Annotated in this window: 53 protein-coding genes; 41 read left to right on the top strand and 12 right to left on the bottom strand. The window is 68.0% G+C overall.

Annotated elements, in window-relative coordinates:
* Positions 1-286: 286 nt before the first annotated feature.
* The 11 genes from DID98_RS22730 (at position 287) to DID98_RS22680 (ending at position 11,582) form a co-directional block, all read left to right on the top strand.
* Positions 287-1,186, top strand: coding sequence for an IclR family transcriptional regulator (locus DID98_RS22730; protein WP_044844190.1), 900 nt, complete (start codon positions 287-289; stop codon positions 1,184-1,186).
* A complete protein-coding gene (locus tag DID98_RS22725) occupies positions 1,183-2,208 on the top strand; it encodes a 2-dehydro-3-deoxygalactonokinase (protein WP_124571468.1) in 1,026 nt (341 codons plus the stop codon). The genes DID98_RS22730 and DID98_RS22725 overlap by 4 nt, the downstream gene beginning before the upstream one ends.
* Before the next feature lie 22 nt (positions 2,209-2,230).
* Positions 2,231-2,908 (top strand): 2-dehydro-3-deoxy-6-phosphogalactonate aldolase, encoded by a 678-nt coding sequence (locus DID98_RS22720; RefSeq protein ID WP_044844188.1) that lies wholly within the window; start codon positions 2,231-2,233, stop codon positions 2,906-2,908.
* Positions 2,908-3,687 (top strand): SDR family oxidoreductase, encoded by a 780-nt coding sequence (locus DID98_RS22715; protein WP_124520043.1) that lies wholly within the window; start codon positions 2,908-2,910, stop codon positions 3,685-3,687. Before DID98_RS22720 ends, DID98_RS22715 begins: the two co-directional genes overlap by 1 nt.
* A gap of 102 nt (positions 3,688-3,789) precedes the next feature.
* Positions 3,790-4,785 carry an arabinose ABC transporter substrate-binding protein gene (locus tag DID98_RS22710; protein WP_044844187.1) on the top strand — a complete coding sequence of 332 codons (996 nt, stop codon included), beginning with the start codon at positions 3,790-3,792 and terminating at the stop codon, positions 4,783-4,785.
* Positions 4,786-4,852: 67 nt separating this feature from the next.
* Positions 4,853-6,373, top strand: coding sequence for an L-arabinose ABC transporter ATP-binding protein AraG (gene araG, locus DID98_RS22705; RefSeq protein WP_124571467.1), 1,521 nt, complete (start codon positions 4,853-4,855; stop codon positions 6,371-6,373).
* A gap of 80 nt (positions 6,374-6,453) precedes the next feature.
* Positions 6,454-7,470 carry an L-arabinose ABC transporter permease AraH gene (gene araH, locus DID98_RS22700; RefSeq protein ID WP_044844185.1) on the top strand — a complete coding sequence of 339 codons (1,017 nt, stop codon included), beginning with the start codon at positions 6,454-6,456 and terminating at the stop codon, positions 7,468-7,470.
* A gap of 23 nt (positions 7,471-7,493) precedes the next feature.
* On the top strand, positions 7,494-8,309 hold the full coding sequence (locus tag DID98_RS22695) for an SDR family NAD(P)-dependent oxidoreductase (RefSeq protein WP_124488247.1): 816 nt from the start codon (positions 7,494-7,496) through the stop codon (positions 8,307-8,309).
* A 74-nt stretch (positions 8,310-8,383) separates the two neighbouring features.
* Positions 8,384-9,448: an aldose 1-epimerase gene (locus DID98_RS22690; protein WP_124571466.1), complete on the top strand. Its 1,065-nt coding sequence runs from the start codon at positions 8,384-8,386 to the stop codon at positions 9,446-9,448.
* A 39-nt stretch (positions 9,449-9,487) separates the two neighbouring features.
* Positions 9,488-10,315: an orotidine-5'-phosphate decarboxylase gene (gene pyrF, locus DID98_RS22685; protein ID WP_044844182.1), complete on the top strand. Its 828-nt coding sequence runs from the start codon at positions 9,488-9,490 to the stop codon at positions 10,313-10,315.
* 208 nt (positions 10,316-10,523) lie between these two features.
* Positions 10,524-11,582: a haloacid dehalogenase-like hydrolase gene (locus tag DID98_RS22680; protein ID WP_124488250.1), complete on the top strand. Its 1,059-nt coding sequence runs from the start codon at positions 10,524-10,526 to the stop codon at positions 11,580-11,582.
* Between the two features lie 42 nt (positions 11,583-11,624).
* Here DID98_RS22680 and DID98_RS22675 read toward each other — a convergent pair whose 3' ends face one another.
* From DID98_RS22675 to thiL, 3 genes are read right to left on the bottom strand one after another with little or no spacing between them, the layout of a single operon-like run.
* A complete protein-coding gene (locus DID98_RS22675) occupies positions 11,625-12,125 on the bottom strand; it encodes a CinA family protein (RefSeq protein WP_044844180.1) in 501 nt (166 codons plus the stop codon).
* A 31-nt stretch (positions 12,126-12,156) separates the two neighbouring features.
* Positions 12,157-12,702 (bottom strand): phosphatidylglycerophosphatase A, encoded by a 546-nt coding sequence (locus DID98_RS22670; RefSeq protein WP_124488251.1) that lies wholly within the window; start codon positions 12,700-12,702, stop codon positions 12,157-12,159.
* Positions 12,692-13,726, bottom strand: coding sequence for a thiamine-phosphate kinase (gene thiL / locus DID98_RS22665; protein ID WP_124519993.1), 1,035 nt, complete (start codon positions 13,724-13,726; stop codon positions 12,692-12,694). The genes DID98_RS22670 and thiL overlap by 11 nt, the downstream gene beginning before the upstream one ends.
* Positions 13,727-13,826: 100 nt before the next feature.
* Between thiL and DID98_RS22660 the strand changes: the two genes are divergently transcribed.
* From DID98_RS22660 to DID98_RS22650, 3 genes are all read left to right on the top strand, one after another.
* The gene (locus DID98_RS22660) at positions 13,827-16,169 is read left to right on the top strand and encodes an NADP-dependent malic enzyme (RefSeq protein WP_311766318.1); all 2,343 of its coding nucleotides are present in this window, start codon (positions 13,827-13,829) and stop codon (positions 16,167-16,169) included.
* Between the two features lie 375 nt (positions 16,170-16,544).
* Entirely contained in the window at positions 16,545-16,976 is a 432-nt protein-coding gene (locus DID98_RS22655) for a ribonuclease (protein WP_124519991.1), read from the top strand.
* A 16-nt stretch (positions 16,977-16,992) separates the two neighbouring features.
* On the top strand, positions 16,993-17,556 hold the full coding sequence (locus DID98_RS22650; protein WP_044844247.1) for a barstar family protein: 564 nt from the start codon (positions 16,993-16,995) through the stop codon (positions 17,554-17,556).
* 191 nt (positions 17,557-17,747) lie between these two features.
* Here the strand turns inward: DID98_RS22650 and DID98_RS22645 are convergent, their stop codons facing one another.
* The 3 genes from DID98_RS22645 to speE form a co-directional block, all read right to left on the bottom strand.
* Complete coding sequence (locus tag DID98_RS22645; protein WP_124519989.1) at positions 17,748-18,515, bottom strand: 16S rRNA (uracil(1498)-N(3))-methyltransferase; 768 nt, start codon at positions 18,513-18,515, stop codon at positions 17,748-17,750.
* 17 nt (positions 18,516-18,532) lie between these two features.
* The gene (locus tag DID98_RS22640; protein ID WP_044844175.1) at positions 18,533-18,949 is read right to left on the bottom strand and encodes a glyoxalase/bleomycin resistance/extradiol dioxygenase family protein; all 417 of its coding nucleotides are present in this window, start codon (positions 18,947-18,949) and stop codon (positions 18,533-18,535) included.
* Positions 18,950-19,143: 194 nt separating this feature from the next.
* Positions 19,144-20,001, bottom strand: coding sequence for a polyamine aminopropyltransferase (gene speE / locus DID98_RS22635; protein ID WP_044844174.1), 858 nt, complete (start codon positions 19,999-20,001; stop codon positions 19,144-19,146).
* A gap of 215 nt (positions 20,002-20,216) precedes the next feature.
* On the opposite strand from speE, the gene tkt reads away from it, so the two are divergent.
* Both tkt and gap read left to right on the top strand, forming a co-directional pair.
* A complete protein-coding gene (tkt, locus tag DID98_RS22630; RefSeq protein ID WP_124571465.1) occupies positions 20,217-22,289 on the top strand; it encodes a transketolase in 2,073 nt (690 codons plus the stop codon).
* A gap of 87 nt (positions 22,290-22,376) precedes the next feature.
* On the top strand, positions 22,377-23,387 hold the full coding sequence (gap, locus tag DID98_RS22625; RefSeq protein ID WP_044844172.1) for a type I glyceraldehyde-3-phosphate dehydrogenase: 1,011 nt from the start codon (positions 22,377-22,379) through the stop codon (positions 23,385-23,387).
* A 79-nt stretch (positions 23,388-23,466) separates the two neighbouring features.
* Here the strand turns inward: gap and DID98_RS22620 are convergent, their stop codons facing one another.
* The gene (locus DID98_RS22620; RefSeq protein ID WP_124571464.1) at positions 23,467-24,357 is read right to left on the bottom strand and encodes a LysR family transcriptional regulator; all 891 of its coding nucleotides are present in this window, start codon (positions 24,355-24,357) and stop codon (positions 23,467-23,469) included.
* Between the two features lie 162 nt (positions 24,358-24,519).
* On the opposite strand from DID98_RS22620, the gene DID98_RS22615 reads away from it, so the two are divergent.
* Both DID98_RS22615 and DID98_RS22610 read left to right on the top strand, forming a co-directional pair.
* On the top strand, positions 24,520-25,293 hold the full coding sequence (locus DID98_RS22615; RefSeq protein ID WP_124488257.1) for an SDR family NAD(P)-dependent oxidoreductase: 774 nt from the start codon (positions 24,520-24,522) through the stop codon (positions 25,291-25,293).
* Positions 25,294-25,308: 15 nt separating this feature from the next.
* A complete protein-coding gene (locus DID98_RS22610) occupies positions 25,309-26,367 on the top strand; it encodes an L-idonate 5-dehydrogenase (protein WP_124488258.1) in 1,059 nt (352 codons plus the stop codon).
* Between the two features lie 95 nt (positions 26,368-26,462).
* Here DID98_RS22610 and DID98_RS22605 read toward each other — a convergent pair whose 3' ends face one another.
* Positions 26,463-27,662, bottom strand: coding sequence for an MFS transporter (locus DID98_RS22605; RefSeq protein ID WP_124571463.1), 1,200 nt, complete (start codon positions 27,660-27,662; stop codon positions 26,463-26,465).
* Between the two features lie 314 nt (positions 27,663-27,976).
* On the opposite strand from DID98_RS22605, the gene cynR reads away from it, so the two are divergent.
* The gene (gene cynR / locus DID98_RS22600; protein ID WP_124488260.1) at positions 27,977-28,867 is read left to right on the top strand and encodes a transcriptional regulator CynR; all 891 of its coding nucleotides are present in this window, start codon (positions 27,977-27,979) and stop codon (positions 28,865-28,867) included.
* 57 nt (positions 28,868-28,924) lie between these two features.
* Here the strand turns inward: cynR and DID98_RS22595 are convergent, their stop codons facing one another.
* A complete protein-coding gene (locus tag DID98_RS22595) occupies positions 28,925-29,647 on the bottom strand; it encodes a FadR/GntR family transcriptional regulator (RefSeq protein WP_185640885.1) in 723 nt (240 codons plus the stop codon).
* Between the two features lie 202 nt (positions 29,648-29,849).
* Between DID98_RS22595 and DID98_RS22590 the strand changes: the two genes are divergently transcribed.
* The 3 genes from DID98_RS22590 (at position 29,850) to DID98_RS22580 (ending at position 32,819) form a co-directional block, all read left to right on the top strand.
* Complete coding sequence (locus DID98_RS22590; protein WP_124488262.1) at positions 29,850-31,169, top strand: C4-dicarboxylate transporter DctA; 1,320 nt, start codon at positions 29,850-29,852, stop codon at positions 31,167-31,169.
* A 103-nt stretch (positions 31,170-31,272) separates the two neighbouring features.
* Positions 31,273-32,280 carry an allantoicase gene (gene alc, locus DID98_RS22585; RefSeq protein WP_124488263.1) on the top strand — a complete coding sequence of 336 codons (1,008 nt, stop codon included), beginning with the start codon at positions 31,273-31,275 and terminating at the stop codon, positions 32,278-32,280.
* A gap of 14 nt (positions 32,281-32,294) precedes the next feature.
* Positions 32,295-32,819, top strand: a complete 525-nt coding sequence (locus DID98_RS22580; protein WP_044844245.1) for an ureidoglycolate lyase — start codon at positions 32,295-32,297, stop codon at positions 32,817-32,819.
* Between the two features lie 210 nt (positions 32,820-33,029).
* Here DID98_RS22580 and fur read toward each other — a convergent pair whose 3' ends face one another.
* Positions 33,030-33,458, bottom strand: coding sequence for a ferric iron uptake transcriptional regulator (gene fur, locus DID98_RS22575; protein WP_011350926.1), 429 nt, complete (start codon positions 33,456-33,458; stop codon positions 33,030-33,032).
* A gap of 142 nt (positions 33,459-33,600) precedes the next feature.
* Between fur and DID98_RS22570 the strand changes: the two genes are divergently transcribed.
* From DID98_RS22570 to DID98_RS22530, 9 genes are all read left to right on the top strand, one after another.
* Positions 33,601-34,407: an outer membrane protein assembly factor BamE gene (locus DID98_RS22570; protein ID WP_044844162.1), complete on the top strand. Its 807-nt coding sequence runs from the start codon at positions 33,601-33,603 to the stop codon at positions 34,405-34,407.
* Positions 34,408-34,472: 65 nt separating this feature from the next.
* Positions 34,473-35,270 carry a 4-hydroxy-tetrahydrodipicolinate reductase gene (gene dapB, locus DID98_RS22565; RefSeq protein ID WP_044844161.1) on the top strand — a complete coding sequence of 266 codons (798 nt, stop codon included), beginning with the start codon at positions 34,473-34,475 and terminating at the stop codon, positions 35,268-35,270.
* 19 nt (positions 35,271-35,289) lie between these two features.
* Entirely contained in the window at positions 35,290-35,958 is a 669-nt protein-coding gene (locus DID98_RS22560; protein WP_044844160.1) for a MotA/TolQ/ExbB proton channel family protein, read from the top strand.
* Positions 35,959-35,980: 22 nt separating this feature from the next.
* Positions 35,981-36,436 carry a biopolymer transporter ExbD gene (locus DID98_RS22555; protein ID WP_044844159.1) on the top strand — a complete coding sequence of 152 codons (456 nt, stop codon included), beginning with the start codon at positions 35,981-35,983 and terminating at the stop codon, positions 36,434-36,436.
* A gap of 310 nt (positions 36,437-36,746) precedes the next feature.
* On the top strand, positions 36,747-39,341 hold the full coding sequence (leuS, locus tag DID98_RS22550; RefSeq protein WP_044844158.1) for a leucine--tRNA ligase: 2,595 nt from the start codon (positions 36,747-36,749) through the stop codon (positions 39,339-39,341).
* 38 nt (positions 39,342-39,379) lie between these two features.
* Complete coding sequence (lptE, locus tag DID98_RS22545) at positions 39,380-39,934, top strand: LPS assembly lipoprotein LptE (protein ID WP_124571462.1); 555 nt, start codon at positions 39,380-39,382, stop codon at positions 39,932-39,934.
* Between the two features lie 18 nt (positions 39,935-39,952).
* Positions 39,953-41,047: a DNA polymerase III subunit delta gene (gene holA, locus DID98_RS22540; protein ID WP_124571461.1), complete on the top strand. Its 1,095-nt coding sequence runs from the start codon at positions 39,953-39,955 to the stop codon at positions 41,045-41,047.
* Positions 41,048-41,185: 138 nt separating this feature from the next.
* Positions 41,186-42,457: a glutamate-5-semialdehyde dehydrogenase gene (locus tag DID98_RS22535; RefSeq protein WP_044844155.1), complete on the top strand. Its 1,272-nt coding sequence runs from the start codon at positions 41,186-41,188 to the stop codon at positions 42,455-42,457.
* Between the two features lie 17 nt (positions 42,458-42,474).
* The gene (locus DID98_RS22530) at positions 42,475-42,897 is read left to right on the top strand and encodes a CopD family protein (protein ID WP_124488267.1); all 423 of its coding nucleotides are present in this window, start codon (positions 42,475-42,477) and stop codon (positions 42,895-42,897) included.
* A gap of 151 nt (positions 42,898-43,048) precedes the next feature.
* On the opposite strand, the gene DID98_RS22525 is transcribed toward DID98_RS22530, so the two are convergent.
* On the bottom strand, positions 43,049-43,897 hold the full coding sequence (locus tag DID98_RS22525) for a MurR/RpiR family transcriptional regulator (protein ID WP_044844153.1): 849 nt from the start codon (positions 43,895-43,897) through the stop codon (positions 43,049-43,051).
* 293 nt (positions 43,898-44,190) lie between these two features.
* On the opposite strand from DID98_RS22525, the gene edd reads away from it, so the two are divergent.
* The 4 genes from edd to DID98_RS22500 all read left to right on the top strand — a co-directional run bounded on the left by edd (position 44,191) and on the right by DID98_RS22500 (position 48,785).
* The gene (edd, locus tag DID98_RS22520; RefSeq protein WP_124571460.1) at positions 44,191-46,047 is read left to right on the top strand and encodes a phosphogluconate dehydratase; all 1,857 of its coding nucleotides are present in this window, start codon (positions 44,191-44,193) and stop codon (positions 46,045-46,047) included.
* 19 nt (positions 46,048-46,066) lie between these two features.
* On the top strand, positions 46,067-46,693 hold the full coding sequence (eda, locus tag DID98_RS22515; protein WP_124571459.1) for a bifunctional 4-hydroxy-2-oxoglutarate aldolase/2-dehydro-3-deoxy-phosphogluconate aldolase: 627 nt from the start codon (positions 46,067-46,069) through the stop codon (positions 46,691-46,693).
* 219 nt (positions 46,694-46,912) lie between these two features.
* On the top strand, positions 46,913-48,274 hold the full coding sequence (locus DID98_RS22505; protein WP_044844150.1) for a GntP family permease: 1,362 nt from the start codon (positions 46,913-46,915) through the stop codon (positions 48,272-48,274).
* Positions 48,275-48,287: 13 nt separating this feature from the next.
* Positions 48,288-48,785: a gluconokinase gene (locus DID98_RS22500; protein ID WP_044844149.1), complete on the top strand. Its 498-nt coding sequence runs from the start codon at positions 48,288-48,290 to the stop codon at positions 48,783-48,785.
* Positions 48,786-48,932: 147 nt separating this feature from the next.
* Here DID98_RS22500 and purB read toward each other — a convergent pair whose 3' ends face one another.
* A complete protein-coding gene (gene purB, locus DID98_RS22495; RefSeq protein WP_044844148.1) occupies positions 48,933-50,321 on the bottom strand; it encodes an adenylosuccinate lyase in 1,389 nt (462 codons plus the stop codon).
* Positions 50,322-50,584: 263 nt separating this feature from the next.
* Between purB and DID98_RS22490 the strand changes: the two genes are divergently transcribed.
* The 6 genes from DID98_RS22490 to DID98_RS22465 form a co-directional block, all read left to right on the top strand.
* Positions 50,585-51,538, top strand: coding sequence for a LysR substrate-binding domain-containing protein (locus tag DID98_RS22490; RefSeq protein ID WP_044848296.1), 954 nt, complete (start codon positions 50,585-50,587; stop codon positions 51,536-51,538).
* A gap of 276 nt (positions 51,539-51,814) precedes the next feature.
* Positions 51,815-53,101 carry a Glu/Leu/Phe/Val dehydrogenase gene (locus DID98_RS22485; protein ID WP_044848295.1) on the top strand — a complete coding sequence of 429 codons (1,287 nt, stop codon included), beginning with the start codon at positions 51,815-51,817 and terminating at the stop codon, positions 53,099-53,101.
* 252 nt (positions 53,102-53,353) lie between these two features.
* A complete protein-coding gene (locus DID98_RS22480; RefSeq protein ID WP_185500314.1) occupies positions 53,354-54,247 on the top strand; it encodes a glutamate/aspartate ABC transporter substrate-binding protein in 894 nt (297 codons plus the stop codon).
* 84 nt (positions 54,248-54,331) lie between these two features.
* Positions 54,332-55,072, top strand: coding sequence for an amino acid ABC transporter permease (locus DID98_RS22475; protein ID WP_044848294.1), 741 nt, complete (start codon positions 54,332-54,334; stop codon positions 55,070-55,072).
* Complete coding sequence (gene gltK, locus DID98_RS22470) at positions 55,072-55,749, top strand: glutamate/aspartate ABC transporter permease GltK (protein WP_014898078.1); 678 nt, start codon at positions 55,072-55,074, stop codon at positions 55,747-55,749. Before DID98_RS22475 ends, gltK begins: the two co-directional genes overlap by 1 nt.
* A partial coding sequence (locus DID98_RS22465) for an ATP-binding cassette domain-containing protein (protein WP_148092719.1) occupies positions 55,746-55,924 on the top strand: 179 nt, incomplete at its 3' end. The genes gltK and DID98_RS22465, both read left to right, overlap by 4 nt.

Below are 55,924 nucleotides of genomic sequence, written 5' to 3'. Positions count from 1 at the left end.
ATGGCGCGGCCGTTCCGCGCCGAATGCCGCGGCTTCCGTCGCTTTTCTCATTATCTGGACAACGCACTCAAATATTGGAGGCGAGTGCGTGCGCTCCTACAATCCGAAGCACATCGACAGCTTCGGACCCACGCATCGCGCGGCGCCCGACGCACACGGAGACACCCTTCCATGACGTTCGCCGGGCGCTTTCCTCGGTGCATCGACCGCCGCGTTGCCGCGACGCCGGACTTCGTTCCGGCCTCGCGACAGCGGCTAGACCGATTCCGCTGAAGAAGCCCGTTCCATGACCAAGATGCCCGATACCCTTGCTCTCGACGCCCGGCGCGCGACGCCGGACGATGCGCCGCTGACCGACAGCATCGGCGCGACCAGCACGCCGCTCGACCTCGCCGCGCAGCAGGCCGGCACGCAGACGCTGCTGCGCGGCCTCGCGATCCTCGAAGCGATCGCGAACGGCGCGCGCGACATGCGCGCGATCGGCGCCGCGCTCGGCACGACGCGCAGCACGACGCACCGTCTCGTCAGCAGCCTCGTGCAGGCGCGCTACCTGCGCCAGGTGCAGGGCGGCTACCTGCTCGGCCCGAAGCTGATCGAACTCGGCACGATCGCGCTCGAGCAGATGCCGCTCACGGCGGTTGCACGGCCGCACCTCGAGGCGCTCGCCGAAGCGACGCTCGACACGATCCACCTCGGTGTGCGCGACGGCGACGACGTGCTGTACATCGACAAGATTCCCGGCACGCGCGGCCTCGAGATGCGTTCGCGCGTCGGCCACCGGATGCCGCTCGCGTCGACCGGCATCGGCAAGGCGATGATGCTCGACCTCGATCCGGACCGGTGGCGCTCGCTGTTCGAAGCCGCGCGGCGCGCGCTGGCCGGCGTCAATTTCAAGCCGGACAACCGGCCCGAGACGAGCGCGTTCCTGCAGCGCATGGCGCATTACGCGGCCGGCGGCTACACGTTCGACCTCGAGGAAAACGAAGCATCGATCCGTTGCGTGGCCGCACCGATCCGCGACGCGTCGGGCGCGATCGTCGCCGCCGTATCGGTCGCGAGCACGATCCCGTACATGCCGCACGACCGGATGGACGAACTGATTCCGCTCGTGCAGCGCGAAGCGCGAGCCATTTCCGCGGAACTGGGCTGGAGCCCGCCGCAGGGTACCCGCAGGATCAAACGATGACCCACTCGACCCGGACCGCTCCGGACGCCAACACCGCCACCCCGTCGCTGATCGCGCTCGACTGGGGCACGACGTCGCTGCGCGCGTATCTGTTCGACGCGCACGGCGCGCTGCTCGACACGCGCAGCCGCGCGGCAGGCGTGATGCACGTGCCGGCTGGCGGCGCGCGTGCCTTCGACGTCGTGTTCGAGGAAGCGTGCGGCGACTGGCTCGACCGCGCGCCGGGCGTGCCGGTGCTGGCGGCCGGGATGGTCGGCAGCGCGCAGGGCTGGCGCGAGGCGCCGTACGTCGCGGTGCCGGCCGGCGCCGACGCGCTCGTCGCGGGGCTCGTCACGGTGACGACGGCGCGCGGCACGACTGTGTCGATCGTGCCGGGCGTGATCGCGACGGGCGAATTGCCCGACGTGATGCGCGGCGAAGAAACGCAGATATTCGGCGCACTCGCGAACGATCCCATGCTTGATGCCGATCGTTCAGGGGTACTGATCGGCTTGCCGGGCACGCATGCGAAGTGGGCATGGGTGAAGGATGGTCTCATCGAGCGCTTCCAGACCTTCATGACGGGCGAGCTGTTCGCGGCGCTGCGTGATCACACGATCCTCGGCCGCACGATGCGCGCGAGCGCGTCGCCCGACCGCGCGGCGTTCGCGCGCGGCGTCGCGGTGGCCCGCGGCGCGCAGCGCGCGGGACTGCTCGCGACGATCTTCAGCACGCGCACGCTCGGCCTGACCGACCGGCTCGCGCCCGATGCGCAGGGCGACTATCTGTCCGGGCTGCTGATCGGCCATGAGCTGAACGCGCTCGACGCGATGCTCGCGGAGCGCGGTGTCGCGCTCGCGAACCAGCCGCTGCTGCTGATCGGCGACGACGGATTGTGCGCGCGCTACGTCGACGCGCTGAGCGTATTCGGCTGCACGCATGCACGCGTCGTCGCACAGGCGACCGAGCGCGGCTTGTGGTGGATCGCGTCGCGCGCCGGACTCGTGCGCGCGGACGGCGAACCCGTCTGCGCCGACCAATGAACCGATTGAAGAGGAACTGCCGATGTCGTCCGACCTTACGCTGCCCGCGCCGTACACGCCGCACGCCGCGCTGATGCGCGCGTTCGACGCGTGCCCGCTGATCGCGATCATGCGCGGCATCGCGCCCGCGGAAGCTGTCGACCACGGCCTTGCGCTGCATGAAGCCGGCTTCCGGATCGTCGAGGTGCCGCTGAACTCGCCCGATCCGTTCGGCAGCATCGCGGCGCTGCGCCGCGCGCTGCCCGACGACATGATCGTCGGCGCGGGCACCGTGCTGCGCGCCGAATTCGTCGACCGCGTGCAGGATGCGGGCGGCACGCTGATCGTGATGCCGCACAGCGACGCGGCGGTGATCCGCCGCGCGCGCGAGCGCGGGCTCGCGAGCGCACCGGGCGTCGCGACGCCGACCGAGGCGTTTGCCGCGCTCGCGAACGGCGCCGACGTGCTGAAGATGTTCCCGGCCGAGCAGCTCGGCGTGCCCGTCGTGAAGGCGTGGCGCGCGGTGATCGACCGCGCGGTGCCGCTGCTTCCGGTCGGCGGGATTACGCCGGACAACATGCAGCCGTTCCTCGCGGCAGGCGCCAACGGCTTCGGCCTGGGTTCGGCGCTGTACCGGCCCGGCCAGTCGGCGGACACGACCGCGGCGAACGCACGCGCGTTCCAGGCCGGCCTGCGCGCGGCGCGCGGCGGAGCCGCATGATGGAACGCCTCGCGGGCAAGGTCGCGATGGTGACGGGCGCGGGCCGCGGGATCGGCGCCGCGATCGCGCAGGCGTTCGCGCGCGAGGGCGCGGCCGTCGCGCTCGTCGACCTCGACTTCGCGCAGGCGCAGCGCACGGCCGCGGCGATCACCGACGACATCGACGGCGCGCGCGTGCTGGCGCTGCATGCGGACGTCGCGCGGCAGGACTCGGTACGCGACGCGCTCGCGCAGACCGAAGCGGCTTTCGGCCCGCTCGACGTGCTGGTGAACAACGCGGGCATCAACGTGTTCGCCGATCCGCTGACGATGACGGACGACGACTGGCGCCGCTGCTTCGCGGTCGACCTCGACGGCGTGTGGCACGGCTGCCGCGCGGCGCTGCCGGGCATGGTCGAGCGCGGCCGCGGCAGCATCGTGAACATCGCGTCGACGCATGCGTTCCGGATCATCCCGGGCTGCTTTCCGTATCCGGTCGCGAAACACGGCGTGCTGGGCCTCACGCGTGCGCTCGGTATCGAATACGCGGCGCGCAACGTGCGCGTGAACGCGATCGCGCCCGGCTACATCGAGACGCAGCTCACGCGCGACTGGTGGGATGCGCAGGCCGACCCGGCCGCGGCGCGCGCCGAGACGCTCGCGCTGCAGCCGATGAAGCGGATCGGCAAACCGGAGGAAGTCGCGATGACGGCCGTGTTCCTCGCGTCCGACGAGGCGCCGTTCATCAATGCCGCGTGCATCACCGTCGACGGCGGGCGGGCGGCGCTGTACCACGACTGACGCAACGATTCGACAGAGCGCACGTGCGACGGCCGCGCGCACGCTGCGTCGAAACCAACAAGCGGCTGCATTCCGTTCGATGAAGACAAGGAGACACTGGAGATGAAACGCAGAACGTTCGTAACGCTGGCCGCCGCGGCCGCGGTGGTGATGGGAAGCCCGGTGGCGCACGCGGCCGACCCGGTCAAGATCGGCTTCCTCGTGAAGCAGCCGGAAGAGCCGTGGTTCCAGGACGAATGGAAGTTCGCCGAGATCGCGGCGAAGGACAAGGGCTTCACGCTCGTGAAGATCGGCGCGCCGTCGGGCGAGAAGGTGATGAGCGCGATCGACAACCTGTCCGCGCAGAAGGCGCAGGGCTTCATCATCTGCACGCCCGACGTGAAGCTCGGGCCGGGCATCGTCGCGAAGGCGAAGTCGCACAACCTGAAGATGATGACGGTCGACGACCGCCTCGTCGACGGCGCGGGCAAGCCGATCGAGGCGGTGCCGCACATGGGGATCTCCGCGTACAACATCGGCAAGCAGGTCGGCGACGGCATCGCGGCCGAGATCAAGAAGCGCGGCTGGAACATGAAGGACGTCGGCGCGATCGACATCACCTACGAGCAGCTGCCGACCGCGCACGACCGCACGAGCGGCGCGACCGATGCGCTGGTGGCCGCCGGCTTTCCGAAGGCGAACGTGATCGCGGCGCCGCAGGCGAAGACCGATACCGAGAATGCGTTCAACGCGGCGAACATCGCGCTCACCAAGAACCCGCAGTTCAAGCACTGGGTCGCCTACGGCCTGAACGACGAGGCCGTGCTCGGCGCCGTGCGCGCGGCCGAAGGGCGCGGCTTCAAGGCGGACAACATGATCGGCATCGGCATCGGCGGTTCCGATTCGGCGTTGAACGAGTTCAAGAAGCCGCAGCCGACGGGCTTCTACGGCACCGTGATCATCAGCCCGAAGCGCCACGGCGAGGAAACCTCCGAGCTGATGTACACGTGGATCACGCAGGGCAAGGCGCCGGCGCCGCTCACGCTGACCACCGGCATGCTCGCGACGCGCGACAACGTGTCGAAGGTGCGCGAGGAGATGGGGCTTGCCTCGAAGTAAGCGGCACGCCGGCCGCCGCGGCGATGCGGCGGCCGGCGATCGATGGATCTGCAAGTGGGGAGACGACGTGTCAGCGGCACTGCGTTTTGACAATATCGGCAAGGTATTTCCCGGCGTGCGCGCACTCGACGGCATCTCGTTCGACGTGCACGCGGGCGAGGTGCATGGCCTGATGGGCGAGAACGGCGCGGGCAAGTCGACGCTGCTGAAGATTCTCGGCGGCGAATACCAGCCCGATGCGGGCAGCGTGCTGGTCGACGGCCAGCCCGTGCATTTCTCGAGTGCGGCCGCGTCGATCGCGGCCGGCATCGCGGTGATTCACCAGGAACTGCAGTACGTGCCCGACCTGACGGTCGCGGAGAACCTGCTGCTCGGCCGCCTGCCGAATGCGCTCGGCTGGGTGAGGAAGGGCGAGGCGAAGCGCCACGTGCGCGAGCGGCTCGCGGCGATGGGCGTCGATCTCGATCCGGATGCGAAGCTCGGCCGGCTGTCGATCGCGCAGCGGCAGATGGTCGAGATCTGCAAGGCGCTGATGCGCAATGCGCGCGTGATCGCGCTCGACGAGCCGACGAGCTCGCTGTCGCATCGCGAGACCGAGGTGCTGTTCAAGCTCGTCGACGACCTGCGCGCGCAGGGCCGCGCGCTGATCTACATCTCGCACCGGATGGACGAGATCTACCGGCTGTGCGATGCGTGCACGATCTTTCGCGACGGGCGCAAGATCGCGTCGCACGAATCGCTCGCCGACGTGCCGCGCGAGCGGCTGGTCGCCGAGATGGTCGGGCGTGAAATTTCGGATATCTACCATTACGCGCCGCGCGCGCTCGGCGAAGTGCGGTTGTCGGCCGAAGGCGTCGATGGCCCGGCGCTGCGCGAACCCGCGAGCTTCTCGGTGCGCGCGGGCGAGATCGTCGGGTTCTTCGGCCTCGTCGGCGCGGGACGCAGCGAACTGATGCGGCTCGTGTACGGCGCCGACCGCCGGCGCGCGGGCACGCTGACGCTCGACGGCCGGCGTATCGACGTGAAGCGCACCGGCGACGCGATCCGTCACGGCATCGTGCTGTGTCCGGAAGACCGCAAGGAGGAAGGGATCATCGCGATGGCGTCGGTCGCGGAGAACATCAACATCAGCTGCCGCCGTCATTCGCTGCGCGCGGGCCTGTTCATCGACCGCAAGACCGAGAGCGAAACGGCCGACCGCTTCATCCAGCGGCTGAAGATCAAGACGCCGAACCGGCGGCAGAAGATCCGCTTCCTGTCGGGCGGCAACCAGCAGAAGGCGATCCTGTCGCGCTGGCTCGCGGAGCCCGACCTGAAGGTCGTGATCCTCGACGAGCCGACGCGCGGCATCGACGTCGGCGCGAAGCACGAGATCTACGATGTGATCTACCGGCTCGCGGAGCGCGGCTGCGCGATCGTGATGGTGTCGTCGGAGCTGCCGGAAGTGCTCGGCGTGTCCGATCGCATCGTCGTGATGCGCGAAGGGCGGATCGCGGGCGAGCTGCCGCGCGAACGGGCGAACGAGCATGCGGTGCTGAGCCTCGCGCTGCCGCAGACGAGCGTCGTCGAGGCGGCTGACGCAGTGTGAGGTCGCCGCGGGCGACGCAGGACATTCGAATCGATCACGCGCGGCGCGGGCCGCGCGATGCAGGAGCAGGAGACACAACCATGCAAGTCAGGGAAAACCTCGCCAGCGCAGCCGTGAAGCCGTCGGCCGACGCGCTGGTTCCACAGCAGAGCGACCGCCAGAAGTGGTGGCAGCACCTCACCGAATACAGCCTCATTGCGATCTTCGCGGTGATGTTCTTGACGATGTCGCTGACGGTCGATCACTTCTTCTCGATCGACAACATGCTCGGCCTCGCGCTGTCGATCTCGCAGATCGGGATGGTCGCGTGCACGATGATGTTCTGTCTGGCGTCGCGCGACTTCGACCTGTCGATCGGCTCGACCGTCGCGTTCTCGGGCGTGCTGTGCGCGATGGTGCTGAACGCGACCGACAACACGTTCGTCGCGATCGTCGCGGCGGTCGCGGCAGGCGCCGCGATCGGCTTCGTGAACGGCGCGGTGATCGCGTACCTGCGCATCAACGCGCTGATCACGACGCTCGCGACGATGGAAATCGTGCGCGGGCTCGGCTTCATCGTGTCGAAGGGGCAGGCGGTCGGCGTGTCGTCGGATACCTTCATCGCGCTCGGCGGGCTCACGCTCTTCGGCGTATCGCTGCCGATCTGGGTCACGCTGCTGTGCTTCATCGTGTTCGGCGTGCTGCTGAACCAGACCGTGTACGGCCGCAACACGCTCGCGATCGGCGGCAACCCCGAGGCGTCGCGTCTCGCGGGGATCAACGTCGAACGCACGCGCGTGTACATCTTCCTGATCCAGGGCGCGGTGACGGCGCTCGCCGGCGTGATCCTCGCGTCACGCATCACGTCGGGCCAGCCGAACGCCGCGCAGGGCTTCGAGCTGAACGTGATCTCCGCGTGCGTGCTCGGCGGCGTGTCGCTGATGGGCGGCCGCGCGACGATCTCGGGCGTCGTGATCGGCGTGCTGATCATGGGCACCGTCGAGAACGTGATGAACCTGCTGAACATCGACGCGTTCTACCAGTACCTGGTGCGCGGCGCGATCCTGCTCGCGGCCGTGCTGCTCGACCAGCTGAAGAACCGCGGCGTACGCGACTGACCGATTCCACGGAGACGATTCGCATGACCATCGAAACTTCCGCGCCGGATCCGCGCGCCGCGAGCGACGCGCGTTATGCGCGCTACCCGAGCCTCGAGGATCGCGCGGTGCTGATCACGGGCGGCGCGACCGGCATCGGCGCGGCGTTCGTCGAGCACTTCGCGCGGCAGGGCGCGCGCGTGGCGTTCGTCGATCTCGACGCACAGGCGGGCCAGGCGCTCGCGGAAAGCCTCGCGCAGGCGCCGGACGTACGTCACGCGCCGCTGTTCCTCCCGTGCGACCTCACCGACATCGACGCGCTGCGCCATGCGATCGACACGATCCGCGTACGGATCGGCGCGATCGCGGTGCTCGTGAACAACGCGGCGAACGACACGCGCCACGCGATCGGCGACGTGACGCCCGCGTCGTTCGACGCGGGCATCGCGGTGAACCTGCGCCACCAGTTCTTCGCCGCGCAGGCGGTGATCGACGACATGAAGCAGCGCGGCGGCGGCGCGATCATCAATCTCGGCTCGATCAGCTGGATGCTGAAGAACGGCGGTTATCCCGTCTACGTGATGGCGAAGGCCGCCGTGCAGGGCCTCACCCGCGGGCTCGCGCGCGATCTCGGCCCGTTCGGGATCCGCGTGAATTCGCTGGTGCCCGGCTGGGTGATGACCGACAAGCAGCGCAGGCTGTGGCTCGACGACGCGGGCCGGGCGGCGATCAAGGCCGGCCAGTGCATCGACGCCGAGCTGCTGCCGGACGATCTCGCCCGGATGGCGCTGTTTCTCGCGGCCGACGACAGCCGGATGATCACCGCGCAGGACGTGGTGGTCGACGGCGGCTGGGCCTGATTGCCGATGTCCGTGTTCGCGCGGCACCGCGCGACGATCCGTATCGCTTCATCGACGAAGCAAAGGAGTTCACCATGACCGCCACGTCCTCGCGCGCATCGTCGTCGTCCACGAGCCAGTCGCGCCGTGCGCGCCTGGCTGCCGCCGCGCAGCCGGTCAGCGCCGGCCCGCAGACCGCCACGTTCGCGCAGGGAGTCGGCGCCGCGCATGCGGCGGCCGTCACGCTGTCGAACGCGGCGCTTCGGCTCGACGTGCTGCCCCACCTCGGCGGCGGCGTCGCGCGCTTCGACTGGCGCGGCGACCACGGTGCGCTGGTGCCGGTGTTCCGACGTTGCGAACACCCGGAGACGGCGACGGACCCGAACGCACTCGCGTGCTATCCGCTGCTGCCGTATTCGAACCGGATCGGCAACGGCCGCTTCGAATGCGACGGGCGCAGCGTCGCGGTGCCGCGCAACCGCCGCGACGAGCCGCTGCCGATCCACGGCGACGGCTGGCTCGCGCCGTGGCAGGTGGACGACGCGACCGACACCACGCTGCAGCTGTCGCTCGATCGCGCGAGCGGCGCGCCGTACGCGTTTCGTGCGATCCAGTCGTTCGCGCTCGACGACACGACGCTGTCGATCGCGCTGACGATCGAGAATGCTGGGCGCGCACGGCTGCCGTTCGGGCTCGGCTTGCACCCGTTCCTGGTGCGCGACGACGCGACCGAGCTGGCTGCGGCCGCGGGCGGCCTGTGGCTGTCGGGCGCGGATTTCCTGCCGGTGCGGCACGTGTGCGTGCCGCCGGCCTGGCAGTTCGGCGTCGCGTATCCGTTGCCGGCGACGCTCGTCAATCACGCGTTCACCGGCTGGGGCGGCCACGCGACGGTGAGCTGGCCGCGCCGCGGGCTGTTGCTGACGATCGCGGCCGACGCCGATGCGTACGTGCTCTATACGCCGCCCGGCGAGTCGTTCTTCTGCTTCGAGCCGGTCGATCATCCGATCAATGCGGTGAACCTGCCGGGCGGCGCGGCCGCGCACGGGATGACGCTGCTCGCGCCGGGCGAGCGGCTCACGCGGCGTTTCGCGTTCACCGTCGAGCGGGCCGATGCACGGGTCGACGCCGCCGTGCGCGAAGGCCGCCGGCGACGCGGGTAAAATACGCGGTCTATCAACGGTTTGCCGCGAGTATCCGCCATGTCTTCCCCGCTTACTTTCATCGAATCGCTGCGCGCCGCGTGGCAGCGCACGAATTCGCTGCTGTGCGTCGGCCTCGATCCCGAGCCGTCGCGTTTTCCCGTGCAGTTCGACGGCCAGCCCGACGCGATCTTCGAGTTCTGCCGGCAGATCGTCGACGCGACCGCGCAGTACGCGAGCGCGTTCAAGCCGCAGATCGCGTACTTCGCCGCGCATCGCGCGGAAGATCAGCTCGAGCGGCTGATCGCGCACATCCACCTCCAGCATCCGGGCCTGCCCGTGATCCTCGACGCGAAGCGCGGCGACATCGGCAGCACCGCCGAGCAGTACGCGCGCGAAGCGTTCGAGCGCTATCGCGCGGACGCGGTCACCGTGAACCCGTACATGGGCTACGACTCGGTCGAGCCGTACTTCGAGCATGAAGGCAAGGGCGTGATCGTGCTGTGCCGCACGTCGAACCCGGGCGGGTCGGACCTGCAGTTCCTCGAAACGGGTGGCCGGCCGCTGTACCAGGTCGTGGCCGACCTCGCGGCGAACAAGTGGAATGCGAAGAACGGCCAGCTCGGCCTCGTGGTCGGCGCGACGTTCCCGAAGGAGATCGAGATCGTGCGCGGGATCGTCGGCGACATGCCGCTCCTGATCCCCGGCATCGGCGCGCAGGGCGGCGACGTGCAGGCGACCGTCAACGCGGGCCGCACCGCCGACGGCACCGGGATGATGATCAACTCGTCGCGCGCGATCCTGTACGCGAGCAAGGGCGAGGATTTCGCCGAAGCCGCCGCGCTCGCCGCGCAGAAGACGCGCGATACGATCAACGCGCATCGCTGAAATATCGCTGAGCCACAGGCCGCCCGCCCGGGCGGCCTTTCAATGCCGAACCCGCATCTGCGGGCCGCGCGCCTGCCTCGCGTGTTTGCCGTCCTGGCGCACGCGAACAACTTCCCGTCGCTTGCGCACCGCATGCCCGCGCCACAATCGCGCGATGCTGCCGCTTGTCATCGATCCGTCACCAGAATGTCATAAAAGGAGCGGCGCCATGCCCAAGCTGTCCCGACGTCTTCTGAGCGCGCTTGCCGCGTCGTTGTGCATGTCGTTCGCCCACGCGGCGGACCTGTCGCACTGGCCGGCGGACAGCGCGAAGGCGCTGAACGCGATGATCGCCGCGCACGCGAACCGCGGCGACTACGCGGTGTTCGACGCCGACAACACGACCTATCGCTACGATCTCGAGGAGTCGCTGCTGCCGTATCTCGAGAACCGCGGCGTGCTGACGCGCGACTCGCTCGATCCGTCGCTGAAGCTGATCCCGTTCAAGGATTCGGCCGACTACAAGGAGTCGCTGACGAGCTACTACTACCGGCTCTGCGAGATCGACGACCTGGTCTGCTACCCGTGGATCGCGCAGGCGTTCGCGGGGCTGTCGCTGGCCGACCTGAAGCGCCATGTCGACGCGATGCTCGCCGACGGCAAGCCGGTGCCGATCCGCTACTGGCAGGGCGACAAGGTCGTCGACGGCACCGCGAACCCGCCGCGCTTCTTCCGCGGCATGCAGGAGCTGTACAACGCGCTGCGCGAGAACGGGATCGAGGTGTACGTGATGACCGCCGCGCACGAGGAGCTCGCGCGGCTCGTGCTGTCCGATCCGAAATACGGCTACAACGTGAAGCCGCAGAACGTGATCGGCGTGACGACGCTGCTGCGCGACCCGGCGACGGGCGCGCTGACCACGTCGCGGCTGCAGATCAAGGCCGGCAAGTACGACGAGGCCGCGAACCGCAATCTCGTGATCACGCCGTTCCTGATGAATCCGATGACGTGGTACGAAGGCAAGCTCGGCTCGATCGCCGGCTGGATCGACCAGTGGAAGAAGCCGGTGCTCGTCGCGGGCGACACGCCGAAATCCGACGGCTACATGCTGCTGAACGCGACCGACGTCGCGCGCGGCGGCGTGCGCGTGTGGGTGAACAAGAAGGACAAGCAGATGGCGCAGATCCGCGCATGGTCGGACGAATCGGCCGCGCAGCAGAAGGCGCTCGGCCTGCCGGTCACGGCGGACAAGAACTGGATCGTCGTGAAGCCCGACGCGATCCAGTAAGCGGCGAGGGGCGGCGGCCGCCCCTGCCGTCGCGCGGGGGAATCAGCCTTCGCGTTCGTCGAGCAGCTTGAGCAGCCCGCGCAGCGCATGCGCGGCCGCCTGCGTGCGGATCTGCTCGCGGTCGCCCTTGAACACGAGCGTTTCGACGTCGGTATGCAGCCGGTTGCTCCATGCGAACGACACGGTGCCGACCGGCTTCTTCTCGCTGCCGCCCGCCGGGCCGGCGATGCCGGTGACCGACAGCGCGACCTGCGCGCGGCTGTTGCGCAGCGCGCCCTCGGCCATCGCGCGCGCGACCGGCTCGCTGACGGCGCCGTGTTTCTCGATCAGGTCGGGCGGCACGCCGATCATCTCGATCTTGGCCTGGTTCGAGTAGGTGACGAAGCCGCGCTCGAACCACTGGCTGCTGCCGGAGATGTCGGTGATCGCGGCGGCGATCATGCCGCCCGTGCAGGATTCGGCGGTGGCGAGCGACAGGTGCTCGTCACGCAGCTTGTTGCCTGCGCGGATCGCAAGCTGATGGACGACGGAATCGGTTGGCATGCGCGTCGGGAAACGGGAGTCGGGAAATCGGTCAGCCGACGACGGAGCGCCAGAAGGCGATCACGAGCAGCGTCATGAACGCGGCGATCAGGTCGTCGACCATGATGCCGAGCCCGCCTTTCACGCGACGGTCGAAATAGCGGATCGGCGGCGGCTTGAGCATGTCGAAGCAGCGGAACACGACGAACGCCCACAACTGGCCGATGAAGGTCGCGGGCGTGACGAACAGCATCACGAGCCAGATCGCGACGATCTCGTCCCAGACGACGGCGCCCGGATCGCTCGTGCCCATCCTGCGTGCGGTGAAACCGGTGACCCACGTGCCCGCCGCGAAACCGACCGCGATCAGCGCCCACCATTCGGGCACCGTCAGGTAGCGGTTGAGCACGACGAACGCGAGCCAGCCGAACAGCGTGCCGAACGTGCCGGGCATGAACGGCGCGAGCCCGCTGCCGAAGCCGAGCGACACGATGTGCGCCGGGTGCGACAGCATGAAGCGCACGGTGGCGCGCCGCGGCGCGTTGCGGGCGGCGCCTGGCGCGGCCGCGGATTGCGCGGTCGTCGGGTCAGTCTGCATGGAAGTGGTCGAAACCGTGCAACGTGAGAGTCAGGGGCGCGCCGGCGGCGTCGTGCCACGCGATCGCGGGCTGCTCCGACGGCGAGGACAACGCATGTATTGTACCGACTCGCGTGACCGGAACCCCGGCGCTCGCGCCCGCTGCCTCGACCGCGGCGCGGGCCGCGGCCGGCGCGGTGAAGCACAGCTCGTAGTCGTCGCCGCCGGCCAGCGTGCAGCTTCGCTGCACGTCGGGCGGCAGCGTCGCGAGCGCGGCCGAGCGCGGAACCGCGTCGGCGTCGATCTCGGCGCGCACGTTCGAGCGGGTCAGGATGTGCCGCAGGTCGCCGGCGAGGCCGTCCGAGATGTCGAGCGCCGCATGCGCGACGCCCGCGAGCGCGAGCCCGAGCGCAATGCGCGGCTCCGGGCGCTCGAGTGCCTGCCGGAACGCGGCGGCTTCGGCCGCGCCGGCGCTCCATTCGCCGCGCGCGAGCCCGAGCCCCGCGCGCGCGTCGCCGAGCGTGCCGGACACCCAGACGTCGTCGCCGTCGCGCGCGGCGTCGCGCCGCAGCGCCGCATCCGGCGCGACCTCGCCGAACACGGTCACGCACAGGTTCAGCGGCCCGCTCGTCGTGTCGCCGCCGATCAGCTCGCAGCCGAACCGCTCGGCGAGCGCGAACAGGCCGTTGCTGAACGCCTCGAGCCACGCCGCGTCGGCACGCGGCAGCGCGCACGCGAGCGTGAACGCGCGCGGCTCGGCGCCCATCGCCGCGAGATCCGACAGGTTGACCGCGAGCGTCTTGTGGCCGAGCGCGTCGGGCGCGACGTCAGGGAAGAAGTGGCGGCCCTCGACAAGCATGTCCGTCGAAATGGCCAGCAATTTTCCGGATCGCGGCGCGATCAGCGCGCAATCGTCACCGATGCCGAGCGTCGACGCACGCGCCCCCCGGGCCGCGCGGCGCGCGAAGAAGCGATCGATCAGCGAAAACTCGGACAGGGCGGCTGGCACGGCGGAGGAACCCGGAAGCGGTGAAAGGAATGGCATTGTACGCAGCGAGCGGTGCCGTTCCTGCACCGTTCAGTACATTTATGTCGCGGCTGTCGCACCCGAATCGCCGGTCTGACGGCCTTCGATTGGCGCTACAATGCCGTCGAACAGTCATTCTAATCCGCCCGCCACGAGACACATGTCGACCCAAGCCTCCTCCAAAGCCAAGCTCCGCGAAGCCGCTCTCGACTATCACGAATTCCCGACTCCGGGGAAGATCGCGATCGCACCGACCAAGCAGATGATCAACCAGCGCGACCTCGCGCTCGCGTATTCGCCGGGTGTCGCGTATGCGTGCGAGGAGATCGTCGAGAACCCGCTGAACGCCGCGCGCTTCACCGCGCGCAGCAACCTGGTCGGCGTCGTCACGAACGGCACGGCGGTGCTGGGGCTCGGCAACATCGGCCCGCTCGCGTCGAAGCCGGTGATGGAAGGCAAGGCGGTACTGTTCAAGAAGTTCGCCGGCATCGACGTGTTCGACATCGAGCTGAACGAGTCGGACCCGCACAAGCTGGTCGACGTGATCGCCGCGCTGGAGCCGACCTTCGGCGGGATCAACCTGGAAGACATCAAGGCGCCGGACTGCTTCATCGTCGAGCGCGAAGCGCGCAAGCGGATGAAGATCCCGGTGTTCCACGACGACCAGCACGGCACCGCGATCGTCGTGGCCGCGGCCGTCACGAACGGCCTGAAGGTCGTTGGCAAGGACATCAAGAAGGTGAAACTCGTCGCGTCGGGCGCTGGCGCGGCCGCGCTGGCCTGCCTGGACCTGCTGGTCGACATCGGCCTGCCGCTCGAGAACATCACGGTGACCGACCTGGCCGGCGTGGTCTACAAGGGCCGCACCGAGCTGATGGATCCGGACAAGGAGCGTTTCGCCCGGGAAACCGAAGCCCGCACGCTGGCCGAGGTGATCGACGGCGCGGACATCTTCCTCGGCCTGTCGGCCGCCGGCGTGCTGAAGCAGGAGATGGTGAAGGGCATGGCCGAGCGCCCGCTGATCCTCGCGCTCGCGAACCCGACGCCGGAAATCCTGCCGGAACTGGCGCTCGAAGTGCGCCCCGACGCGATTCTCGCGACCGGCCGCACCGACTACCCGAACCAGGTCAACAACGTCCTGTGCTTCCCGTTCATCTTTCGCGGCGCGCTCGACGTCGGCGCGACGACGATCACGCGTGAAATGGAAATCGCGGCCGTCAACGCGATCGCCGAACTCGCGCAGCACGAGCAGAGCGACATCGTCGCGACTGCCTACGGGATCCAGGACCTGTCGTTCGGGCCCGAATACCTGATTCCGAAGCCGTTCGATCCGCGCCTGATCGTCAAGATCGCGCCGGCCGTCGCGCAGGCCGCGATGGACGGCGGCGTCGCGACGCGCCCGATCGAGGACATGGAAGCCTACAAGCAGCACCTGCAGCAATTCGTGTATCACAGCGGCACGACGATGAAGCCGATCTTCCAGCTCGCGCGCAGCGCGCCGGCGGAGAAGAAGCGGGTCGTGTTCGCGGAAGGCGAGGAAGAGCGCGTGCTGCGCGCCGTCCAGATCATCGTCGACGAGAAACTCGCGAAGCCGATCCTGATCGGCCGTCCGTCGGTGATCGAGCACCGTATCCAGCGTTACGGCCTGCGCCTCACGCCGGGCACCGACTTCACGGTCGTGAACACCGAGCACGACGAGCGCTACCGCGATTTCTGGCAGACGTACCACAAGATGATGGCGCGCAAGGGCATCAGCGAGCAGCTGGCCCGTGTCGAGATGCGCCGCCGCACGACGCTGATCGGCTCGATGCTGGTGAAGAAGGGCGAGGCGGACGGGATGATCTGCGGCACGATCAGCACCACGCACCGCCACCTGCACTTCATCGACCAGGTGATCGGCAAGCGCCCGGGCTGCAGCGTGTACGCGGCGATGAACGGCCTCGTGCTGCCGGGTCGCCAGATCTTCCTGGTCGACACGCACGTGAACGTGGATCCGACCCCGGAGCAACTCGCCGAGATCACGATCATGGCTGCCGAGGAAGTGCGCCGCTTCGGCATCGAACCGAAGGTCGCGCTGCTGTCGCACTCGAACTTCGGCACGAGCAACGCGCCTTCGGCGCAGAAGATGCGCGATACGCTCGCGATCCTGCAGGAACGTGCGCCGGAATTGAAGGTCGACGGCGAAATGCACGGCGACGTCGCGCTCGACGCGGCGCTGCGCAAGGAAATCCTGCCGGAATCGACGCTGGAAGGCGACGCGAACCTGCTGATCCTGCCGAACATCGATGCCGCGAACATCGCGTACAACCTGCTGAAGACGGCGGCCGGCAACAACATCGCGATCGGGCCGATCCTGCTGGGCGCGGCCCAGCCGGTGCACGTGCTGACCGAATCGGCGACCGTTCGCCGCATCGTCAACATGGCGGCGCTGCTGGTCGCCGACGTGAACGCCGCACGCTGAGCGGAATGAACGCGCGGCGCCGGTCGAACCGCTGCCGCGCGGCGGGCAAAATTGTAAACAAAAGCAAAAAGAGGCGTGCCCGCAATGGGCACGCCGCGGGCAGGGCGCAAACGCGCTTCCCATAAGCAACAGCGGCATCTCTCCCCCTAGGCTAGCGAGCGTGGCAAGGAGGCAGGTCTTGCCATGCGAGAGATGCCGCGGATATTTTATCTCATGTAAGATAAATGTAGTCTTTTTTCGGTAAAAAATGCGCGATTCCGGGCGGAGCCAGCCTTTCGGTTCCCAAACGAACATTGATTCGCGCGGACAATAGCGCTACGCTAACGCCTTTGGTTGGTCGTCAACTACTTGATTTAACAGCGGGAACCCTGGTTCATGGCACGCAAGTGGCTCCGCAACGGCGCGCTCGCGTCCGTCTTCGCGATGTTCGCGATGGGTATCGTCGGTACACCGACGGGCAGTCTGGTTTCCGCCGCTTTCGCACGGCAGGCCGTTTCGGCCGACCTGGCCGTCGGCGGGGTCGATACGATCCCGACCGCCCGCCTGCCGCGCGAGGCCGTGACCACGCTTGGCCTGATCGGCGCCGGTGGCCCCTATCCGTACGAGAAGGACGGCGTCGTCTTCGGCAACCGCGAGCGGATCCTGCCGAAGGCGAAGCGCGGCTACTACCACGAGTACACGGTGCCGACGCCGCGCGCGCGCAATCGCGGCGCGCGCCGGATCGTCTGTGGCGGGCCATTGCGCCGGATCGACAACTGTTATTACACGGACGACCACTACAACAGTTTTAAACGTATTGTTGAATGACTTCGGGATGAACGGCATGAGCGACTCCATCTACGCGCACGATACGGCGGCGGCGGAACTGTTCGCGGCCGGCGACGGCAACCTGTTTCAGCGCGTGATCCAACTTCACGCGGCGGCACAGGCAGGCGTCGCGGCGGAGCAACAGGAAGCCGAGCCCGGGCTTTCATCGAACGAGGAGCCTATGAGCCTTTTCACGACCGTGCGACCCAATCTCGTGCAGTCGATCCGCGCGTTCCGCGTGCAGGATCTCGCCGACGAAGCCGGCCGGCTCGGCCAGCATTTCCTGTACGCGTATTGCGGTGCCGCGCAGTCGAAGCAGGAAGTGATGGAGACGATCGCGACGTCGTTCCTGTTTCCGAAGCATTTCGGCAAGAACTACGACGCGCTGTACGACTGCCTGACCGACCTCGTCGCGAAGGCCGGCGCGCAGCCAGGTTTCGTGATCGTTCTCGAAGGGTTGCCGATCGCGCAGAAATTCGACAAGGAAGGGCGCGAGACGCTGCTCGACGTGTTCCGCGAAGCCGCCGAGTTCTGGGCCGAGCGCAAGGTCGCGTTCCGTGTGTTCTATTCGTTCGCGTAAAGCGCGGATCCACTGGCCGCCCGAGCGCGGCCGATTCGGCAAAAAGCCCGCATCGCGCGGGCTTTTTTGCGTCTGCGTTCCGGCCGATGGGCGCCGGGAAGTCACGCGCGGCGTCGGTCCGAACGTGCGTCAGGCATCGGGCCGGCGTCGGTCGTTTCGGGCGCATGCCACGCCGGCCGCGCCCCGACGCATCACCATCCGCCCCAGCGCGCGGCCAGCGCCGCCAGCACGGCCGCGCCGGCCGTCTCGGTGCGCAGCACGCGCGGGCCGAGCGACAACGCGGTGAACCCGTGCGCGCGGGCCGCGTGTTCCTCGTCGGGCGACAGCCCGCCTTCGGGCCCGATCAGCAGCGTGACGGCCGCCGCGGGCGGCGCGTCGGGCAGCGACGCAAACGGGATGCTCGCGCGCGGCGACAGCAGCAGCCGCAGCTCGCCGTCGGCCGGCGCGGCCGGCAGCGTATCGAGCCACGCGCCGAAGCCGCGTACCGGCGCGACGTCGGGCACGCGGTTGCGCCCGCATTGCTCGCACGACGCGCGCACGACGCCGCGCCAGTGCGCGACGCGCTTGTCCGCGCGCTCGCCGGACAGTTTCACGACGCCGCGCGCCGTCGACAGCGGCACGACCGCCGCGACGCCGAGCTCGACGGCCTTCTCGATCACCCAGTCCATCTTGTCGCCGCCGGCGATGCCTTGCGCCAGCGTCACGCGATAGGGCGGCTCGGCCTCGGCCGGATCGAACCCTTCGAGCTGCGCGAGCGCGCCGCGCTTGTCGATCTCGACGAGCCGCGCGCGGTACTGGCCGCCGCTGCCGTCGAACAGCGCGAGCGCGTCGCCGGGCTGCAGCCGCAGCACTTGCGCGTGCCGCGCGACGTCGGCCGGCAACGCGAGCGTCGTATCGGCGCGCAGCGCCGCTTCGACGAAGAAACGCGGCACGGCCGCGGTGGTGGTGGCTTCACTCATGCGTATCGCGGCTCCGTTCATGCAGCCAGGCGGCGCGCGAGCGCCCAGCGGTAGCCGTCGAGATCCTCGATCTGGGCGAAGCGGTCGCCCCAGAACTGATCTTGCGGCGAGGTCAGCGATTGCGCGCCCGCGTCGAGCGCGCGCTGCCAGGTTGCGTCGACGTCGTCGACATACAGGTAGAAAGACTGCGGAGCGGTTGCGTGCGCACTCTTCGGCGTGAGCGCGATCGAGCCGAATGCGCCTTCGGGCGCGAACATCACGATCAGCTGCCCGCGGTAGGTCATCTCGACGTGCATGATCGCGCCGTCCTCGTCGAGGACGTCGCGCAATTCGAAGCCGAAAGCGGCCTTGAAGAACTCGATGGTCGCGTGCGCATTGCGCACGGCCAGGTAAGGCGTCAACCAAGGCACGTTGGCCGGACGTGGATCGGTCATGAAATCTCCTGTCGAACGGGGTTGGCGCTTGAGCGGTGACTCCGGTCCCATGCTTTGCAGTCCAACGGATATTGGCGCGCGGGTGCCCGGGGCGGCACCGCGCCGTGCAGAGGATACGCAGGCGGGCCGCCTGCGTCGCGCCGGGCCCGGCAGAAAGCGTGGCCCGCCCGCGAAGCGATGCTCCGCCCGGCAGCTCAGCGACGAACGCCCAGTGTATCGCGCAGCGCGCGCGGCAGGGCAAAGAGGGCCGCATGGAGTCGCGCGTCGTAGTAGCGCAAGCCCTGCACGCGGCGTGCGGCGAGCCGTTCGTCGATGTCGTGTGCGAACAGCGCGGCCGCGTCGAGCGTGTCGCTCGCGATCGCCATCAGCCACTGGGATCCGTACAGCGGCACGTGCGCGGACAGCGGATCGACGACCGCGAAGCTCGCGCGCAGATCGTCGAGCAGCGCGGCGATGCGCGCCGTGTGGAACACCGGCGAGCCGAGATGCATCGAGATCGCGCCGCACGGCGTGAGGATCCGCTTGAGCCGCGCGTAGAACTCGCGCGTATAGAGGCCGGCCGCCGGCGAGTCGGGCGGCGTGAGGTCGAACACGACGAGATCGAAATGCTCGACGGTCGACGCGACGAAATGCGCGGCGTCGCCGATCACGATCGCGACGCGCGGGTCGTCGAGCGCGCCCTGGTGCACGTCGTCGAGATAGCGGCGCGCCATGCCGACCACCTCGTCGTCGAGCTCCGCGACGACGATCCGCTCGATGCACGCGTGCTTGAGCAGCTGACGCGCGGCACCGCCGTCGCCCCCGCCGAGCACGAGCGCCTTCCTCGGGCACGGGTGCGCGAGCGCGGCCGGGTGCGTCATGCACTCGTGGTACACGTATTCGTCGCCGACCGACGTCATCGGCCGGCCGTCCAGCGTGAACAGGCGGCCGAGCTGCGGGGTTTCCCAGACCTCGATGTGCTGGTGCGGCGACGCGACGTGCGCGAGCCGGCGTGCGTTCGGGAAGCCGTACGCGACGTCGGGCGTGGGATGGAAGAGAAGGGTCGTGTTCACGGGCGGGCCGCTCGGGCAGACAGTTCCGACGTCTGAATTATAGGAGGCGGGCGGTTTGGCGGAAAACCGTGCCGGAACACTACGCGCCGACAAGGGAAATGTCAGCCCATCTGTTAAAATGACGAGCTTTGCAGCCCCGTCCGTAGGCTCCGTCCGCTTCGCGTCCGTCAGGCGCCGCACTGCGCGCCGGGAACGATTGACGCTCGAGCTTCCGGATGCCGCCGTGCCCCCGTTTCCTCGACTCGTTCTCCGGACTCGACATGACGACTTCGTCTCCCGCCTCCACCACCCTGATGGCCAATGCGATCCGTGCGCTCGCGATGGACGCCGTCCAGCAAGCGAACTCCGGCCACCCCGGCATGCCGATGGGCATGGCCGAAATCGGCGTCGCGCTCTGGTCGCGCCACCTGAAGCACAACCCGACGAACCCGCACTGGGCGGACCGCGACCGCTTCGTGCTGTCGAACGGCCATGGCTCGATGCTGCTGTACTCGCTGCTGCACCTGACCGGCTACGACCTGCCGATGGAAGAGCTGAAGAACTTCCGCCAGCTGCACTCGAAGACGCCGGGCCACCCGGAATACGGCATCACGCCGGGCGTCGAGACGACCACCGGCCCGCTCGGCCAGGGTCTCGCGAACGCGGTCGGCATGGCGCTCGGCGAAGCGCTGATGGCCGACGAGTTCAACCGTGACGGCGCGAAGATCGTCGATCACCACACGTACGTGTTCCTCGGCGACGGCTGCCTGATGGAAGGCATCTCGCACGAAGCCTGCTCGCTCGCGGGCACGCTGAAGCTGAACAAGCTGATCGCGCTGTACGACGACAACGGCATCTCGATCGACGGCGACGTCGTGAACTGGTTCCACGACGACACGCCGAAGCGCTTCGAAGCGTACGGCTGGAACGTGATCCCGAACGTGAACGGCCATGACGTCGACGCGGTCGACGCGGCGATCACGAAGGCGAAGCTGTCGGACAAGCCGACGCTGATCTGCTGCAAGACGGTGATCGGCAAGGGCGCGGCGACCAAGGCGGGCGGCCACGACGTGCACGGCGCGGCGCTCGGCGCGGAAGAAATCGCGAAGACGCGCGCGGCGCTCGGCTGGACCTGGGAGCCGTTCGTGATTCCGCAGGAAGTCTATGCGGCATGGGACGCGAAGGAAGCCGGCAAGCGCGCCGAGACCGAATGGGACGCGACGTTCGCCGCCTATCGCGCGAAGTTCCCGGCAGAAGCCGCCGAATTCGAGCGCCGGATGGCCAACAAGCTGCCGGCCGACTGGGCCGAGAAGGCTGCGGCGATCATCGCCGGTGCGAACGAGCGCGCCGAGACGGTCGCGACCCGCAAGGCGTCGCAGCAGGCGATCGAAGGGCTCGCCGCCGCACTGCCGGAGCTGCTCGGCGGCTCGGCCGACCTGACCGGCTCGAACCTGACCAACTGGAAGGCATCGAAGGCGGTCCGCGCGAATCCGGAAGGCGCGGGCGTGCTGCTCGGCAACCACATCAACTACGGCGTGCGCGAATTCGGCATGAGCGCCGCGATCAACGGCCTCGCGCTGCACGGCGGCCACAAGCCGTTCGGCGGCACGTTCCTGACGTTCTCCGACTACAGCCGCAACGCGCTGCGCGTCGCGTCGCTGATGAAGGTCCCGTCGATCTTCGTGTTCACGCACGACTCGATCGGCCTCGGCGAAGACGGCCCGACGCACCAGTCGATCGAGCACGTGTCGAGCCTGCGCCTGATCCCGAACCATGACGTCTGGCGTCCGGCCGACACGGTCGAGACGGCCGTCGCCTGGACCCACGCGGTCGCCGCCGATCGTCCGTCGAGCCTGATCTTCAGCCGCCAGAACCTCGCGTTCAACCCGCGCACCGACGCGCAGATCGCCAACATCGAGAAGGGCGGTTACGTGCTGAAGGACTGGGACGAAGAGATCGTCGCGCGCAAGATCATCCTGATCGCGACGGGCTCGGAAGTCGAACTCGCGATGAAGGCCGTCGAGCCGCTCGCGCAGCAGGGCATCGCGGCCCGCGTCGTGTCGATGCCGTCGACCAACGTGTTCGACCGCCAGGACGCCGAATACCGCGAACGCGTGCTGCCGCACGGCGTGCGCCGCGTCGCGATCGAAGCGGGCGTGACCGCGTTCTGGCACAAGTACGTCGGCCTCGAAGGCGGCGTCGTCGGGATCGACACGTTCGGCGAATCGGCGCCGGCCGGCGTGCTGTTCAAGTACTTCGGCTTCACCGTCGAGCACGTCGTCGAGACCGCCAAGGCCGTGCTGGCCTAAAAGCATTCGCGACGCGCGCCACCCCTCGCGCGCGTCGCACCGTGAAGCTGCACGAAACGAATTTTTTCAGCCATCAGGAGATAGACCATGACGATTCGCGTCGCAATCAACGGCTACGGCCGTATCGGCCGCAACACGCTGCGCGCGTTCTATGAAAACGGCAAGAAGCACGATCTCGAGATCGTCGCGATCAACGACCTGGGCGATGCGAAGACCAACGCGCACCTGACCCAGTACGACACCGCGCACGGCAAGTTCCCGGGCGAAGTGTCGGTCGACGGCGACTTCCTCGTCGTGAACGGCGACAAGATCCGCGTGCTGGCGAACCGCAACCCGGCAGAACTGCCGTGGGGCGAGCTGGGCGTCGACGTCGTGATGGAATGCACGGGCTTCTTCACGACGAAGGAAAAGGCGAGCGCGCACCTGAAGGGCGGCGCGAAGAAGGTCATCATCTCGGCGCCGGGCGGCAAGGACGTCGACGCGACGATCGTCTACGGCGTGAACCACGACGTGCTGAAGGCCGAGCACACCGTCATCTCGAACGCATCGTGCACGACGAACTGCCTCGCGCCGCTCGTCAAGCCGCTGAACGACAAGATCGGCCTCGAAACCGGCCTGATGACGACGATCCACGCATACACGAACGACCAGGTGCTGACGGACGTCTACCACGAAGACCTGCGTCGCGCGCGTTCGGCCACCCACAGCCAGATCCCGACCAAGACGGGCGCTGCGTCGGCCGTCGGCCTCGTGCTGCCGGAACTGAACGGCAAGCTCGACGGCTACGCGATCCGCGTCCCGACGATCAACGTGTCGATCGTCGACCTGTCGTTCATCGCGAAGCGCGACACGACGGTCGAGGAAGTCAACGCGATCATGAAGGAAGCATCGGAAGGCGCGCTGAAGGGCATCCTCGGCTACAACGACGCACCGCTGGTTTCGATCGACTTCAACCACAACCCGGCTTCGTCGACGTTCGACGCAACGCTGACCAAGGTGTCGGGCCGCCTCGTCAAGGTGTCGAGCTGGTACGACAACGAGTGGGGTTTCTCGAACCGCATGCTGGATACGGCAGTCGCATTCGCGAACGCGAAGTAATCCCGCACGTCGCGCGGCCGCCGCACGGCGGCCTGCGTGGCGAACGAGCCCGGCCCGGAATTTTTCCCGGCCGGGTTTTTTATTGCGCGGCGTTCGCCGTCACCTGCTCGAGCGCGTCGACGAACGCGCGCTTCAGCGGGCTGTCGAGGTCGGTCCACGCGAGGCCGATGCCGCTGAGGTGGCCGGCCAGGTCGAGCGGCCGCGCGAGCACGTTCGGCGGCAGCGCGCTCGCGGCTTCCGCCGGGATCAGCCCGATCCCCATGCCGGCCGCGACGAGTGCGAGCATCGTCGTGAATTCCCCGAACTCCTGCGCGATCTCGAGCGTCGTGCCCGCGCGACTCAGCGCGAGCAGCATGTCGTCGTGAAAGCCGGGCGCGTAGCGGCGCGCGAGCACGAACGCGGGCTGGCCGCGCAACGCGGATGGTGAAATCGCGTCGTGCGCGGCGAGCGGATGGTCGAGCGGCAGTGCGACCACGAAGCCCTCCTCGAGCACCACGCGCGTGTCGATGCCCGCATACGCGGCCGGCAGCCGGATCATCCCGAAATCGATGCGCCGGTCGCGCAGCGCTGCGATCTGGTCGGGCGTCGGCAAATCCTTCAGTTCGAGCGCGATCAGCGGATAACGCTCGCGCATCGTGCGCAGCACGGCCGGCAGCAGCGCCGGCAGCACCGACGACACGAACGCGATGCGCAGCGTGCCGATCTCGCCGCGGCTCGACAGCCGCGCCATCTGCTCCGCGCGCGCGGCCTGCTGCAGCGTCGCCCGCGCTTCGGGCAGGAACACGCGCCCCGTATCGCTGAGCTCGACCTTGTGGCGGTCGCGCTCGAACAGGCGTGCGCCCAGCTCCTCCTCGAGCGCCTTGATCTGCATGCTCAGCGCGGACTGCACGATGAACAGGCGCTGCGCGGCGCGCCCGAAATGCAGTTCTTCCGCGAGCGTGACGAAGGCGCGCAATTGCTTGAGTTCCATGGTGGGCGGGCGGCGGCAAACGGTGAAGAGAACGGTGATCGGATTTCATGATAACCGGATCAAAAAAGACCATTGGCGCGACGCCCGTCCGAGCGTCGAAGATACCCTCGACGCGAGACCGGCCGCGACCGGCGGTCGGCTCGATGGCACGAGGAGACATGCATGAACAACGCGCTTGACCGGTTCCGCCTGGATGGCCGCCGCGCACTGATCACGGGTTCCGGACGCGGGATCGGCCTGACGCTCGCCCGCGGGCTCGCGGAGGCCGGTGCGGCGATCGTGATCAACGATCGCAATGAGGAGAAGGCCGCGACGCTCGCGCGCCATTTCCGCGAGGAAGGCTTCGCGGCCGACTACGCGGTGTTCGACGTCGCCGAGCACGCGCAGGTGCGCGCGGCGATCGACGATTTCGAGGCGCGCGTCGGCGCGATCGACATCCTCGTGAACAACGCGGGCATCCAGCGCCGCGCGCCGCTCGACGCATTCGACCCGGACGACTGGCATGCACTGATGCGCGTGAACCTCGACGGCGTGTTCAACGTCGCGCAGGCGGTGGCGCGCCACATGATCGCGCGTGGCCGCGGCAAGATCATCAACATCTGCTCGGTGCAGAGCGAGCTCGCCCGGCCGACGATCGCGCCGTATGCTGCGACCAAGGGCGCGGTGCGGATGCTGACGAAAGGCATGTGCGCCGACTGGGCGCGCCACGGCATCCAGGCGAACGGCCTCGCGCCCGGCTATTTCGAGACCGAGCTGAATCGCGCGCTGGTCGACGACGCGGCGTTCTCCGACTGGCTGTGCAAGCGCACGCCGGCCGGCCGCTGGGGGCAGGTCGACGAGCTGTGCGGCGCGGCGATCTTCCTCGCGTCGGCCGCATCCGATTTCGTGAACGGTCAGACGCTGTTCGTCGACGGCGGGCTGACCAGCGCCGTCTAGAAAAGGAGGAACGTCATGCGTATGCGTTGCATGTGTCTCGTGATCCACGGGCCGAACGACCTGCGGCTCGAGGAGCAGGACGCGGGCGAGATCGGCCCGGGCCAGGTGCGGGTCGAGGTCGCGATGGGCGGCATCTGCGGCTCGGATCTCCATTACTTCCGGCACGGCGGTTTCGGCGCGATCCGGCTGCAGCAGCCGATGGTGCTCGGCCATGAAGTCGCCGGCACGGTGGCGGCGGTCGCGCCGGACGTGACGTCGGTGAAGGTCGGCGATCGCGTCGCGGTGAATCCGAGCCGCCCGTGCGGCGCGTGCCGCTATTGCCTCGAAGGGCTGCCGAACCAGTGTCTCGACATGCGTTTCTACGGCAGCGCGATGCGCATGCCGCACGTGCAGGGCGCGTTTCGCAACGCGCTCGTGTGCGATGCCGCGCAGTGCGTGAAGGTGGCGGACCATGTGCCGCTGTCCCTCGCGGCGCTCGCCGAGCCGTTCGCGGTCGGGCTGCATGCGGTGTCGCGCGCGGGCCCGTTGATTGGGCGGCGCGTGCTCGTGTCGGGGTGCGGGCCGATCGGCGTGCTGGCGGTCGCGGCGGCGCGGGTGCACGGCGCGGCGGAGATCGTCGCGACCGACGTGGTCGATGCGCCGCTCGAGGTCGCCCGCGCGCTCGGCGCCGACCATACGATCAACGCGGCGGCCGACACCGGCTGGGTCGCGCGCTACGGTGCCGACAAGGGCACGTTCGACGTGATGATCGAGTGTTCGGGCAATGCGCGCGCGCTGCGCGACGGTCTCGACGTGATGCGGCCGCGCGGCGTCGTCGTGCAGCTCGGGCTCGGCGGCGACGTCAGCCTGCCGCAGAACGTCGTGGTCGCGAAGGAGCTGTCGATCTGCGGCTCGTTCCGCTTCCATGCGGAATTCGCGCTCGCGGTGCAGTTGATCAATGCCGAGCGCGTCGACCTGCGCCCGGCCGTGACGGGCGTGTTCCCGATGCGCGACGCGAACCGCGCGTTCGAGCTGGCCGGCGACCGGCAGCGCGCGATGAAGGTGCTGATCGATTTCGCGGACGCGGCGGCATGATCTCCTGCTGATGGCGCGCGACGGCGCACAAGGCAAGGAAGGCACGCCCGCGATTGGCGGAGCGTGCCTTTTTCATCGGCTGGAGCGAAACCGGATCATTGCGTGACTTGCCGCGCGCCGATGCGCTGCGACGCGAGCCACAGGGCGATCAGCACGCCCGCGAGCGCCGTGCCCGCGATGCACACGCCGCGCCAGCCTTCGATGCCGTACGCGACGCTCGCCGCGAACGATCCGAATGCGCCGCCGACGAAGTAGCTCGTCAGGTAGATGGTCGTCACGCGGCTGCGCGCGTGGCCCGCGAGTGCATAGATCACGCTCTGGTTCGAGATGTGCATGCCCTGCACGCCGACGTCGAGCAGCAGGATCCCCGCAATCAGTGCGACGAGCGAATGCGCGCCGGCCGCGATCAGCGCGAACGACGCGAGCACGGCCGCCGCGAACAGGCCGGTCGCTGCGTTGCCGTGGCCGCGGTCGACGAGCCGGCCGGCCGACGTCGCCGCGAGCGCGCCCACCGCGCCGACGATCCCGAACAGGCCGATCTGCCCCTCGGAATAGCTGTACGGCGGCTGGCTCAACAGGAACGTGAGGCCGGTCCACAGCAGGCTGAAGCACGCGAACACGAGCGCGCCGTAGGCCGAGCGCAGCGCGATCAACGGCTGCGCGCGCACCAGCGCGACGAGCGAGCGCATCAGCGCCGCGTAGTCGAGCCGCGCGTGGCGTCGATCCTTCGGCAGCTTCACCGCGAGCACGCCGGTCAGCGCGAGGATCATCGCCGCGGCGATGCCGTACACCGCGCGCCAGCCGAACCCGTCGGCGATCGCGCCGGCGGCGACGCGCGCGAGCAGGATGCCGAGCAGCAGCCCGCCCATCACGGTGCCGACCGCGCGGCCGCGCGTGCGCGCGTCGGCGAGCGACGCGGCGAACGGCACGAGCAGCTGCGTCGAGCAGGTGACGAAGCCGAGCGCGATGTTCGCGACGACGAACATCGTGAAGTTCGTGCTGAACGCGACGGCGGCCAGCGCGATCACGTTGAGCACGAGCAGCCGCACGATCAGCGTGTGGCGGTTGACCGCGTCGCCGAGCGGGACGATCAGCAGCAGGCTCGCCGCATAGCCAAGCTGCGTCAGCGTGACGAGATAGCCGAGTTCGGCGGGCGGGCGGCCGAAGCTGTGTGCGATCGCGGCGAGCAGCGGCTGCGCGTAATAGATGTTGCCGATGACGATGCCGCACGCGCAGGCGAACAGCAGCGTCATCGCGCGGGTCAGGGGAGGATGGTTGTCTTGATGCGGTTCCATGGTCGCGAAAGAAACAGCGGTGCCGGCCGGCGGCGCGGGCCGTCGGCAACGCGGGGTTGCGGAAATCGGGGCCGGCGTCGACGGAACGGCGATGCGCGCGATGCGCGCCGGGCGGCGCGTGGCCGGTGCCCGGTCGAGGCGGCGGCACAACGTCGTGCCGCGGGCGGGGGAAGGCGGGCCCGGGCGGGCCGCTCCGGTGCGGCGGCCAGGCGGCGTGCTCGGGAGCGGATGTGCGTATGATGCGGGAACCGCACCATAGCGTCCAAGACTGGATCCTTATGGTATCCATTGGTTCTACCAATACACGGGCCGCCATGCTACTCCGCCACATCCGCTATTTCCTGGCCGTCGCCGAGCAGCGCAGCTTCACGCGCGCGGCCGATGCGCTGCACGTGTCGCAGCCGACGCTGTCGCAGCAGGTCCGCCAGCTCGAGGACATGCTCGGCGTGCAGTTGTTCGACCGCTCGGGCCGCACGGTGCGGCTCACCGAATTCGGCGAGGTCTATGCGCGCCACGCGCGCGCGGCGCTGCACGAGCTCGACACCGGGCAGCGAGCGCTGCACGACGTTGCCGATCTCGGCAGCGGCTCGCTGCGGCTCGCGATGATGCCGACCTTCGCGGCCTACCTGAGCGGCTCGCTGATCGATGCGTTCCATGCGGATTTCCCGAACGTCGCGCTGACGATCGACGCGATGTCGCAGGAGCGCATCGAGGCGCAGCTTGCCGACGACCGGCTCGATGCGGGCTTCGCGTTCATGCCGCCGCGCGCGCCCGACATCGACGCGCTGCCGCTGTGGGACGAACCGCTCGCCCTGGTGACGGGCCGCGCGCACCGCCTCGCCCGCCACCGCCGCGCGCTGAGCCCGGCCGAACTCGCCGGCGAGCCGCTGGTGCTGCTGAGCCGCGCGTTCGCGACGCGCGCGAGCATCGACCGGTATTTCATCGAGCAGGGCGTGCAGCCGAGGATCGCGATCGAGACGAATACGGTCAGCGCGGTGCTCGAACTCGTGCGCCGCGGGCGGCTCGCGACGGTGCTGCCCGACGCGATCGCGCGCGAGAGCGGCGACTTGTGCGCGCTGGAACTCGATCCGCCGCTGCCGTCGCGCACGGCCGCGCTGCTCACGCGCAAGGGCGCATACCGCAGCGTAGCGGCGCGCGCGTTCATCGAGCGCGCGCTCGCGTATCGCGATCCTTCGGGGGGATGACCGGTACGACCGGCGAACCGCTGCCGCGCCGGCCGCGACCGTAGGCCGGCGGCTGCGTCAGGTGCCCGGCGTCGGGAAGAAGATGCCCGCGCGCTGCGCGGCGTTCGCGATGTGCGTCTCGATCGCGGTGCCGGCCGCGGCCGCATCGCGGGCGATCAGCGCGTCGACGATCGCGCGATGCTCGTGCCACGTCGACAGCAGCAGCTCGCGCCGGTAGAACGGCATGCGCTGGCTTTCCTTCATGATGTCGGCGCTGCTGCGCAGCACCGACTCGATCGCCGCGTTGCCCGCGAGATGGATGATCCGCATGTGGAAGTCGAAGTCGAGCTGCGACGCTTCGTCGAGCGCGCTGTCGGTCAGCGCGACGTGCAGGTCGGCGAGGTTGTCCTCGAACCACGCGATGTCGTCGTCGCTGACGACGTGCGCGGCCATCCGCGCGGCGAACCCTTCGAGCGCATAGCGCATCTGGTACGTATCGGGCGGCGACGACTGCTCGGCGAATTGCCACGGATGCGCGGCCGACGCCTGCGCGCTTTCGACATACACGCCCTTGCCGGCGCGGATGCGCAGCATCCCGAGCGCCTCGAGCGTCGACAGCGCCTCGCGCAGCGACGCGCGGCTGATCTCCAGCTCCTCGGAGAGCTGGCGCTGGGCCGGCAGCAGGCTGCCGACCGGATACACGCCTGCCTCGATCCGGTCGCGGATCGTCGCGATGGCGGCGTCGGTCACGGTGTGCGGAACGTTTTTCATGATGTGAACGATGGCCGGTCTGACCGGCATTGTAATCCGCACGCGCGCGGTGCACGACCGGCCTACGGGAAAGCCACGATCCGCCCCCGCACGGTGCGGGGCACAGGGGCGGGAAATCCCTATTTTGTCCGTCCTTGACTCGACTATATCGGCTTCCTACTATCCACCATAACATCACTGGTCTTACCAGTATGAACAGACGAAACTGCAACCGTTGGATCGGGAGAGCGCCGTGTCGAAATTCCTCAATTCGCTGTTTGGCCGGGTAGTCGTCGCATTGATCCTCGGGGTCGCGCTTGGCGCGTTCTTCCCGCATTTCGCCGAGTCGCTACGGCCGCTCGGCGACGGCTTCCTGAAGCTCATCAAGATGGTCATCGGCCCGATCGTGTTCTGCGTCGTGGTCAGCGGGATGGCCAATGCGGGCGACCTGAAGAAGGTCGGCCGGGTCGGCCTGAAGGCGGTCGTCTACTTCGAGATCATGACGACGCTTGCGCTCGGCATCGGGCTCGTCCTCGCATGGGTCACGCGCCCGGGCGTCGGCATGAACATCGACCTGCGCTCGCTCGACGCGGCCTCGCTCTCGACGTACGCGAAGAACGCCGAAAGCCTGAAGGACACGGCCGGCTACCTGATGAAGATCATCCCCGAGACCGCGATCGACGCGTTCGCGAAGGGCGACATCCTGCAGATCCTCGTGTTCGCGGTGCTGTTCGGCTCGGCGCTGTCGCTGCTGGGCGACAAGGCGCAGCGCGTCAATTCGCTGATCGAGGAACTGTCGCACGTGTTCTTCCGCATCATCGGCTTCATCATCAAGCTCGCGCCGCTCGGCGTGCTCGGCGCGATCGCGTTCACGACCGGCAAGTACGGCGTCGCGTCGCTCAAGCAGCTCGGCTACCTCGTCGCGGTGTTCTACCTGAGCTGCTTCGTGTTCGTCACGGTCGTGCTCGGCGCGGTGATGCGTCTCGCGGGCTTCTCGGTGTTCAAGCTGATCCGCTACCTGCGCGAGGAACTGTCGATCGTGCTCGGCACGGCGTCGTCGGACGCGGTGCTGCCGCAGGTGATGAGCAAGCTCGAATACATGGGCATCAAGGATTCGACGGTCGGCCTCGTGATCCCGACCGGCTATTCGTTCAACCTCGACGGCTTCTCGATCTACCTGACGCTCGCGGTGCTGTTCATCGCGCAGGCCACCAACACGCCGCTGTCCACGCACGACCTGATCGTCGTGCTGCTCGTGTCGCTCGTCACGTCGAAGGGCGCGCACGGGATTCCCGGTTCGGCGATCGTGATCCTCGCGGCGACGCTGTCGGCGATTCCCGCGATTCCGGTGCTCGGCCTCGTGCTGATCCTGCCGGTCGACTGGTTCGTCGGCATTGCCCGCGCGCTGACCAACCTGATCGGCAACTGCGTCGCGACGGTGGTCGTCGCCGTGTGGGAGAACGACATCGACCGGGCCCGTGCGAAGCGCGTGCTGAACCGCGAACTGCGCTACGTGGCCGACGAAGCCGGCAGCGCCGCGCCGGTCGCCGGCGACCAGGCCCACGCGCTCTGAGCGCACCCGCGCGCGAGGCGGCCTCCCGGGCTGCTTCGCGCGAACGAATGTCCCGCGGCCGGCGCGTCGATGCGCCGGTCCTTGCCAAAATAATGGAGACGACATGGCAGCCCCCATCCTCGATCCGAACGCGCCGGCCTTCACGCGGCGCTACATGAACCTCGCCGACCCGCGCCTGGGCGCGCAGGCGCTCTTCGCCAGCGACGAATTCTTCGCGCCGAAGGAGCGCATGCTGAATCCCGAGCCGGCCGTCTTCATTCCCGGCAAGTACGACGACCACGGCAAGTGGATGGACGGTTGGGAAACGCGCCGCAAGCGCACCACCGGCCACGACTTCTGCGTGGTCCGGCTCGCGCGGCCGGGCGTGATCTACGGCGTCGATCTCGATACGAGCCACTTCACCGGCAACTTTCCGCCGGCCGCGTCGATCGAGGCCTGTGCGGTGGACGGCGACACGCCGCCGGACGACACCGAATGGCGCACGATCGTCCCCGCGACGACGCTGCAGGGCAATTCGCATCACTACGTGAGCGTCGACGATGCGCAGCCGGTCACGCACCTGCGCGTGAACCTGTATCCGGACGGCGGGCTCGCGCGGCTGCGCGTGTACGGCCAGCCGCAGCGCGACTGGCGCCACGTGCCGGCGGGCGAACTCGTCGATCTCGCGGCGATCGAGAACGGCGGCTACCTGGTGGCCGCGAACAACCAGCACTTCGGTCCGGCCTCGCAGATGCTGATGCCGGGGCGCGGCGCGAACATGGGCGACGGCTGGGAAACGCGGCGCCGCCGCGAGCCCGGCAACGACTGGGCGATCGTCGCGCTGGCGCGGCCGGGCATCATCCGGCGCGTCGAGGTCGATACGGCGTTCTTCAAGGGCAACTTCCCCGACCGCTGTTCGCTGCAGGCCGCGCACGTCGCCGGCGGCACCGACGATTCGCTCGTCACGCAGGCGATGTTCTGGGCCGAACTGCTCGGCGAGCAGAAGCTGCAGATGGACCACGTGCATACGTTCGACCAGCTCGCAACGCTCGGCCCCGTCACGCACGTGCGCTTCAACATCTTCCCGGATGGCGGCGTGTCGCGCCTGCGTCTGTGGGGCGAGCCGGCTTGAAGGAGGGCATCGGCATGAGCGGACCACATATCCTGCGCGTCGAGCGCCTGACCCGCGAGGCCTTCGCGCCGTTCGGCGACGTGATCGCGCTCGAAGGCGCGCGGCACTTCCCGATCAACGGCGGCACCACCGAGCGCTTCCACGATCTCGCTACGATCGACGTCTGCGCGGACGGCGGCCGGCCGCTCGTCAGCGTGTTTCGTGCGCAGCCGCGCGCGCTGCCGGTGGCGATCACGCTGATGGAGCGCCATCCGCACGGCAGCCAGGCGTTCATCCCGCTGGCGGCCGTGTCGCGCTATGCGATCGTCGTCGCGCCGGCCGGCGAGTTCCGGCCCGACGCGATGCGCGCGTTCCTCGCCGAAGGCTGGCAGGGCGTGAACTACGCGAAGGGCGTCTGGCACCATCCGCTGCTCGCGCTCGACGCGGTCAGCGACTTCGTGATCGTCGACCGTGGCGGCCCGCAGCCGAACTGCGACGAGATTCCGCTCGACGACGCGTGGGCGCTCGAGTTCGAGCCGGCGTGCGCGAGCACGGCCTGACGCGCGAAGGTAGGGTCAGGGGTTGAGCGGATTCGAGTGGATCGAGCGCCGCGCGCCGGCGACACGCGGCGCCTCGTCCCGCACGATCGACCGAAAACGTTCCCGACCCGGCCCGCACGCGACGTGCGGGCCGTTTTTCCATCCCGAAAACAACACGGCCCGGGCGGCGAGCTGCCGGCCGGGCCGTCGCGCGTGCGCGCAGGGTGCGGATCAGTGCTTGCGGTGCGGACAGTTCTCGGTCGTGCAGGAGCCGTACATCGCGAGCGAGTGTTCCTGGAGCCGGAAGCCGCGTTCCTTTGCGATCGCTTGCTGGCGGCCTTCGATCTCGGCATCGAAGAATTCCTCGACGCGGCCGCAATCGAGGCAGACGAGGTGATCGTGGTGCGAACCTTCGTTGAGCTCGAACACGGCCTTGCCGGATTCGAAGTTGCTGCGCGTGAGCAGGCCGGCCTGCTCGAACTGCGTCAGCACGCGGTAAACGGTGGCGAGCCCGATGTCGAGCTGCTCGTTGAGCAGGTTGCGGTAGACATCTTCGGCCGTCAGGTGACGCACCGGGCTTTGCTGGAAGATCTCGAGAATCTTGAGGCGCGGTAGGGTGGCCTTTAGCCCGATATTCTTGAGATCCGTCGGATTGGTCATGGCTAGGCATCCCTAGAGTACAATGCAGGGCTTCAATGTTACCGGCTTTTCGCCGTTCCAGAAACACGCGCGACCCGCGACGCGGGCCAGCTCGGTGACGGAAATGTTCCCGGAATCCCTTTCGCACTATCAGAGGAGTCGCATGCGGAGTGCCATCATCGCTGCCGCCGCCGTTGCCGCGCTGGCTGGTTGTTCGTCGTACGACAGCGTGACGCAGCGCATCGCGCAGAGCATCACGCCCTATCGGATCACTGTCGTGCAGGGCAACTTCGTGTCGCAGGAGAAGGCCGCGCAGCTGCAGGCCGGAATGACGCGCGAGCAGGTGCGCGCGTTGCTCGGCACGCCGCTGCTGTCGGACATGTTCCATGCCGACCGCTGGGATTACCTCTTTTACTTCAAGCGCGGCTCGACGTCCGTCGTCCAGCAGCGCGACCTCGTGCTGACGTTCTCGGGCGATCGCCTCGCGAGCTGGACGGGCGCCGACAACCTGCCGTCCGAACTGGACCTGCTGGCCGATATCGACGGCGACCGCGGCGGCAAGAAGGCGAAGGCCGCGGCCGCGGCGAAGAAGGCGTCCGAAGCCGCCGCTGCCGCGGCTGCGGCGAGCGCCGCGCAGGCGACCGCTGCCGCGAGCCCGTCCGTCGAGCCGGTTTCCGGCGCGGCGGTCGACCAGGATGCGAACGCCCAGGCGGCGCGTGCGGCGAACCGCGCGACCAACCAGGTGTCCGGGCAGGGCACGACCGCCCGCCGCTTCACGCCGTCCGCGCAGGCCTCGGGCGGCGCGCCGGTGCCGGGCGGCCAGCCGCCGGGCGCCGCGCCGGCGATCCAGCCGCAGTTCCAGTTCCATCGCCCGCCGCAGCCGAACGCGTCGAACGAGGCGTCGCCGCCGGTCGGCCCGCAAGGCTCGGACAACCTGCAGAACCAGCCGCTCACCGCGCCGGCCCAGTAAGCGGCCGGCGTGCGGAAACAGGGCGGCATGCGCCGCCCGCCTTTAGACCTGTCGTGTAGAAAGCCATGAAGATTGCGATTGCCGGTGCATCGGGCCGTATGGGCCGGATGCTGATCGAAGCCGTTCTCAACGATTCCGACGCGCAGCTCGTCGGCGCGCTCGACCGCGCCGATTCGCCGTTCCTTGGCCAGGACGCGGGCGCGTTTCTCGGCAAGGAAACCGGGATCAAGCTGACCGACGACCTCGACGCCGTGTTCGCGCAGGCCGACTACCTGATCGACTTCACGCGGCCGGAAGGCACGATCGCGCACGTCGCGGCCGCGCTGCGCCACGACGTGAAGCTCGTGATCGGCACGACCGGCTTCACCGCCGAGCAGAAGGCCGAGCTGCAGGCCGCGGCAGGCAAGATCGGCATCGTGTTCGCGGCGAACATGAGCGTCGGCGTGAACGTCACGCTGAAGCTGCTCGAATTCGCGGCGAAGCATTTCTCGCACGGCTACGACATCGAGATCATCGAGGCGCACCACCGTCACAAGGTCGACGCACCGTCGGGCACCGCGCTGATGATGGGCGAGGCCGTGGCCGGCGCGCTCGGGCGCTCGCTCGACGACTGCGCGGTGTACGGCCGCCAGGGCGTGACGGGCGAACGCGACCCGTCGACGATCGGCTTCGCGGCCGTGCGCGGCGGCGACATCGTCGGCGATCACACCGTGCTGTTCGCCGGGATCGGCGAACGGATCGAGATCACGCACAAGTCGTCGAGCCGCGTGTCCTACGCGCAGGGCGCGCTGCGTGCGGTCCGCTTCCTGTCGGCGCGCGGCGCCGGCCTGTTCGACATGCAGGACGTGCTCGGCCTGCGCTGACCCTCACGGGGAAACTCCGATGGCGATTCCCACCGGCGTTGTCCACTACCTCGAAAGCGGCGATGCGATCACGCACGCCGTCGCCTACGTGCTGCTGGCGATGTCCGTCGCCAGCTGGTGCTTCCTCCTCATGAAAGCCTGGCTGCTGGTCCGTGCGAAGCGGCAGGGGCCGCGCGCGCTCGCCGCGTTCTGGCGCGCGCCGTCGCTCGATGCGGGCATCGCCGCGCTCGCCGGCACCGATCGCGAGCGCGTGTTCGTGCCGCTCGCCGAAGCCGCGCGCGATGCGGCCGACGAACACGATCCGGCCGCGCTGGCCGCGCGTGTCGAGCGCAGCGAACGCGTGCTGCGCGCGCTGCGTCACGCGATGCTGCGCTCGCAGCGGCGCCTCGAGTTCGGCCAGGTGCTGCTCGCGTCGATCGGCAGCACCGCGCCGTTCGTCGGGCTGCTCGGCACCGTCTGGGGCATCTACCACGCGCTCGGCAGCATCGCCGCGAGCGGGCAGGCGCAGATCGAGAACGTCGCGGGGCCGGTCGGCGAGGCGCTGATCATGACCGCGTTCGGGCTCGTCGTCGCGATCCCCGCGGTGCTTGCCTACAACATCCTCGGGCGGCTCGTGCGGCAGCTCGCCGAGGAACTCGACGGCTTCGCGCGCGACCTGCACGTATTCGTGTGCGCGCAGGGCGCCTGACGCGCGGCCGGGAGGAACGACCATGGCATTCGGCGGGCTGGAGCACCACAAGACGTCCGCGCCGATGGCGGAGATCAACATGACGCCGCTGATCGACGTGATGCTCGTGCTGCTCGTCATCTTCATCATCACCGCGCCGCTGATGACGCACGCGATCCGGCTCGACCTGCCGAAGGTCGCGGCCGGCGTCGCGCGCGACACGCCGCAGTCGGTCACGCTGTCGATCGACGACGCCGGCAAGCTTTACTGGGACGACGCGCCCGTCGCACTCGACGCGCTGCCGGCGCGCTTCCGGGCCGCCGCCGCGGGCGCCGCGCCGCCCGAGCTGCGGCTGCGCGCCTCGCGCGCGACCCGCTACGACGTGATCGCGCAGGTGATGGGCGCCGCGCAGGCCGCCGGGCTCACGCGGATCGGCTTCGTCACCGACGTGCCGCCGGCGGGCGCCGCCGCGCCGGCCGCCGCGGGCGCGACCCGCTGACCGGCTGACCGGCTGACCGGCTGACGCACCGGGCGCTCGCGCCATCCGTGTCGTCCCGCAGGCAAGAATGCGGGCCGGCCGGCGAGACCGGCCGTACCGCCCGCCACGAACGGTATAATCGTCGTTTTCGCCCGGTTGGCAGGGTTTCGCCGGGTAACCTGGAGACCCTCCGGGTTATCCGGCGAATATCCGGATCATGAGGCAGGCACGAGAACCGTGAGCCTGCCCCCGCCGCCGGGCTGCCCGATTTCGTCCACTTCCGCGTGCCCGCCTCGTGGCGCGCCGCTTAAAGCCTAGTCCGAACCACACCATGCACGAGAGATACGTACCCGCCGACGTCGAAGCCGCCGCTCAGGGCGACTGGCGCGCAGCCGATGCCTACAAGACGAAGGAAGATTCGCAGAAGCCGAAGTTCTACTGCGTGTCGATGCTGCCGTACCCGTCCGGCAAGCTGCACATGGGTCACGTGCGCAACTACACGATCAACGACGTGATGTACCGCTATCTGCGGATGAACGGCTACAACACGCTGATGCCGATGGGCTGGGACGCGTTCGGGATGCCGGCCGAGAACGCCGCGATGGCGAACGGCGTGCCGCCCGCGAAGTGGACCTACGACAACATCGACTACATGAAGGGCCAGATGCAGTCGATGGGCCTCGCGATCGACTGGTCGCGCGAGATCGCGACGTGCAAGCCCGACTACTACAAGTGGAACCAGTGGCTGTTCCTGAAGATGCTCGAGAAGGGCATCGCGTACAAGAAGACGGGCACCGTGAACTGGGATCCGGTCGACCAGACCGTGCTCGCGAACGAGCAGGTGATCGACGGCCGCGGCTGGCGTTCGGGCGCGCTCGTCGAGAAGCGCGAGATCCCGATGTACTACCTGCGGATCACGCAGTACGCGGATGAGCTGCTGAACGACCTCGACGGCCTCGGCTGGCCCGAGCGCGTGAAGATCATGCAGCAGAACTGGATCGGCAAGAGCTTCGGCGTGAACTTCGGCTTCCCGTACGAACTCGACGGCGAGCAGAAGCTGCTGCGCGTGTTCACGACGCGTGCCGACACGATCATGGGCGTCACGTTCTGCGCGATCGCGGCCGAGCACCCGCTCGCCACGCGTCTCGCGCAGGGCAAGCCGGAACTGCAGGCGTTCATCGACGAATGCAAGCGCGGCGGCGTCGCCGAGGCCGATGTCGCGACGATGGAAAAGAAGGGCGTCGCGACGGGCTTCTCGGTCAAGCACCCGCTGACGGGCGAGCCGGTCGAGGTGTGGATCGGCAACTACGTGCTGATGAGCTATGGCGAAGGCGCGGTGATGGGCGTGCCGGCGCACGACGAGCGCGATTTCGCATTCGCGAAGAAATACGACCTGCCGATCAAGCAGGTGATCGCGGCCGAAGGCCAGACGTACTCGCTCGACGCATGGCAGGAGTGGTACGGCGACAAGGAAGTCGCGACCTGCATCAACAGCGGCAAGTACGACGGCCTCGCGTACGGCGCGGCGGTCGACGCGATCGCGGCCGACCTGAAGGCCGGCGGCTTCGGCGACAAGCAGGTCACGTGGCGCCTGCGCGACTGGGGCGTGTCGCGCCAGCGCTACTGGGGCACGCCGATCCCGATCATCCACTGCCCGTCGTGCGGCGACGTGCCGGTGCCGGAGCAGGACCTGCCGGTCGTGCTGCCGGAAGACCTCGTGCCGGACGGCTCGGGCAACCCGCTCGCGAAGTCGGAAGCGTTCCTGAACTGTTCGTGCCCGAAGTGCGGCGCGGCCGCGAAGCGTGAAACCGACACGATGGACACCTTCGTCGATTCGTCGTGGTACTTCTCGCGCTACACGGCGCCGGACGCCGAGACGATGGTCGACGCGCGCACCGATTACTGGATGCCGATGGATCAATACATCGGCGGCATCGAGCACGCGATCCTGCACTTGCTGTATTCGCGCTTCTGGACCAAGGTGATGCGCGACCTCGGCCTCGTGAAGTTTGGCGAGCCGGCGAAGAACCTGCTGACGCAGGGCATGGTGCTGAACGAGACGTTCTACCGCGAAGACGCATCGGGCAAGAAGACCTGGTACAACCCGGCCGACGTGACCGTCGCGTTCGACGAGAAGGGCCGCCCGGTCGGCGCGACGCTGAACGCCGACGGCCAGCCGGTCGTGCTCGGCGGCATCGAGAAGATGTCGAAGTCGAAGAACAACGGCGTCGATCCTCAGGTGCTGATCGACCAGTACGGCGCCGATACCGCGCGTCTGTTCACGATGTTCGCCGCACCGCCCGAGCAGCAGCTCGAATGGTCGGGCGCGGGCGTCGAAGGCGCGAGCCGCTTCCTGCGCCGCGTGTGGAGCTTCGGCGCGACGAACCGCGAAGCGCTCGCCGCGCGCGCGGGCTTCGACGCGGCCGCGCTCGGCGATGCCGACAAGGCGCTGCGCCGCGAGATCTACAGCGTGCTGAAGCAGGCCGATTTCGACTACCAGCGCCTGCAGTACAACACGGTCGTGTCGGCCGCGATGAAGATGCTGAACGCGATCGACGGCGCGAAGGGCGCGACGCCCGGCGTGCTGCGCGAGACGTACGGCGTGCTGCTGCGCGTGCTGTACCCGGTCGTGCCGCACGTCACGTTCGAGCTGTGGAAGGCGCTCGGCTATGCGGACGAATTCGGCCCGCTGCTCGACGCCCCGTGGCCGAAGGTCGACGAGGCTGCGCTCGAGCAGGCCGAGATCGAACTCGTGCTGCAGGTGAACGGCAAGGTGCGCGGCGCACTGAAGGTCGCGAAGGACGCGAGCCGCGAGGCGATCGAAGCGGCGGCGGTGGCCGACGAAGCATTCGCGAAGTTCAGCGACGGCAAACCGGCGAAGAAGATCGTCGTCGTGCCGGGCCGCCTCGTGAACATCGTCGTCTGACGGCCGTTGGCCGCCGGGCGCACACAGAAGGAGCGAAGGTGATCCGCAGATCGTTTTTGATGCTCGCCGTCGGCAGCGCGCTCGCGCTGTCGGCATGCGGTTTCCAGTTGCGCGGCCAGCAGGACTACGCGTTCAAGCGCCTGCTGGTGGCCGGCGCGCCGGCGCCCGTCGAGGCGCGCCTGGTGCGCCTCGTCGAGGCCGGCAGCGACACGAAGATCGTCAAGTCGGCGGACGACGCCGATGCCGTGCTGCGCATGTGGGAGTCGCGTGGGCAGAACACGCTGACGCTCAACAAGTACGGCTCGGCGCAGGAATACGCGCTGTTCTATACGCTGAACTACACGCTGACGAGCAAGGACGGCACCGTGCTGATCCCGCCGAGCGCGATCGCGCTGAACCGCGCGATGACGTACAGCGACCAGTACACGAACGCGAAGGCGCAGGAAGCCGAGATCCTGTACGGCGACATGGAGAACGACGCGGTCGACCAACTGATGCGGCGTCTCGCGATCGTCCACTCGCTGACGCCGGCGCCGGAAGACGTGGTGCGGGGCGTTGCACCGGGCGCACCGCTGCCGCCGCCGCCGCTCTGATCGCCGGCGCACGTATCGATGCAATTGCGACTTGATGCGCTGGAGCCGCACCTCGCGAAGGGGATGGCCGGGCTCTACACCGTCTACGGCGACGAGCCGCTGCTCGCGCAGGAAGCGTGCGACTGCATTCGTGCGGCCGCGCGCGCGGCCGGCTTCACCGAGCGTTCGGTGCACACGGTCGAGCGCGGTTTCGACTGGAGCGTGCTGCTCGGCGCGACCCAGGCGATGTCGCTGTTCGGGGAGCGTCAGCTGATCGAGCTGCGCATTCCGTCGGGCAAGCCCGGCAAGGAAGGCGCCGACGCGCTGAAGACGCTCGCGGCCGCACCGAACCCCGATGCACTGATGCTCGTCACGTTGCCGCGCCTCGACGCGGCCACGCAGAAATCCGCGTGGTTTACCGCGCTGCAGAACGGCGGCGTCGCGCTGAAGATCGATCCGGTCGACCGCGCGCAGCTGCCGAACTGGATCGGCCAGCGTCTGTCGATGCAGGGCCAGCGCGTCGCGCCCGGCGACGACGGCCGGCGCGCGCTGCAGTTCATCGCGGAGCGCGTCGAGGGCAACCTGCTCGCCGCGCACCAGGAAATCCAGAAGCTCGGGCTGCTCTATCCGCAGGGCGTGCTGACGTTCGAGCAGGTGCACGACGCGGTGTTGAACGTCGCGCGCTACGACGTGTTCAAGCTGAACGAGGCGATGCTCGCGGGCGACGCCGCGCGGCTCGCGCGGATGATCGACGGGCTGAAGGGCGAGGGCGAGGCGATCGTGCTCGTGATGTGGGCCGTCGTCGAGGAACTGCGCACGCTGCTGCGGATCAAGCGCGGCACGACGGCCGGCAAGCCGCTGGCCACGCTGCTGCGCGAGAACCGCGTGTGGGGGCCGCGCGAGCGGCTGATCGGCCCCGCGTTGAACCGCGTGTCGGAAGGCGTGCTCGAGAAGGCGCTCGCGTTCGCCGCGAAGCTCGACCGGCAGGTGAAGGGGCTGTCGGCCGTCACGCCGGGCCGCCGCACGCAGGACGAGCCGCCGCCCGATCCGTGGGACGGCCTGTTCCAGCTCGCGATGACGGTGGCGGGCGCGCGCGGCGAACGACCGCCGACCGCGGGTCGCGTGCGGCGTTAAGCCCCGTCCGGGCCTTCAGCGCACGCATCGCAACCCGCTTACAATATTTCGATAGCCGGCGCGGCCTTCCTGCCGCCGCGCCTCACGCTTCTCCACGAATTCATGCCGCGCCAAGCGGCTCGCTTCTCGAGTCACACGATGGATATCGACCAGTACATGACGGACCTGGGCCGCCGTGCCCGGCACGCTTCCCGCGCGATGGCGCGCGCCAGCACGGCGGCGAAGAACGCGGCGCTCGACGCCGTGGCCCGCGCGATCGAGCGCGACGCGCAGGCGCTGAAGGACGCGAATGCGCGCGACGTCGCCCGTGCCCGCGAAAAGGGGCTCGATGCGGCGTTCATCGACCGCCTGACGCTGTCGGACAAGGCGCTGAACACGATGGTCGAGGGCCTGCGCCAGGTCGCGTCGCTGGCCGATCCGATCGGCGAGATCGGCAATCTCAAGTATCGCCCGAGCGGAATCCAGGTCGGCCAGATGCGCGTGCCGCTCGGCGTGATTGGCATCATCTACGAGTCGCGTCCGAACGTGACGATCGACGCGGCCGCGCTGTGCCTGAAGTCGGGCAACGCGACGATCCTGCGCGGCGGCTCCGAGGCGCTCGAATCGAACGCGGCGCTCGCGAAGCTGATCGGCGAAGGGCTCGAGGCGGCCGGCCTGCCGCAGGACGCGGTGCAAGTCGTCGCGACCGCCGATCGCGCGGCGGTCGGCAAGCTGATCACGATGACCGAATACGTCGACGTGATCGTGCCGCGCGGCGGCAAGAGCCTGATCGAGCGCCTGATCAACGAGGCGCGCGTGCCGATGATCAAGCACCTCGACGGCATCTGCCACGTGTACGTCGACGATCGCGCCGATCTCGCCAAGGCACTGACGGTGTGCGACAACGCGAAGACGCACCGCTACGGCACCTGCAACACGATGGAAACGCTGCTCGTGTCGGGCGGCATCGCAGCCGCGCTGCTGCCGCCGCTCGGCAAGCTGTATCGCGACAAGCAGGTCGAGCTGCGCGTCGATGCGGCCGCGCGCGCGGTGCTCGCCGAGGCGGGCGTCGGTCCGCTCGTCGACGCGACCGACGAAGACTGGCACACCGAATATCTCGCGCCGGTGCTGGCGATCAAGGTCGTCGACGGCCTCGACGCCGCGATCGAGCACATCAACCATTACGGCTCGCACCACACCGATGCGATCGTCACCGAGGATCACGACCGCGCAATGCGCTTCCTGCGCGAAGTCGATTCGGCGAGCGTGATGGTCAATGCGTCGACGCGCTTCGCGGACGGCTTCGAATTCGGCCTCGGCGCGGAAATCGGCATCTCGAACGACAAGCTGCACGCACGCGGCCCCGTCGGCCTGGAAGGGCTCACGTCGCTGAAGTACGTCGTGCTCGGGCACGGCGAAGGCCGCCAGTAAAGCGAGGCGCACAACCGATGGCAATGCTCTGGGTCAAGACGTTCCATATCGTTCTGATCGCCGCGTGGTTCGCGGGACTGTTCTACCTGCCGCGCATCTACGTGAACCTGGCCATGGAGACCGATCCGGCCGCGGTGCGGCGCCTGCTGCTGATGGCGCGCAAGCTGTTCCGCTTCATGACGATGATCGCCGTGCCGGCGCTCGCATGCGGGCTGTGGCTGTGGCTCGTGATCGGCATCGGCCAGGGGCAGGGCTGGATCCATGCGAAGGTGACGGTGGTGCTGCTGCTCGTCATCTACCACGCGTATTGCGGGCATCTGCTGAAGGTGTTCGAGCGCGGCGAGAACCGTCGCACCGACAAGTGGTATCGCGTGTTCAACGAACTGCCGGTGCTCGGCATGCTCGTGGCGGTCGCGCTGGTCGTGATCAAGCCGTTTTGAGCTGAGCGGCCGGTTGGCCGCACCGACCCAAGCGCAACGGCGCCCCGCGGGGCGCCGTTCTTCGTTTACGTGCGTGCCGGGTAGCGGCTGATGCGCCGGACCGTGCGTCGGTTCTGCATCGCTCATGCGCCGGCGGGGCGCCGTGCGTGGGTCAATCCTTCGTGCCGTCGTCGATCCGGCGGCGCGTGATCGCTTCCTTCGCGCGGCCGACGCGCTCCATCAATGCGGGCCCGCGCGACAGCGCGACGCCGACCGCGAGGATGTCGCCGATCGCGAGATGGGACATGCGCGACGTCATCGGCGAGAACACGTCGGTTTCCTCCGCGACGTTCGACGCGAGGCTCACCGTCGCGAGCTTCGCGAGCGGCGAATGGCTCTGCGTGATCGCGACGACCTTCGCGCCGCACGCGAGCGCGGAGCGCGCGGCCTCGACGATGTCGCGCGTGCGACCGGTGTTCGAGATCGCGACGACGACGTCGTGCGGCCCGAGCAGCGCCGACGACATCGAGAACGTGTGCGGGTCCGAATACGCGACGCTCGGCACGCCGAGCCGGAAGAACTTGTGCTGGATGTCCTGCGCGGCGATGCCGGAGCCGCCGGCGCCGTAGAACTCGATGCGCGACGCGTTCGACAGCAGCGCGATCGCGTCGGCGACGCTGCCGGCCGACAGGCTGTTGCGCACCTCGATCAGCGCGCCGATCGTGCGGTCGAACACCTTGCCGATGATGCCGGGCGCGGGCTCGTCGGGCTCGACGTCGCGATACACGGACGACACGCCCGGCGCGACGCTCTGCGCGAGCCGGATCTTGAATTCGCGAAAGCCGCTGCAGCCGAGCGCCTGGCAGAAGCGCGCGATGGTCGGCTGGCTGACGCCCGCGCGGGTCGACAGCTCGGTCATCGCGAGGTCGAGCACCTCGCGCGGCGCGGCGAGGATGTAGTCGGCGAGCTTGCGCTCGGACGGGCGCAGGTCGGCGCGGATCGCTTCAATGCGAGGCAGCATGGGACGGCGGATGGAAATCGGGTTCGGATGAGCGAGTGTATCGCAATCGAATTGTAGAAAATCTACATGAAAATGCTAGCTCTATCGTCGGCAATTTCTGCAGTGGACGATGCCGTGGATTAGGGTTTTCACTAGGAAAGCCTTGCTGGTGGCGGGGGTGTGAGTTGCGCGTATGCTGATCCGCATTGCGCGCTTGTAGTTTTTCTACTAGACTGACTTCGTTCGTTCGATGCACTCGACCGTCCCCACGATTCCAACCGCCGGTGTCCGTCCGGCATACAGGAGCGCCCAGCATGACGTCGCTGCACCCCACCCTGGCGAAAGTCACCGATCGCGTGATCGCCCGCAGCCAATCGACCCGTTCCGCCTATCTGCAGCGCATCGACGGCGCGCAAGGCAAGTTCCCGGCGCGCGGCGCGCTGTCGTGCGCGAACCTCGCGCACGGCTTCGCGGGTCTCGAAGGCAGCGACAAGTTCCAGATCAAGGCGATCCGCGAGCCGAACATCGGCATCGTGTCCTCGTACAACGAGATGCTGTCCGCGCACGCGCCGTACAAGGATTTCCCCGACATCATCAAGGCCGCCGCGCGCGAGAACGGCGGCGTCGCGCAGTTCGCGGGCGGCGTGCCGGCGATGTGCGACGGCGTCACGCAGGGCAACCCGGGCATGGAGCTGTCGCTGTTCTCGCGCGAGGCGATCGCGATGGGCACCGCGATCGCGCTCACCCACAACATGTTCGACGCGGCGCTCTGCCTCGGCATCTGCGACAAGATCGTGCCGGGCCTCCTGATCGGCGCGCTGCAGTTCGGCCATCTGCCGACCATCTTCGTGCCGGCCGGCCCGATGACGAGCGGCCTGTCGAACGACGACAAGGCGAAGATCCGCCAGCAGTTCGCGACCGGCCAGGTCGGCCGCGACGCGCTGCTCGAAGCGGAATCGGCGGCATATCACGGCCACGGCACCTGCACGTTCTACGGCACCGCGAACAGCAACCAGATGCTGATGGAGCTGATGGGCCTGCACCTGCCGGGTTCGGCGTTCGTCCATCCGCACACGCCGCTGCGCGACGCGCTGACCGCCGAAGCCGCGCGCCGCGTGCTCGACCTGACGGTCGAGCGCGGCCACTACACGCCGATCGGCCACGTGATCGACGAGAAGGCGATCGTCAACGGGATCGTCGCGCTGCTCGCGACGGGCGGCTCGACCAACCACACGCTGCACCTCGTCGCGATCGCGCGCGCGGCCGGCATCCTGATCGACTGGAACGATTTCGACGAGCTGTCGGCGGTCGTGCCGCTGCTCGCGAAGATCTACCCGAACGGCAAGGCCGACGTGAACCACTTCCACGCGGCGGGCGGCGTCGCGTTCCTGGTGCGCAACCTGCTCGAGGGCGGGCTGCTGCACGAAGACGTGACGACCGTGGCGGGCAAGGGCCTGTCGCACTACACGAAGGAGCCGAAGCTGATCGACGGCAAGCTGACGTGGGTCGACGGCACGCCCGAGAGCCACGACACGAAGGTGCTGCGCAGCATTCGCGACCCGTTCCAGCCGGACGGCGGCCTGCGCCTGATGCAGGGCCGGCTCGGCCGCGGCGTGATCAAGATCTCGGCGGTCGCGCCCGAGCACCGCAAGGTGACGGCGCCCGCGATCGTGTTCGATTCGCAGGAAGCCGTGCAGGAGGCCTTCGATCGCGGCGAGCTGAAGCGCGATTTCGTCGCGGTCGTGCGCTTCCAGGGCGCGCGCGCGAACGGGATGCCCGAGCTGCATCGTTTGACGCCGCTGCTCGGCGTGCTGCAGGATCAGGGCTTTCACGTCGCGCTGGTGACCGACGGCCGCATGTCGGGCGCGTCGGGCAAGGTGCCGGCCGTGATCCACGTGTCGCCGGAAGCGCTGCTGGCCGGCCCGCTCGGCAAGGTGAAGACGGGCGACACGCTCGTGATCGACGCGGAAGCCGGCATCCTCGACATCGAGGTCGACGACGCCGAGTGGCAGGCGCGCCCGGTCGCGCAGCCGCTGCACCAGGCCGAGAACGAGGTCGGTTTCGGGCGCGAACTGTTCGGCGTGTTCCGCGCGGCGGCCGCGCCGGCCGAGCTGGGCGCATCGGTTTTCGGGACGCTGGTCGGCGAAACGGCCGTCAGCGTCGCTGCATGAATTTCAAGGAGTGTTCCAGATGAAGACGATTGCTGAAATCGTGAAGCTGGGCCCGGTGATTCCGGTGCTCGCATTCGACTCGGTCGAGCAGGGCGAACACGTGTCGCGCGCGTTGCACGCGGGCGGCGTCAAGGTGCTCGAGATCACGCTGCGCACGCCGGCCGGCCTGGAGGCGATCCAGCGCGCGAGCCAGCTCGCGGACGACATCGTCGTCGGCGTCGGCACGATCACGAAGCCCGAGCACTGCGAGCAGGCGAAGCGCGCGGGTGCGAAGTTCGGCGTGTCGCCGGGCCTGACGAAGGACCTGCACCTCGCGTCCCTCGACGCCGGCCTGCCGCTGCTGCCGGGCGTGATGACGCCGAGCGACATCATCCAGGCGCTCGAGTTCGGCTACGAGATCGTCAAGTTCTTCCCCGCGCAGCAGGCCGGCGGCGTGCCGATGCTGCAGGCGTTCCACGGTCCGTTCCCGGCGCTGAAGTTCTGCCCGACGGGCGGCATCACGGTCGACACCGCGCCGAATTTCCTGAAGCTGCCGAACGTCGTATGCGTCGGCGGTTCGTGGCTCACGCCGAAGGCCACGCTCGCCGCGCAGGACTGGGCCGAAGTCACGCGCCTCGCGCAAGCCGCGAGCCAGCTGCCCCGTTAAGACTTGTACGAAACGAACGTTTGACCCTCGGTAAGCGAGCGCTTAGTGCTTGTTTTACCGAGGGTTTTTGCTGATGGAACCGGTTCTATCCGCGGACCGTAAAGATAAGTAAAATTCAGCGTCCTCGCGGGGTGGGAACCCCCGTGTTTCGGAGACCTGCATAGCCGGGCATACTCGCAACAACTCGCCCGGTTCGAACAATCCTAGGAGGAGTGCCACATGGGGGCTGTCCAAGGCAGCATGCTGCTCATTTATACCGTGATCGCGATCGTCGCGCTGATCGTGATGATCGCGCGGTTCAAGATCTATCCGTTCCTGGTGCTCATCATCGTCTCGCTCGGCCTCGGCCTCGTGGTCGGGATGCCGATGGACAAGATCGTCAAGTCGTTCGAGACCGGCAACGGCAACACGCTCGGCCACATCGCGGTGGTCGTCGGCCTCGGCACGATGCTCGGCAAGATGATGGCCGAATCGGGCGGCGCGGAGCGGATCGCGACCACGCTGATCGACTGGTTCGGCGAGAAGAACATCCATTGGGCGATGATGTTCGTCGCGATCATCGTCGGCCTGCCGGTGTTCTTCGAAGTCGGCTTCGTGCTGCTGATCCCGATCGCGTTCAACGTCGCGAAGCGCACCGGCAAGTCGCTGCTCGTCGTCGGCCTGCCGATGGTCGCGGGCCTGTCCGTCGTGCACGGGCTGATTCCGCCGCACCCGGCCGCGCTGCTGGCCGTCCAGCAATACGGTGCCGACATCGGCAAGACGATCGCGTTCGGCCTGATCGTCGGCGTGCCGACCGCGATCGTCGCGGGCCCGCTGTTCGCGCTGATGATCTCGAAGTTCGTCAAGCTGCCGGAGAACAATCCGCTCGCCGCGCAGTTCGTCGAATCGCACACGGAAGGCAAGCAGCGCGAACTGCCGAGCTTCGGCATCACGCTGTTCACGATCCTGCTGCCGGTGATCCTGATGCTGGTCGGCAGCTGGGCCGACCTGATCTTCACGCCGAAGTCGCTGCCGAACAGCCTGCTGCGCTTTGCCGGCAACTCCGACGTCGCGCTCCTGATCGCCGTGCTGGTGAGCTTCTTCACGTTCGGCAAGCTGCAGGGGTTCAACCGCGACCAGATCCAGAAGTTCTGCGGCGAGTGCCTGGCACCGATCGCCGGCATCACGCTGATCGTCGGTGCGGGCGGCGGCTTCGGCGGCGTCCTGCGCGACAGCGGGATCTCGCAGCAGATCGTCGAGACCGCGAAGCACGCGCACCTGTCGCCGCTGCTGCTCGGCTGGTTCGTCGCGGCGCTGATGCGTCTCGCGACGGGCTCGGCGACGGTCGCGATGACGACGGCCTGCGGCATCGTCGCGCCGATCGCGGCGGCGTCGGGCGCGGCGGTTCGTCCGGAGCTGCTGGTGCTCGCGACGGGCTCGGGCTCGCTGATCTTCTCGCACGTGAACGACGGCGGCTTCTGGCTGATCAAGGAATACTTCGGGATGACGGTCGGTCAGACGTTCAAGACCTGGTCGCTGCTTGAAACCATCATCTCGGTGCTCGGTCTGAGCTTTACGCTGCTGCTGAGCGTGGTTTTGTAACAAGGGGTAGTCAATGATTCTGATCGCAATGGGCGTGTCGGGCGCGGGCAAATCGCGAATCGGCGAAATGCTGGCAGAACGCCTGTCGTGCAGCTATACCGACGGCGACGCGTTTCACAGCGCGGCGAACAAGGAAAAGATGCACAACGGCATTCCGCTGACCGACGACGACCGCTGGCCGTGGCTGCGCACGATCCGCGCGGCCATCGAGGAAAAGCAGCGTGCCGGCGAGACGGCCGTGTTCACGTGCTCTTCGCTGAAGCGGTCGTACCGCGACGTGCTGCGCGGCACCGACACCGACGTGCGGTTCGTGTATCTGAAGGGCTCGTTCGAGGTGTTGCACGAGCGCCTGAAAAGCCGCACCGGCCATTTCTTCGATCCGTCGCTGCTGAAGAGCCAGCTCGACACGCTCGAGGAGCCGGGCCCGGACGAGGCGATCGAGGTCAGCATCGAACTGACGCCCGAACAGATCGTCGATCAGGTGATGGCGAAGATCGGCCACGCGCACTGAGCGCGGTTCGCGGCAATCGTGATGCCGCAGTGAGACAGGCGCCCCTCGGGGCGCCTTTTTTCGTCGAGCGTGCGCGAGCCGCCAAAGAAAAAGCCCGATGCGAGCAATTTCGCATCGGGCTTTTTTTCCGTCCGGCGACGGCGGCGCTTACGCGATCCGCTTCGCGAGTTCGACGGCCTTGCCGATGTACGACGCCGGCGTCATCGCGAGCAGGCGGTCCTTCGCATCCTGCGGGATCGCGAGCGTGGCGACGAATTCCTGCAGCGCTTCGCGCGTGATGCCCTTGCCGCGCGTCAGTTCCTTCAGCTGTTCGTACGGGTTCTCGATGCCGTAGCGGCGCATCACCGTCTGCACCGGCTCCGCGAGCACTTCCCAGCAGTTGTCGAGATCTTCGTTCAGGCGCTGCGGGTTGACTTCGAGCTTGTCGAGGCCGCGGATCAGCGAGTCGTACGCGAGCAGCGAATAGCCGAGCGCGACGCCCATGTTGCGCAGCACCGTCGAGTCGGTCAGGTCACGCTGCCAGCGCGACACCGGCAGCTTGTCGGCGAGGTGGCGCAGCGTCGCGTTCGCGAGGCCGAGGTTGCCTTCCGAGTTCTCGAAGTCGATCGGGTTGACCTTGTGCGGCATCGTCGACGAGCCGATCTCGCCGGCCTTCGTCTTCTGCTTGAAGTAGCCGACCGAGATGTAGCCCCACACGTCGCGATCGAGGTCGAGCAGGATCGTGTTCGCGCGCGCAACCGCGTCGAACAGCTCGGCCATGTAGTCGTGCGGTTCGATCTGGATCGTGTACGGGTTGAACGTGAGCTTCAGGCGGTTCTCGATCACGTCGCGCGAGAACGCTTCCCAGTCGAATTCCGGATACGCGGACAGGTGCGCGTTGAAGTTGCCGACCGCGCCGTTCATCTTGCCGAGGATCTCGACCTTCTCGATGCGCGTGATCGCGCGTGCGAGGCGCGCGGCGACGTTCGCGAGCTCCTTGCCGAGCGTCGTCGGGCTGGCCGGCTGGCCGTGCGTGCGCGACAGCATCGGCTGCTCGGCGAGCGCGTGCGACAGCGCGACGAGGCGCTGGTGGACCGTGCGCAGCGCCGGCACGATCACGTGCTCGCGCGCACCGGCGAGCATCATCCCGTGCGACGTGTTGTTGATGTCTTCGGACGTGCACGCGAAGTGGATGAATTCGCTGGCCTTCTCGAGTTCGGCCTGGCCCTTGACCGATTCCTTCAGCCAGTATTCGACGGCCTTCACGTCGTGGTTCGTCACGCGCTCGATTTCCTTGATGCGCGCGGCGTCGTGCGCGGTGAAGCGCTCCGCGAGCTGCAGCAGGAATTGTTCGGACGCGTCGGAGAAGCGCGGGACTTCCGCGAAGCCGGCGCGCGACAGCGCGATCAGCCAGTGCACCTCGACGGTGACGCGGTGGCGCATGAAGGCGGCTTCGGAGAGCCAGTCGCGCAGCGCTTCGGTCTTGCTGGCGTAGCGGCCATCGATGGGCGAGAGCGCGGTGAGGGCGAAAAGCGTATCGGGACGAGTGTCGGACATGATCGGGCGGGCCTTGGGGCCGGGTCGAGCGAGGGGGGAAGAATCCGACATTTTACCATCGCCGCGGGGTGATCCCGGCCGAACCGGTCCGGCCGCCGCCGCCGCGGGCGATCGGCACGCGCCCGGCGCCCGGGCGGCGCGCGACCGGCCTGCCGGCAGGCGCCCGCGCCGGCTCGCCGGGGCGCCCGCCACGCCGCCGGGCCGGCCCGCCCGCCGGTAGAATGCAGGCTTCTTCCCGACCGCCGCCCGCCGCGCCCGCCTGCATGGAACTGAAATGGCTCGAAGACTTCGTCTCGCTCGCGGAAACGCGCAGCTTTAGCCGCTCCGCCGAACTGCGGCACGTGTCGCAGCCCGCGTTCTCGCGGCGTATCCAGGCGCTCGAGGCGTGGCTCGCGACCGAACTGATCGATCGTTCGGTCTATCCGACGCGGCTCACGCAGGCCGGCCAGATCTTCTACGAGCAGGCGCTGACGATGCTGTCGCAGGCGCACGAGGCGCGCACGCTGCTGCGCGGCCACGTTGGCGCGCCGGTGCCGACGATCGAGTTCGCGGTGCCGCACACGCTGTCGCTCACGTATTTTCCGCGCTGGCTGCAGCGGATCGAGGCGAAGATGGGGCAGGTCCACACGCGGCTGCGCGCGCTGAACGTGCACGATGCCGTGCTGTCGCTCGTCGAGGGCGGCTGCGATCTCGTGATGGGCTACCACCACCCGAGCCACCCGGTCGCGCTCGACCCGGCCCGCTACGACATGCTGGTGCTCGGCAGCGAGCCGATCAGCGCGTTTTCGGCGCCGGGCCGCGCCGGCCGGCCGCGCTATACGCTGCCGGGCACGGCCGAGGCGCGCGTGCCGTACCTGTCGTATACGCCGAACGCGTATCTCGGCCGGATGACCGAAGTCATCGTGGCGAATGCACCGACGTCGCTGTTCCTCGATCGTGTTTACGAAACCGACATGGCGGAAGGGCTGAAGGCGATGGCGCTCGCGGGCCACGGCGTCGCGTTCCTGCCGCACAGCGCGGTCGAGGACGCGGTGGCGAGCGGCCGCCTGATCCGGCTCGACCGTTCCGCGCGCGGCGGCACCCATCCGTTCACGCTGACGATGGAGATCCGCCTGTACTGCGACAAGCTCGCGCTGCAGGGCGACGATCCGCACCAGAAACTCGTGCGCGCGCTGTGGGACGTCGTGCGCGACGAACTGCGCGAAACCACCGGTTAACCGTGGGCGGTTAACCGGGCCGGTCGGGCGCGAGCGGCTGACGAGCCGCTTTCGGCGCCTGTCGGACGCCCGTCCGGCGGGCGTCCCGCGACTTTCACGACGATTTTTCACGCCCGCGATGCACGGCCGATCGCGGGCGTTCTTGCGCAAATCGACCGCGGATTTGCGAAAAATCACGATCATGCAAGAAACGCATAATCGAATAAGCAAACGGCATTGGATAAAAAAAACGGGTTTTTCGACAATGTGCGCAATCCGTTGAACGTTGGAGTGTCCATGTCTTCGCAACTGCAGTCCATCCCGTCCTACCTTCACGCCGACGATCTCGGCCCGTGGGGCAACTACCTTCAGCAGGTCGATCGCGTCGCGCCGTACCTCGGCTCGCTGTCGCGCTGGCTCGAGACGCTGAAGCGTCCGAAGCGCATCCTGATCGTCGACTGCCCCATCGAGCTCGACAACGGCACCGTCGCGCACTTCGAAGGCTATCGCGTGCAGCACAACGTGTCGCGCGGCCCGGGCAAGGGCGGCGTGCGCTACCACCAGGACGTGACGCTGTCGGAAGTGATGGCGCTGTCGGCATGGATGTCGGTGAAGAACGCGGCCGTGAACGTGCCGTACGGCGGTGCGAAGGGCGGCATCCGCGTCGACCCGCGCAAGCTGTCGCGTGGTGAGCTCGAGCGCGTGACGCGCCGCTACACCAGCGAAATCGGCATCATCATCGGGCCGAACACCGACATTCCGGCACCGGACGTCAACACCAACGAACAGGTGATGGCGTGGATGATGGACACGTACTCGATGAACCAGGGCCAGACGTCGACCGGCGTCGTGACCGGCAAGCCGATCGCGCTCGGCGGTTCGCTCGGCCGCAAGGAAGCAACGGGCCGCGGCGTGTTCGTCGTCGGCTCCGAAGCGGCGAAGAAAAAGGGCCTGGAAATCGAAGGCGCGCGCATCGCGGTGCAGGGCTTCGGCAACGTCGGCGGCATCGCGGCGAAGCTGTTCCAGGAAGCGGGCTCGAAGGTGATCGCGGTGCAGGATCACACGGGCACGATCTACCAGCCGGCCGGCCTCGATTCGAACAAGCTGCTCGACCACGTCGCACGCACGGGCGGCGTCGCGGGCTTCGAAGGCGCCGAGCCGATGCCGAACGACGAGTTCTGGACGGTCGAGACCGACATCCTGATCCCGGCGGCGCTGGAAAACCAGATCACCGAAAAGAACGCGGCGAAGATCCGCACGAAGATCATCGTCGAAGGCGCGAACGGCCCGACGACGACGGCGGCGGACGACATCCTGAGCGCGAACGGCGTGCTCGTGATCCCCGACGTGATCGCGAACGCGGGCGGCGTGACCGTGTCGTACTTCGAGTGGGTGCAGGACTTCTCGAGCTTCTTCTGGACGGAAGACGAGATCAACCACCGTCTCGAGCGCGTGATGCGCGAAGCGTTCGCCGGCGTGTGGGCGGTCGCGGAAGAGCACAAGGTGACGGTGCGTACGGCGGCGTTCATCGTCGCGTGCAAGCGCATCCTGATGGCGCGCGAAATGCGCGGCCTGTACCCCTGATCGGTCGTTGCCGATCGCCGATCGGTTGACTACGATCAAAGCATGACGCAATCCACCCGATTGCGCGCATGAACCCTCGCGGGCGATGCCGAATCCGGCATCGCCCGCGCGCGCATTCAGGTGCCGAAACGGGCGCCCGGAGCCGGGAGGACGGCTTCGCACAGCGCGATTCGTAGTGCGGTTAACAACCAGTACTTTCAAAAATATTACTTTGATACACTGGCGCGGGTTTTAGCCAAGGAGATGACCAAAATGAAATACCAGAAGGCAGTCCTGATGGTCGCGGCGCTGTGCGCGTTCGCGAGCGGCGCGCACGCACAGGAGACCGGCACGCTGAAGAAGATCAAGGACACGGGCGTGATCGCGCTGGGCCACCGCGAATCGTCGATTCCGTTCTCCTACTATGACCAGAACCAGCAGGTCGTCGGCTATTCGCGCGAATTCCAGTTGAAGGTCGTGGACGCGGTGAAGAAGAAGCTGAACCTGCCGAACCTGCAGGTCAAGAACATCCCGGTCACGTCGCAGAACCGCATCCCGCTCGTGCAGAACGGCACGGTCGACATCGAGTGCGGCTCGACGACCAACAACCTGGAGCGTCAGCAGCAGGCCGCATTCTCCGACACGATCTTCGTGATCGGCACGCGCCTGATGACGAAGAAGGATTCGGGCGTGAAGGACTTCGCCGACCTGAAGGGCAAGACGGTCGTGACCACCGCCGGCACGACGTCCGAGCGCCTGCTGCGCAAGATGAACAACGACAAGCAGCTGGGCATGAACATCATCAGCGCGAAGGATCACGGCGACTCGTTCAACACGCTCGAGTCGGGCCGCGCGGTCGCGTTCATGATGGACGACGCGCTGCTCGCGGGCGAGCGCGCGAAGGCGAAGCAGCCGGGCGAATGGGTGATCGTCGGCACGCCGCAGTCGGAAGAGGCGTACGGCTGCATGATGCGCAAGGGCGATGCGGACTTCAAGAAGGTCGTCGACGACGCGATCTCGCAAGTCGAGAAATCGGGCGAAGCCGCGAAGATCTACGCGAAGTGGTTCGAGAACCCGATCCCGCCGAAGGGGCTGAACCTGAACTTCCCGCTGTCCGATTCGATGAAGAAGCTGTACGCGAACCCGAACGACAAGGCGCTCGACTGACCACGCGGCCGTTGACGCAGAAATGACGCTACTGAAACGGAAGAGGCCACGCTTCTTCCGTTTCTTTTTGCTGGAGTCTTGCCCATGTCTTACCACTGGAACTGGGGCGTCTTCCTGAGCCCCGTCTCGACCGGCGAGCCGACGACTTATTTCGGATGGCTGATGTCCGGCTTCTGGGTGACGATCGAGGTGTCGCTCGTCGCCTGGGTCATCGCGCTGATCGTCGGTTCGCTGTTCGGCGTGCTGCGCACGGTGCCGAACAAATGGCTGTCCGCGATCGGCACCGTGTACGTGTCGATCTTCCGGAACATCCCGCTGATCGTGCAGTTCTTCATCTGGTACCTCGTCGTGCCCGAGTTGCTGCCCGCATCGATCGGCACCTGGATCAAGCAGTTGCCGCCGACCACGCAGTTCTTCACCTCGTCGATCATCTGTCTCGGCCTGTTTACGGGCGCGCGCGTGTGCGAACAGGTGCGCTCGGGGATCAACGCGCTGCCGAAGGGCCAGCGCGCGGCCGGCCTCGCGATGGGCTTCACGCAATGGCAGACGTACCGCTACGTGCTGCTGCCGGTTGCGTACCGGATCATCGTGCCGCCGCTCACGTCCGAGTTCCTGAACATCTTCAAGAACTCGGCGGTCGCGTCGACGATCGGCCTGCTCGACCTGTCCGCGCAGGCGCGCCAGCTCGTCGACTACACCGCGCAGACCTACGAGTCGTTCATCGCGGTCACGCTCGCGTACGTGATCATCAACCTCGTCGTGATGGCGTTCATGCGCTGGATCGAAGGCCGCACGCGGCTGCCCGGCTACATCGGAGGCAAGTGATGCATCAGTTCGACTGGAGTAGTATTCCCGGCGCGATACCGACGCTGTGGACGGGGGCGATCGTCACGTTCAAGATCACGCTGATCGCGATCGTCGTCGGCATCGTCTGGGGCACGTTGCTCGCGCTGCTGCGGCTGTCGGGCGTGAAGCCGCTCGCGTGGTTCGCGAAGGCGTACGTGACGGTGTTCCGCTCGATCCCGCTCGTGATGGTGCTGCTGTGGTTCTTCCTGATCGTGCCGCAGGTGCTGCAGGGCGTGCTCGGGCTGTCGCCGACGATCGACATTCGCCTCGCGTCGGCGATGGTCGCGTTCTCGCTGTTCGAAGCCGCGTATTATTCCGAGATCATCCGCGCCGGCATCCAGGCGGTGCCGCGCGGGCAGGTCAACGCCGCGTTCGCGCTCGGTATGAACTACGCGCAGGCGATGCGCCTCGTGATCCTGCCGCAGGCGTTCCGCGCGATGGTGCCGCTGCTGCTCACGCAGGCGATCGTCCTGTTCCAGGATACGTCGCTCGTGTACGTGATCAGTCTCGCGGACTTCTTCCGCACGGCCGCCAACGTCGGCGATCGCGACGGCACGACCGTCGAGATGGTCCTGTTCGCGGGTGCATGCTATTTCGTGATTTGCTCGGTGGCGTCTGCCCTCGTCAAAGGTCTCCAGAAAAAGGTCACAAGATGATTTCCATCAAGAACGTTTCCAAGTGGTACGGCCAGTTTCAGGTCCTCACCGATTGCACGACCGAGGTCAAGAAAGGCGAGGTGGTGGTCGTGTGCGGTCCGTCCGGCTCGGGCAAGTCGACGCTGATCAAGACCGTGAACGGCCTCGAGCCGTTCCAGCAGGGCGAGATCCTCGT

It is taken from the genome of Burkholderia sp. Bp8984, from assembly GCF_003853755.1.
Lineage (GTDB): Bacteria > Pseudomonadota > Gammaproteobacteria > Burkholderiales > Burkholderiaceae > Burkholderia.
Note: the sequence above shows the minus strand (reverse complement) of the source record. Positions and strands in the feature narration are given on the sequence as shown.

What these genes read in the sequence shown, in the direction of transcription:
- DID98_RS22655 (WP_124519991.1), top strand. Translation starts at nt 16,545, where the DNA reads ATGGCACGCAAGTGGCTCCGCAACGGCGCGCTCGCGTCCGTCTTCGCG.
- DID98_RS22690 (WP_124571466.1), top strand. Translation starts at nt 8,384, where the DNA reads ATGACCGCCACGTCCTCGCGCGCATCGTCGTCGTCCACGAGCCAGTCG.
- gltK (WP_014898078.1), top strand. Translation starts at nt 55,072, where the DNA reads ATGCATCAGTTCGACTGGAGTAGTATTCCCGGCGCGATACCGACGCTG.
- thiL (WP_124519993.1), bottom strand. Translation starts at nt 13,726, where the DNA reads ATGCCATTCCTTTCACCGCTTCCGGGTTCCTCCGCCGTGCCAGCCGCC.
- DID98_RS22595 (WP_185640885.1), bottom strand. Translation starts at nt 29,647, where the DNA reads ATGCCGGTCAGACCGGCCATCGTTCACATCATGAAAAACGTTCCGCAC.
- alc (WP_124488263.1), top strand. Translation starts at nt 31,273, where the DNA reads ATGGCAGCCCCCATCCTCGATCCGAACGCGCCGGCCTTCACGCGGCGC.
- DID98_RS22615 (WP_124488257.1), top strand. Translation starts at nt 24,520, where the DNA reads ATGAACAACGCGCTTGACCGGTTCCGCCTGGATGGCCGCCGCGCACTG.
- DID98_RS22560 (WP_044844160.1), top strand. Translation starts at nt 35,290, where the DNA reads ATGGCGATTCCCACCGGCGTTGTCCACTACCTCGAAAGCGGCGATGCG.
- fur (WP_011350926.1), bottom strand. Translation starts at nt 33,458, where the DNA reads ATGACCAATCCGACGGATCTCAAGAATATCGGGCTAAAGGCCACCCTA.
- DID98_RS22605 (WP_124571463.1), bottom strand. Translation starts at nt 27,662, where the DNA reads ATGGAACCGCATCAAGACAACCATCCTCCCCTGACCCGCGCGATGACG.
- DID98_RS22505 (WP_044844150.1), top strand. Translation starts at nt 46,913, where the DNA reads ATGGGGGCTGTCCAAGGCAGCATGCTGCTCATTTATACCGTGATCGCG.
- DID98_RS22480 (WP_185500314.1), top strand. Translation starts at nt 53,354, where the DNA reads ATGAAATACCAGAAGGCAGTCCTGATGGTCGCGGCGCTGTGCGCGTTC.
- dapB (WP_044844161.1), top strand. Translation starts at nt 34,473, where the DNA reads ATGAAGATTGCGATTGCCGGTGCATCGGGCCGTATGGGCCGGATGCTG.
- tkt (WP_124571465.1), top strand. Translation starts at nt 20,217, where the DNA reads ATGCCGCCGTGCCCCCGTTTCCTCGACTCGTTCTCCGGACTCGACATG.
- DID98_RS22580 (WP_044844245.1), top strand. Translation starts at nt 32,295, where the DNA reads ATGAGCGGACCACATATCCTGCGCGTCGAGCGCCTGACCCGCGAGGCC.
- DID98_RS22675 (WP_044844180.1), bottom strand. Translation starts at nt 12,125, where the DNA reads ATGCCAACCGATTCCGTCGTCCATCAGCTTGCGATCCGCGCAGGCAAC.
- DID98_RS22640 (WP_044844175.1), bottom strand. Translation starts at nt 18,949, where the DNA reads ATGACCGATCCACGTCCGGCCAACGTGCCTTGGTTGACGCCTTACCTG.
- edd (WP_124571460.1), top strand. Translation starts at nt 44,191, where the DNA reads ATGACGTCGCTGCACCCCACCCTGGCGAAAGTCACCGATCGCGTGATC.
- eda (WP_124571459.1), top strand. Translation starts at nt 46,067, where the DNA reads ATGAAGACGATTGCTGAAATCGTGAAGCTGGGCCCGGTGATTCCGGTG.
- DID98_RS22720 (WP_044844188.1), top strand. Translation starts at nt 2,231, where the DNA reads ATGTCGTCCGACCTTACGCTGCCCGCGCCGTACACGCCGCACGCCGCG.
- DID98_RS22610 (WP_124488258.1), top strand. Translation starts at nt 25,309, where the DNA reads ATGCGTATGCGTTGCATGTGTCTCGTGATCCACGGGCCGAACGACCTG.
- DID98_RS22725 (WP_124571468.1), top strand. Translation starts at nt 1,183, where the DNA reads ATGACCCACTCGACCCGGACCGCTCCGGACGCCAACACCGCCACCCCG.
- DID98_RS22645 (WP_124519989.1), bottom strand. Translation starts at nt 18,515, where the DNA reads ATGAGTGAAGCCACCACCACCGCGGCCGTGCCGCGTTTCTTCGTCGAA.
- DID98_RS22695 (WP_124488247.1), top strand. Translation starts at nt 7,494, where the DNA reads ATGACCATCGAAACTTCCGCGCCGGATCCGCGCGCCGCGAGCGACGCG.
- DID98_RS22620 (WP_124571464.1), bottom strand. Translation starts at nt 24,357, where the DNA reads ATGGAACTCAAGCAATTGCGCGCCTTCGTCACGCTCGCGGAAGAACTG.
- araH (WP_044844185.1), top strand. Translation starts at nt 6,454, where the DNA reads ATGCAAGTCAGGGAAAACCTCGCCAGCGCAGCCGTGAAGCCGTCGGCC.
- holA (WP_124571461.1), top strand. Translation starts at nt 39,953, where the DNA reads ATGCAATTGCGACTTGATGCGCTGGAGCCGCACCTCGCGAAGGGGATG.
- DID98_RS22570 (WP_044844162.1), top strand. Translation starts at nt 33,601, where the DNA reads ATGCGGAGTGCCATCATCGCTGCCGCCGCCGTTGCCGCGCTGGCTGGT.
- DID98_RS22730 (WP_044844190.1), top strand. Translation starts at nt 287, where the DNA reads ATGACCAAGATGCCCGATACCCTTGCTCTCGACGCCCGGCGCGCGACG.
- cynR (WP_124488260.1), top strand. Translation starts at nt 27,977, where the DNA reads ATGCTACTCCGCCACATCCGCTATTTCCTGGCCGTCGCCGAGCAGCGC.
- DID98_RS22500 (WP_044844149.1), top strand. Translation starts at nt 48,288, where the DNA reads ATGATTCTGATCGCAATGGGCGTGTCGGGCGCGGGCAAATCGCGAATC.
- DID98_RS22715 (WP_124520043.1), top strand. Translation starts at nt 2,908, where the DNA reads ATGGAACGCCTCGCGGGCAAGGTCGCGATGGTGACGGGCGCGGGCCGC.
- gap (WP_044844172.1), top strand. Translation starts at nt 22,377, where the DNA reads ATGACGATTCGCGTCGCAATCAACGGCTACGGCCGTATCGGCCGCAAC.
- DID98_RS22660 (WP_311766318.1), top strand. Translation starts at nt 13,827, where the DNA reads ATGCCGTCGAACAGTCATTCTAATCCGCCCGCCACGAGACACATGTCG.
- DID98_RS22535 (WP_044844155.1), top strand. Translation starts at nt 41,186, where the DNA reads ATGGATATCGACCAGTACATGACGGACCTGGGCCGCCGTGCCCGGCAC.
- DID98_RS22475 (WP_044848294.1), top strand. Translation starts at nt 54,332, where the DNA reads ATGTCTTACCACTGGAACTGGGGCGTCTTCCTGAGCCCCGTCTCGACC.
- DID98_RS22555 (WP_044844159.1), top strand. Translation starts at nt 35,981, where the DNA reads ATGGCATTCGGCGGGCTGGAGCACCACAAGACGTCCGCGCCGATGGCG.
- DID98_RS22710 (WP_044844187.1), top strand. Translation starts at nt 3,790, where the DNA reads ATGAAACGCAGAACGTTCGTAACGCTGGCCGCCGCGGCCGCGGTGGTG.
- DID98_RS22530 (WP_124488267.1), top strand. Translation starts at nt 42,475, where the DNA reads ATGGCAATGCTCTGGGTCAAGACGTTCCATATCGTTCTGATCGCCGCG.
- purB (WP_044844148.1), bottom strand. Translation starts at nt 50,321, where the DNA reads ATGTCCGACACTCGTCCCGATACGCTTTTCGCCCTCACCGCGCTCTCG.
- DID98_RS22680 (WP_124488250.1), top strand. Translation starts at nt 10,524, where the DNA reads ATGCCCAAGCTGTCCCGACGTCTTCTGAGCGCGCTTGCCGCGTCGTTG.
- leuS (WP_044844158.1), top strand. Translation starts at nt 36,747, where the DNA reads ATGCACGAGAGATACGTACCCGCCGACGTCGAAGCCGCCGCTCAGGGC.
- DID98_RS22485 (WP_044848295.1), top strand. Translation starts at nt 51,815, where the DNA reads ATGTCTTCGCAACTGCAGTCCATCCCGTCCTACCTTCACGCCGACGAT.
- pyrF (WP_044844182.1), top strand. Translation starts at nt 9,488, where the DNA reads ATGTCTTCCCCGCTTACTTTCATCGAATCGCTGCGCGCCGCGTGGCAG.
- DID98_RS22650 (WP_044844247.1), top strand. Translation starts at nt 16,993, where the DNA reads ATGAGCGACTCCATCTACGCGCACGATACGGCGGCGGCGGAACTGTTC.
- DID98_RS22525 (WP_044844153.1), bottom strand. Translation starts at nt 43,897, where the DNA reads ATGCTGCCTCGCATTGAAGCGATCCGCGCCGACCTGCGCCCGTCCGAG.
- DID98_RS22670 (WP_124488251.1), bottom strand. Translation starts at nt 12,702, where the DNA reads ATGCAGACTGACCCGACGACCGCGCAATCCGCGGCCGCGCCAGGCGCC.
- DID98_RS22490 (WP_044848296.1), top strand. Translation starts at nt 50,585, where the DNA reads ATGGAACTGAAATGGCTCGAAGACTTCGTCTCGCTCGCGGAAACGCGC.